The sequence below is a fragment of the Streptomyces sp. NPDC040718 genome (assembly GCF_055593565.1).
The window spans coordinates 57672-114756 of record NZ_JBVIXO010000001.1; the positions used below are offsets into that span (position 1 = coordinate 57672).

The window sequence follows — 57085 nt, forward strand, 5'->3', positions numbered from 1 at the left end:
TTTTTGACGAAGAAGATCAGTGGGAAAAGGCATTCCCCGGCAGTCGTTGCGTGGCTTGCGAGCCGGGCTGCGCCAGGATGCCCGATCACCCACCGGAAGGCCGTACCGCTTCCGTACGTCTCGGTGCGGAGAATTCCGGGAAGGGCTTCGCCTGAACGCCAGTGCGCACCGGCGAGTTTCGAGTAGCCGGCCACCGCGTAGGCGAGTGTGGACTGAAGCGATATGTACCACAAGCAGGCATCGGCAATCCGCGTGTTCTTTCCGCCGAGACGGGCCGTGGCCGAGGCCAGCTGTATCTGGAACAGGAGCTGCTCGGAACCGTCCGACTGGAACCCGTAGCGGCGGTGACGCAGCGCCGACGTGGCGGTGAGGCTCGCCAGGGCGAGCGTTCTCGCACGGCTGTCCCGGCCCGCCACCAGGAGGGTGACGGCCGCCGCAAGCCGTGTGACCTCCATGTACTCGTCCCGCTCGGCACCGCTGGTCGCGTCGAGGACACGGGTGAGCCATGCGGGCCCGACCGGCAGGCCTCGTCGCACCAGAGGCCACTGGAGGATGGCCGACTCGGGGGCCCTCCTCCTCGCGGAGCAGAGGATTTCGAGGCTCGAGACCACACAGGAAGCGCCTACCAGGGCCTCGGTGAGGAGGAGGGTCGTCGCCCGGGGGGAGTGATTTCGCTGGAATGACGAATAAGCCCTTCGGAGTGCCTTCACCTCAGCCCCTTTCTCGTGTGTCGGGTGCGGGTGGCTGCCCTTTGCGCGGGCAGCCACCCGTGGTCGCTGATTAGACGCAGCAGGGGAAGTCGTTGGTCCCGAGCACGTCGTCGGCCAGCGTTCCCGCAGAAGTCGAGGTCACACTGTAGGACGACTTCGCGGGGGATTCCGCGGAGCTGTCCGCGGCAGCCGCCGGACCTGCCGCGAGACCGACGGCGATGATTCCGCTGGCGACGGCGATAAGGCGAGAGCGATCCATGAATATCTCCAGTCTTCGAGTATGGCCATGGGATTGGTGAACGGTTGGCCAACCAGCCGCTCGTCAACGCAGCGGAGCCTAGGATCACCCTTCCGGGATTGTCAACGTGATGGGTGTGCCTATTTCTTGGAGGCGAAAACACGGTTGAGGAAGCTCAGGTTTTCCTCAACTCTCGGCACGCCCGCCCAAATGTGTGGCAAGGAAGGCCTCGACGGCCGCGTAGTAGCGCATGCGATTCACAGGGCGCACCAGACCGTGCCCTTCGTCCTCGAAGAGGAGATACTCGTGCGGCAGCCCATTCTTCTGAAGTGCCTTGACGATCTGCTCGGCTTCCGAGACCCTCACTCGGGGGTCGTTGGCACCGTGTGCGACGAGGATCGGAATGGCTATGTCGTCGACCCGCGAGAGCGGCGACTGGTCCCACAGGCGGTCGCGCTCCGTCTCGGGGTCGCCCACACGTGCGCGCTGGTACGCGACGGCCGGCTTCCAGTACGCCGGAGTGGACTCCAGGAGGGTGAGCAGATTGGACGGGCCGCAGAGATCGACCGCGCACCGGAACGCCTTCGGAGTGAACGCCGCGCCCGCCAGCGCGGCGTACCCGCCGTAGGAAGCGCCCATGATGCCGACCCGGGCCGCGTCGATCGTCCCGAGTGCGGCGAGGTGGTCCACCGCGTCGAGGAGGTCCGTCTGCATCTCCCTTCCCCACCTCTTGTCGCCCGCGTTGACGAATGACTTCCCGTATCCGCTGGATCCCCGGTAGTTGACCTGGACGCATGCGTAGCCGCGGTTCGCCAGCCACTGCGCCTCAGAGCTGAACCCCCAGGAGTTCCTCGCCTCGGGACCGCCGTGGACATTGACCACGGCGGGCAGCGCCGTGGGGGGGACACCGCGGGGATAGGTGACGTACCCATGCACGTGAAGCCCGTCCCTGGCACGGAAGTCGAACGGCTCCATCATCGCCAGGGGGGCGCCGGTGAGGGCCGGGGCGTGATGGAAGAGCAGCCGCAGCCGTCGCTCGTCCTGGTCGTACAGGTAGAGGTGGAGTGGGCCGTCCGAAGGGCTCACCGTTACGTTCCACAGCCGTCCGCTCCGTTCGTTCCGCTGGACGTCCAGCTCCCCGTCCGGCGCTCGCGCGGCGACCAGGGCTTCGCGCAGAAACCCGACCTCGGTCCCGAAGCCGATGTCGAGGTACCTCCACTCCAGTCGCTCCTTCTCGAAGGAGACGGCCTGAGGGCGCTGCGTGTTGGGATCGAACACGATCCCCCTCACGTCGTACGAGGGATCGCCGGCGAGCTCCGTCTCGGCGCCGGTCTCCATGTCCCGGACGAACAGCCGGGATGTGTTCGCGCCCACGGACGAGGTGAAGTAGAGCGAGGAGCCATCGCGTGAGAAGCCCCGGAAGCCGCTGCCTCCCGAGTCGACCTGCGGGATGTGCTTCCATGGCCGGAACCCCTCCTCCCGGGTGCCCAGGTGAAGTACCTTGCCGCCGTCGTCGCTGTAGCTCAGGCCGCCGCGGACCCGCAGGTCCGTATCGATGAGCCAGCCGAAGAAGCCGGGGTTCTCGCACACTTCGGACAGGCCGCCGCTGACCAGGTCGAGCTCGTAGAGGTCGTGGAGGTGGGGCCGGTCCCGGTTCAGGCCCAGGACCATACGGGTGGGGTGCCACGGGTTGTGTGCGAGGACCTGTGTCTGGACGTCCTCGTACGGCGTGACGCACCGTTCTTCCCCGGAACCGAGGTCGAGCAGGTACAGGCGCCAATTCTCGTTTCCCTCCTCGTCCTTGAGGTAGAAGAGCGTGCTGTCGTCGTGGCAGAACCCGTACGCGCGGATTCCACGCCCGCGGTCCCGGGTCGCCGGGCGTGCCACACCAGGATTATCGCGGGGCCCTATCCATACATTCAGCACTCCCTCATGGGGTGCGAGATAGGCCAGCAGCGTGCCGTCCGGAGAGATGCAAGGGCCGGCGTACTCGGGGTCACCAAAGAGGACGGATCTGGGGAGTAGACGTACCGCATCGTAGGTCATGCCCCCGGATCATAGCCAGGAATTTCCTTTGGCTCGGTGGCCGAGTGGAGGGGAACTCCCCTTCCCTGGTTCGGCCATAGTTTCCGGACTAGGGTGAGCCGCTCGCACGGAGCCGCGGTCCGGGCACTGGATTTTCATATTCCGCTTGTCCGGCTCACAGGCAGCTGACCAGGAGGTCCATCAATGACCATGCCCGTTCCTCTTTCGGTTCTCGACCTCGCGATGGTCGGGGTGGGGGAAACGGCCGAACAGGCCCTACGTACGACCGTGGAAATTGCCCGGTTTGCGGATCGGCGAGGTTTCCGCCGTTTCTGGGTGGGTGAGCACCATTCATTGCCGTCGGTCTCGAGTTCATCCCCCGCGGTGCTGCTTGCCCACCTGGCGGCACACACGAGCACGATCCGTCTTGGGTCCGGCGGGGTCATGCTGCCCAACCACGCGCCACTGGTCGTCGCCGAACAGTTCGGCATGCTCCAGGCACTGGCACCGGGAAGGATCGACCTGGGCCTCGGTCGGGCGACGGGGGCCATGCCCGCTGCCGCGCGGGCCATCCGGAGCTATGCGGCGGGTGAGGGCGGGGCCGACTTCGCGGGGCGCCTGGCCGACCTCATCGGCTTCCTCGACGACGCCCTTCCCCCTGGTCATCCCCATGCCGGCGTGCATGCCGTGCCCGGTCCGATACAGGGCAAGGCCCCGGGGGGCGGGGATGTGCCGGGACGCCCCGAGGTGTGGATCCTGGGCACGTCGGAGGCCGGTGCCCGCTGTGCCGGGGAGCTCGGGATGCCCTTCGTCGTCGCGCATCACTTCTCCACCACCGACACGCCTATGGTCCTGGAGGCGTACCGGCGGTCCTTCCGTCCGTCCGCGTTCCTGCTTCGTCCGTACGTCATGGTCTGCACGTCCGCAGTGGTGGCGACGAGCGAGGCGGAGGCCTACGACCAGGCACTGACCCATGTCGTGGCAAGCATCCGGATGGGCGTGATGCCGCCCGGTCTCATCCCCACTCCGGAAGAGGCGAAGGCGCACTCCTTCTCCGCTGACGACCAGGCCTACAAGGAACGGTGGCTCTCGCGCATCGCCCATGGGACGCCCGATCGGGTACGCGCCGAACTTGACATACTCGTGAGCGAAACCGGGGCGGACGAGCTGATGGTCACTAGTAATACTCACGGTTGCGCCGCGCGTCTGCGCTCCTACGAGCTGCTGGCCGATGTGTGCGAGTTGGCGGACAGGAATGCAGAGTTCCGGTGAGCCGTTCATGTGTTTGAGCTTTTCTTGAGGGTTCACACAAGTGCTTGAGGTAGCCATTCGTGTGATGTAGCGTCGCGGCGAGGCGATCAACCAGCCCGTTCTTCGGTGCAATCTCGCCCGGCTCAGGTAATCCCCCGCACTGCTACGGATTTCGACGCTCAATTCATTTGCGTCAAGTGCCGCATTTACCTTTGGCTCTTTCTGTAGCGGCCCGGCGTTCTTCATCCATGTTCGACATCGATCTGATTCGAGGAATGACATGAGTACTGCAACTCTGGCGGCACCCGTCCTGGACGTGCTCGACTTCGAGCTTGACGTGCAGGAAGTCCCGGACGCCGCGAAGTTCGACCCCGCTGAGATGTGCAGCGACAGCAAGGTCTACTCGATGTGCTGCGGCGCCACCATCACCCCGACCATGACCTGGTCGGAGCTCGCGATGTGCGGGACGTGCTGCTGAAGGGCTGAGCCCTGATCACCCCTGCCGGGACAACGCGTCCCGGCAGGGCCCGTCCGTCAAGACTCATGCGAAGGGGAGCGGCGATGCGCCCGGCTCAGTTCACGGCCCAGGGGCCCGTCCTTGTCAGACTGTCCGCGCGGGCACCTGGCGACTTCTCTCAGATGACGCCCCACCTCCCCGCCGACGGCGCCGAGACCCGGGCCGTTCTCGCCGCCTACATCCGGCACATGGCCGCGGACCCCGTCTTCCGGGAGACGGTCAGAGTCTCCAGCAAGTCCCTCTCGGGACTTCTCGACCGGTTCGAGGCGGGGGAGGAGTTCAACCGGAAGCGGCTGATGAGCGTGGCAATCTCCCTCGCCCGGTACGCGATGCGGTCGTCCGGGCGCCCGACTCCCTTCGGTCTCGCCGCCGGCGTCGCCAAGGCCGACTGGGGTGATCGGGCGGCGGTTCACTTCGGTCCCGACGACCTGAAGTCGGCGCGGATCGACGCCAGCTGGCTCTACGCGGAGATCGTCAAGTGGCTCGATCGGCCCGAGTCCCGGTGGGGCCTCGACGTGGTCGTCAACAACCTCTGCCACGTGCAGGGGGATCGCTTGGTCCTCCCGTACGTACGCGTCCGCTCGGACCGGCACGGCCCTCAGGCGATGCCGCTGCGTGAGGTCAACGTGGCGAACAACCGGTTCGTCCAGTGGCTCCTCCACACCTGCCGCAGGCCCACGCCCTACGGCGATGTGATCGCCCGCGCCGTCAGCGAACTGCCCGGGGCCACTGAGGAACTCGTCGACGGGATCCTGCTCGAACTCCTCAAGAACGAGGTCGTCGTCACCTCTGTCACACCGCACCGGATGAGCACGGCGGCGCTGGAGCGGATCGCCACGGCCACCGGCGGTTCGGGCAAGGACAACCGCGTGCGGCGTGTCGGCCTGCGCCTCCGTGACTACGAGGCGTGCACCCCGGGGCGGGGCGGCGAGATCTGGGAGGAGATCCAGCGCGATCTCGCCGAGGGCTACGACGGCTCCCGGCCCGGCGTGCAGGTGGACCTCCGCCTGGACGCCGAGATCTCGCTCCCGCGGTCGGTCGCGAAGGAGATCGAGGCATACGCGTCGATCATCTGGCGGATGTCGGGCCGGGTGTCCGGCTACGACCACCTGCGCGAGTACAAGCACCAGTTCCTGGACAAGTACGGCCCGCACGTGGCCGTGCCCCTGGTGGACGTGGTCCATGCCACCCACGGGATCGGCTTCCCGGCCGGCTATCAGAACCCGACGGTGGTCGACCGCCCGCCGCACTTCCCCTCGGACCCCGACGAACAGGAGACGGACTACCTGGACCGGCGGCGCGAGATCGTGGCGACGCTGATGCAGCGGGCCGTGATGAGCCCCGAGCGGGAAGTAGTCCTGAGCGAGCACGACATCGCCGCGCTGGGTTACCGGGACGACGAAGAGCCGCCGCGTTCCCTCGAACTCTTCTTCCAACTGCTGTCCAAGAGCCCTGAGGATCTGGACGCGGGACGCTTCACGGTCTTCCCCACGCCCAACATCGGTTCGATGACCGCCGGTTCGACCATCGCGCGCTTCTCGGAACTCCTGGAGTGCACCTCGGAGCTGACCGGGATGATGCGCGCGAACAGCGACGCGGGCCGCATCGAGGCCGAGGTCTCCTTCCTGCCGGTGAACCCGCGGGCGGTCAACATCCTTCCCACCACCCGCATCGGGGAGTACGAGATCCCCCTGGGGAGCTTCGCGGATCCCGAGGCGCCGGGCGTCATCGACTGGCGCGACCTGACCCTGGCCGTCGAGCAGAACGAGTTCAAGCTCTACTGGGCGAAGACGGGGCAGGAGGTCGTGGCGCGGACCCCGCACATGCTCGCCGTCGACCAGAACGCACCCAACCTCGGCCGACTGCTGACCGAGATCGGCTTCGTTCGGGACAAGATGCTCCACCCTTGGCAGTGGACGGGGCTCGAGGCCCTCCCCTTCTTCCCGCGCGTGCGGTACGGCAAGGTCGTCGTCTCGCCCGCCACCTGGCGTCCCACCCCGGAAGTGCGCTCCGCCGTCGGCGACCCGCGGGACTGGGCCCGTGCCGTCGGCGCGTGGCGCGACAGGATGGAACTGCCCCGGCACGTCGTGGTCGCGGTCGGGGACAAGTCGTACAGCCTCGACCTCGACGATGCCTTCCATGTCGAGATGCTGCGGAAGGAAGCCGCGCGCAGCAACGTCCTCGTCACCGAGCAACTGCACGAGCAGGGGACGCACTTCGGCTGGTGCGGCGGGCGCAGCAACGAGATCGTCGTCCCACTGAGGAGCACCGCGGCGTCACAGCGGAGCGACACCGGGCCGGCACGCGCCTTCGTCCCGCCCGTCGCGTTCCCCAAGGGGGATGAGAACCATACGTTCCTGCCGGGTGAGGAATGGCTCTTCGCCAAGATCTACATCCCGTCCGGCCGGTTCAACACCGTGTTGGCCCAGAAGCTCCCGCAACTGCTGCAGGAGGTGCGGAGCGACGTCGACCGGTGGTTCTACATCCGGTACCGAGACCCGGCCAGCCACATCAGGCTGCGGCTGCACGGCGATCCGGCCGCGATCGCGACGCGTGTCCTCCCCGCCCTGGGCCGGCACGTTCGCGCCTGGCGGCAGGCAGGGCTGGTGCAGCGGATGGTACTGGACACGTACGAGCCCGAGTACGCCCGGTACGGCAGCGGGACGCTCATGCCACTGGCCGAAGGGGTGTTCTGCGTGGACAGCACGGCAAGTGTCCTCCAGGCCGCCGCGCGGGACAAACTGCTGCCGGGGCTTCCGGACGAGATCCTCGCGGCGGCGAACTACGCCTTGCTGCTCGAGTCCCTGGGCGGCTGGGACTGGTGGCGCTGGGCCGACCACGTCTTCCGCGGTGTGGAGACGAGCGAGATCTACCGGGTGCACCGCCGGGACATCGCGGGGATCATCCGCCCGGGCCACGTGGCGGAGGGCTTCGCGGCGGCAACGGGTGCGGACCACGTGGCGGCGCTGTGGCGGAACTCGCCCGAGGTGCAGAAGTACGGATCCGCCCTGCTCTCCGGCAGCGTCCCGGACACGGTTTCCCGGGACCAGGCGCTGATGGGGCTGCTGCACATGCATCACAACCGCCTGTTCGGCATCGACCGGGAGAAGGAGAAGACGAGCTACTCCATCCTGGCCGGCCTGGCGAAGGACCACATGTACCGCACGTCGCAGGAGAGGTGAGCGCAGTGTTCGAAAAGGCTGCCCGTGACACGGCAACGCAGGTCATGAGCCTGCTGACCGACCCGTCGACGACACGGGACAAGTCCGCCGGATGGGATCTGGAGGGCAACCCGTTCAACGAGATGGGGTTCCCGGCGTGGGCTCCGCTCACCCTGGACCGAGGGCTGGCAGGCATCGCGGTGATGTTCCACAGCAGCGCGTCCGAGGACCCGGCCCGACTCCACCACGCGCACCGGTACCTCACCGAGATGGTCCGGGAATGCAAGGGCCGCAAGCAGACCATGGGCGGGCTGTACTTCGGGGTGGGCGCCCTGGCGTTCGCCACCTCGCTCGCGTACGGGGCCACCGGCGGGTACCGGGGTGCCCTCGACTCGCTCGACGAGAAGGTCCGCACCGAGGTCGGCGTCATGATGGGCCTTTCGACGCCGGGAGCGCCCGCGCACTACATGGGCGAGTACGACGTCATCAGCGGTCTGACCGGACTCGGACGGTATCTGCTGGCCCGTGGCGAGGACTCCTTGCCGGTGCTCAGGCAGGTACTCACCCACCTCGTGGGCCTGACGCGGCCGGTGCCGTACGCCGGCCAGTCCGTTCCGGGGCTGTGGGTCGAGGGGCCTCCGGTGCTCGACGCGGGGCCCCTGCCCCAGTACGAGCACGGGCACCTGAACCTGGGGATGGCCCATGGCATCGTCGGCCCCCTGGCACTTCTGTCCACGGCATGGGCCACCGGCGTCAGGGTTCCGGGGCAGGAGGAGGCCATCGAGGAGATCGCCTCGCTCCTGGTCCGCTGGCGGGCGGAGGACGAGCAGGGATACTACTGGCCGATCGCGGTCGCACTCGACGACTGGGCCGCCGGGGCCCTGCTCAATCCGCAGCGCCAGCGGCCGGGCTGGTGCTACGGCACTCCGGGAGTCGCACGGGCCCTCCAGCTCGCGGGCCTCGCCCTCGACCGGCCGGAGTGGTGCGCCCTCGCGCGCGAGTCCCTCCTCTCCCTCCTGCGGATTCCCTACGAGGAGTGGGGTGTCGTGGACTCGGGCCTGTGCCACGGCTGGGCGGGGAACCTCGTCACGCTCCAGACGCTGAACTCCGAAATGAAGGACGAGCGGGTCGCGGCGGCCATCGACGACATCGCCGGGATCATCGTGTCCGGCTACAGCGAGGGGCACGCCTTCGGATTCCGGGCTCCTGTGAAGCTCGGACTCGGAGATGGCGGGGTGGACGGGGTCGCCGACTACCCGGGGCTGCTGACCGGGGCGGCCGGCATCGCGCTGGCCCTGGAGAGCTACGCGCATCCCATGGCCGACCGTTCCTGGCAGGCGGGTCTTCTCCTCGCCTGACGCCGTTCCCACCCCGGTGTGAACACGATGCCGTGCTCACACCCCTTCTTCCGTCTGGTCACACGGGTGAAGCGCAGAAATCGCGAGAACAAGCCGACATCCCCCCGTTCTCGCAGGTGAGAACGGGGGGATAGGGGGACGGCCGGAGCCCCCGCACAGTAGGCTCCGGCCGTCGGTCTGTGACCGTACGAGTCGGTCAGATGTCGAGGCCCGTGAGGACCAGGACGCGCTCGTACGTGTAGTCGTCCATCGCGTAGCGGACGCCCTCGCGGCCCACGCCGGACTGCTTGACGCCGCCGTACGGCATCTGGTCGGCGCGGTAGGACGGCGCGTCGCCGATGATCACACCGCCGACCTCGAGCTCGCGGTGGGCGCGGAAGGCGACCTGGACGTCGCGGGTGAAGACGCCGGTCTGCAGGCCGAACTTCGAGTCGTTGACGGCGGCGAAGGCCTCGTCGGTGTTCTCGACCCGGGTGATGGTCAGGACCGGGCCGAAGACCTCCTCGGTGGCGAGCTTCACACCGGCCGGGACCTCGGCGATGACGGTCGGCTCGACCGTGGCGCCCTCGCGCTTGCCGCCCGTGAGCAGCTTGGCGCCGGCGGAGACGGCCTCGTCCACCCAGGACTCGACGCGCTTGGCGGCGTCCTCGGAGACCAGCGGGCCGACGTCGGTGGCGTCGTCGGCGGGGTCGCCGGTGACCTGGGCCTGGACCTTCGCGACGACCTTCTCGACGAGGCGGTCGTAGACGGAGGCGTCGGCGATCACGCGCTGCACGGAGATGCAGGACTGGCCGGCCTGGTAGTTCGAGAAGGTCGCGATACGGGTCGCGGCCCAGTCGAGGTCGGCGTCGGAGGACCAGTCGGCGAGGACCACGGCCGCGGCGTTGCCGCCGAGCTCCAGGGTGCAGTGCTTGTGGGGCACCGACTGCTGGATGGCGTAGCCGACGGTGTCGGAGCCGGTGAAGGAGATGACCGGGAGGCGGTCGTCCTTGACCAGGGCCGGCATCTTGTCGTTGGCGACGGGCAGCACGGACCAGGAGCCCGCCGGCAGGTCGGTCTCGGCGAGCAGCTCGCCCAGGATCAGGCCGGAGAGCGGGGTGGCCGGGGCCGGCTTCAGGATGATCGGCGCGCCGACGGCGATGGCGGGGGCCACCTTGTGGGCGCACAGGTTCAGCGGGAAGTTGAACGGCGCGATGCCGAGGACCGGGCCCTTGACGAAGCGGCGGGTCAGGGCCAGGCGGCCGACGCCGCCGGCGTCGGTGTCCAGGCGCTGGGCCTCTCCGCCGTTGAAGCGGCGGGCCTCTTCGGCGGCGAAGCGGAACACGGACACCGCACGGCCGACCTCACCGCGGGCCCACTTGATCGGCTTGCCGTTCTCCGCGGAGATCAGCTGGGCGATCTCCTCGGTGCGCTCGACGAGCCGCTTGGACACGTGGTCCAGGGCCGCGGCACGTACGTGGGCGGGGGTCGCGGAGAACTCTGCCGTCACGGCGTACGCCGCGGCCACGGCCTCTTCGACCTGGGCGTCGGTGGGCACGCTGACGGTGCCGACCAGCCGGCCGTCCCACGGGTTGTGGACGTCGAAGCTGTCCTCGCCGGTGGCCTGGCGGCCGGCGAGCCAGAAGGCGTGGGTGGAAGTCATGCGAATCCCGGCCCTTCGGTTTGTGCGGTGGTCTTGTCTCCACCAAGGTAGGCCGCCGCCGGGCATTCACGGTTTATCCGCGTTGGAGAACCTCCACGGGGAGCCGCGCCGCTTTGTCACTGTCGCGGCCGTCGCCCGGGTGCGCCGCCGCGCGGAGCCGGCCCCTCCCTCCCCGCCCTCCCCCGTTCCCCAGGGAATCGGGCGCGGCGCGTCAGGAAGGGCCCGGGCTGGCCTTCAGCGCGAGCCACAGCTCCATGCGGACGTCGGGGTCGTCCAGGGAGCGGCCGAGGATCTCCTCGACGCGCTTCATGCGGTAGCGCAGCGTGTGGCGGTGCACGCCGAGGTCGGCGGCGGCGGCGTCCCACTGGCCGTGGCGGGAGAGCCACGCCTGGAGGGAGGCCACCAGGTCTCCGCGGCCGGTCGCGTCGTGCTCCCGCAGGGCCCGCAGGGTGCCGTCCGCGAAGGCGCGTACGGCGTCGTCGGCGAGCAGTGGCAGGACCGAGCCCGCCGCGAGGTCCTCGTGCTCGACCAGTGCCCGGCCCCGCCGCCGGGCCACGGCGAGGGCCTGGTCGGCCTGCTTGAGGGCCGCCGCCACCCCCGCCGGGCCGGCCGCCGCCGACAGGCCGACCACCAGCTCGTCGGGCTCCGGCCCGGCCGTCTCCCGGCCGCGCCGGGACTCCAGGGCCTCCGCGTGGTCCGCGCACGCCTGCACCGCCGAGCCCCCGTCGGCGGCCAGCACCACCAGCCGGCCCGGCTCCGGGACCACCAGCAGCGTCTCCCCGGTCCGCGCCGCCGCCGACTCCACCGCGTCGGCCAGCAGCGCCAGCCCCTCCGGCTGGGCCGTGCCCGGCAGCGCCGGCTCTGCGACGACGATCCGGAACGGCGCCTCCAGCAGTGCCCCGTACAGGTCCCCGGCCACGGCCCGGGCGTGCTCGGGCTCCCCCTCCAACAGCATCCGCAGCACGGCCGCGCCCAGCCGGGACTCCGCGTCGTGCAGCGACCGGGAGCGCTCGGTGGTCAGGGTCAGCAGCGCGACGGCGGAGTGCACCGCGTACCGCTCGGCGGTGCCCAGCGGCGCCGCCGTTCCGACCGCGAGGGCGCCCCGGGCCCGCCGCCCGGTGCCGAGGGACTGGAGCTCGACCCGGTCCTCGGCGCCGCCCACCACCGCGCTGGCCGGCGCGGGCCGCTCCCGCAGCCGCTCCACGTCGGGGGTGAGCCGGGCGGCCCGGCGCGCCGCCCAGTCGGGTGCGGCGGCGACGACCGCGCCGGAGGTGTCGTACAGCGCGGCCCAGCCGTGCACGTGCGCGGCCAGCTTCGCCAGCAGGTCGGCCGGGCCGTCGGCGGAGAGCGCGGCCCGGGTCAGCTCCCGCTGCGCCTCGAAGCCGGCGGTCACGGCCCGGTACTGGTCGGCGGCCAGGGCGGCGGAGACGGCCTTGCTGATGGCGAGGAACGGGGTGCGCCGGGGCACCTCCAGCAGCGGCAGGTCCTCCTCGCGGGCGGCCTGGAGCAGCGCTTCGGGGATGGCCTCGTAGTTGACCCCGACGGCGAAGCCGATGCCGACGACCCCGGCGGCGGCCAGCCGCCGTACGTAGCGGCGCATCTCCTCGGGGTCGTCCGCGTCCAGCTTCATCGCGGTCACGAGCAGCAGCTCGCCGCCCTCCATGTACGGCACGGGGTCGGCGAGCTCGCTGACGTGGGCCCAGCGGACGGGGGTGTCGAGCCGGGTCTCCCCGGCCCGGACGGTGAGCTTCAGCGCCGAGTGCTGGACGAGCGAGGCGAGGGTGAGCGGCATCGGTTTCCAGACGGGGAGGGCGGGAGAGGGGGCCACGGCGCGGGATTTCGCCATGTCGTATGAACGGCCCCTTTCGATTCTGCCACCCCGTACTGGTCCTCTCAGCCGGGCCACAGTCGGTCCAGGGTCGGTCCGCGGCCGGACCTCAGGCGGTTCCCGAGAGCCGGAGCAGCAGCGGAGCGGCCCGTTCCCCCCGGACGGAGGTCAGTGACAGCACCGCGCAGCCGGGCGGCACGGCGTGCGCCAGCTCGGAGGCGGACCAGCGCTCCCGCTCGACCTGGCGCACGGTGACGGCGTCGGTGGTCACGGCCTTGCCGGTGACCAGCTTGCGGAAGGCGTGGATGGCCCGGGTGAGAGGCTGGTCGGCGAAGACCGTCCGGTGGGTGACGTCCCGGGTCTCGACCCACTCGGTGCCCCAGGCCTCGGCGAAGCGCTGCCCGTCCCAGGTGGTGACCCCGGAGAAGGCCATCCGGCAGCCGACCACGCCCAGCAGCGGCGTGCGCAGGGGCTCCGGTACGTCGTCCAGGGTGCGCAGGGTCAGCAGGACGCCGGCGTTGGCCGAGCGCAGCCGCTGCACGCCCCGGACGGTCTCCGGGGTCAGGGTGTGCGAGGCGTCGTCGAGGGCGAGGAAGGCGAACAGCGAGCGGTCGGCGCGGGCCGCGGCGGCGGCGTTGAACTGGGCGAGGAGCAGCCGGGCCAGCATCCGGGAGGCGTCGGCGTGCGCGCGCTCGGGGAGGTCGACGCGGACCCGGACGGGGTGTTCGAGGGCGCGCAGCGAGAAGGGGCGCCCGCGCCGCTCGGAGCCGCCGACGACCGCCCCGACGTCGAAGAAGCCGCTGAACGCCGGCCGGTCAAGCAGGGCGGCGCGGTCGGCGAGGGCCGGGCCGGGGTCGCCGGGGGCTCCCTGCTGGCGCAGGCGCGCGTCGAGCTCGCGGAGCATGGCCTGCCGCCCGGTGCCCTCCAGTGCCTGGCGGAGCGCGGTGAGGGCGGAGGGCACCTCGTCGAGGAGCTCGCGCAGCTCGGGTACGGCGGGGAAGCGGCCGTACGCCTCGCGGAAGGGGCCGATCAGCTGGGCGAGGGTGGTCGCGGCCCGGCGCACGTCGATGCCGGGGACGTCTCCGACGAAGGCCTCGGCGAGGAGGCCGGCGGCCTCGTCGGGGTCGGCAGTGCCGCCGTAGAGGTCGAGGTCGTGGACGGATGCGGGGTCGCCGACGCGCACGACGATGTCGTAGGCGCTGTCGGGGCCGAGCTGGGAGCCGGCCGCGCCGACGGCGACGACGGCGGCCTGCCCGGCCAGCGCCTGCAGCGCGAGCGATTCGACGACGGGCCGCACGAGGCGGGCCGTCTTGCCGGTGCCGGAGGGGCCGACGGCCAGCAGGGAGGTCCCGAGCACCCCGGGGTCGAGGGCGAGCCCGGTGCCGCGGCGGGCGTAGGGGTTGCGCTCCCCGTCCTCGACGGTGCCGAGCAGCACCTGCCGGGTGAGCAGGTCGTGCCGGGCGGCACGGACCGGCAGGTCGCGGTCGCCGGAGGGGTGCACGCAGGCGCCGGCGCCCTTGTCCCGCACGGCGGTGTCGAAGGCCCGCAGCCGGGTCGGGTCGGCCCGCACGGACTCCCAGGCCCGCCGGATCCGCGCGAAGTCCACGTCGTTCATCCGCCCGCCCCCGGCCTCCCCCCCGAGCCGCTCGGCGGCCCCGTCCAGCCCAGCCGCACGTACCTCGGGCCAGCCGGCGGGGTCGGCCGCCAGGGTCCCCGGCGCCTGCGGATGCGGGCGGTTCCCGTCCACGGGGGCGGTGGTCGCCTTCGTGCGGGAGCTCGGGGCGACGAGGCGGCGGAGCAGTCGGCCGGCACCGAGCCAGGCGAACGCGAGGAGGACCACCGCGTCGATCGCCGTCCTGAAGGTGTCGACGAGTGTGCGATTGGCCTGTTGATCGTCCTCGAAGGAGAAAAAGGACTCCACCAGCTGCCGGATCGGCAACTGGTAGTTGTGGATGAGGAGCAAGGTGACGTAGGCGAGCGGTACGACCGCCAGGGCCGGGATCCAAGTGCCGCGCGCGACGATCAGGCGGTTCCAGGCCTCTCCCCAGTTCCCGAGACGGCCGAATCCGTAGAGCAGAGCAGCGACAAAGAGCAGCTCATAAATGGGCTTGGCCTGCACTCCACCCTGCCCCACCACGGGCTCACCGTTCGCGTCCCACCAGCTGTCCGGCGTGAACAGCTTCAGCGGCACGTCCCAGAAGGGGATGTAGGAGTTACGCATGAGCGACCAGACGAGCACGCAGGCCAGAACGGAGATGCCCGCTCCGACGGCGAGGGACCGGTCTGATGTCCGCGCCGGCTCGGTGTCGGCGCGCGGCGTGTACCCGAATCGCCACACCCCCGGATCGGCCTCCGGCCGCGCGGTGCGCAGCCAGTCCGTGAAGGGGGTGGCGACGGCCGGCGCGTGCTGCGGCTTCGGCGGGGTTCCGAGGGGCGGCGGCGGGCCCGCCGGCCGGGGGACGTGACCCCCTCGGGTCGACCGTCCGTCGTGCGTGCCCTCGGTGTTCATGAAACCCCTGCCCCCTGCCCGTTCCAACGCGCCGCGGCGCTCAATCTAGTGCCCGGCCGGGCCCTCCGGCCCGCACCCCGCGGTGATCCACGGGACATGCGCCGGTTCCTTCCTATGGCCGTCACGGACAAGGACACGCGGACACCACTCCCGAACGGAGCATGCCTTACCCCCTCCCCCGGGCCTAGCCTGCGGACAAAGACACAAGTGCGTCCGAAAACACCCCCCCAGGAGCCCTCCATGACTGCTGTCCCGCAGGAGCGCAAGCTCGTCACCGCGATCCCCGGCCCCAAGTCGCAGGAGCTGCAGGCCCGCCGTCTCGGCACGGTTGCCGGCGGCGTGGGCTCGGTGCTCCCCGTCTTCACGAAGCGCCTGGACGGCGGCATCCTGGAGGACGTCGACGGCAACCGCCTGATCGACTTCGGCTCCGGCATCGCCGTGACCTCGGTCGGCGGCTCCGCCGAGGCGGTCGTGCGCCGTGCCACCGCGCAGCTCGCCGACTTCACCCACACCTGCTTCATGGTCACGCCGTACGAGGGCTACGTCGAGGTCTGCGAGGCGCTGGCCGAGCTGACCCCGGGTGACCACGCCAAGAAGTCGGCCCTGTTCAACTCGGGTGCCGAGGCCGTCGAGAACGCCGTCAAGATCGCCCGTGCGTACACCAAGCGCCAGGCCGTCGTCGTCTTCGACCACGGCTACCACGGCCGTACGAACCTCACGATGGCGCTGACGGCGAAGAACATGCCGTACAAGCAGGGCTTCGGCCCGTTCGCCCCCGAGGTCTACCGCGTCCCGGTCGCCTACGGCTACCGCTGGCCCACCGGTGCCGAGAACTGCGGCCCCGAGGCCGCCGCCCAGGCGATCGACCAGATCACCAAGCAGATCGGTGCCGAGAACGTCGCCGCGATCATCATCGAGCCGGTCCTCGGCGAGGGCGGCTTCATCGAGCCGGCCAAGGGCTTCCTGCCGGCGATCGTGAAGTTCGCCAACGACAACGGCATCGTCTTCGTCGCGGACGAGATCCAGTCCGGCTTCTGCCGCACCGGCCAGTGGTTCGCGTGTGAGGACGAGGGCATCGTCCCGGACCTGATCACGACCGCGAAGGGCATCGCCGGCGGTCTGCCGCTGGCCGCGGTGACCGGCCGCGCCGAGATCATGGACGCCCCGCACGCGGGCGGCCTGGGCGGCACCTACGGCGGCAACCCGGTGGCCTGCGCCGGTGCGCTGGGCTCCATCGAGACGATGAAGGAGCTCGACCTCAACGCCAAGGCGAAGAAGATCGAGTCCCTCATGAAGTCGCGCCTGTCCGCGATGCAGGAGAAGTACGAGATCATCGGCGACATCCGCGGCCGCGGCGCCATGATCGCCATCGAGCTCGTCAAGGACCCGGAGTCCAAGACCCCGAACCCGGAGGCGGCCGGCGCGCTGGCGAAGGCCTGCCACGCCGAGGGCGTCATCGTCCTCACCTGCGGCACCTACGGCAACGTGCTCCGCTTCCTCCCGCCGATCGTCATCGGCGAGGACCTCCTGAACGAGGGCCTGGACGTCATCGAGGCCGCGTTCGCGGCCATCTGACCGAACGTCCAGTTCGAAGGACTGGAACGCTTGAACGCGGCGCCCGCCCTCTACCACCGGTAACGGTCGGGCGCTGTGAAGAAGCTGTGGGGGGCCGATGGCGGGAGCGCGTTCCCGCTGTCGGCCCCCCTTCCGTTGGCGTACGGTTTCTGCAGATGAGTGAGACAGACCGTTCCCGGGTCACCGGGGGCGACACCGGTACCGGGCTTCCCCAGCGCTGTACTGGTCATGCGTTCGCGCACACTCCTCTCAGATCGGACGGCCGTCCGCCCCAAACCCCCCGGGGCGCACGGCAACCCGATCCGGGCGGCCGTCCCGGAACCATCCCCCCTGTTCCGGGACGGCCGGCCATCCTCCCGGCGGCCCTGTGCCTCGGCCTCTTCGCCCTGGTCACCTGGCAGGTCCTGGTGTCGGGGCCGCTCATGGCCCCGGACCACGCCCTCAGCCGCGCCGTCGTGCGGACCGTGCCCGACGCCGTCACCGAGCGTCTCGCGGACCTGGGCAACGTGCCGGTCGCCGTACCCGTCCTCGCGCTGGCCATGGCGTACGCCGCCTGGCGCGGGCGGCGCCTCGCGGCGCTCGCGGCCGGCCTGGCGATGGCCCTGGTGCCGGCGCTGATCGTCCCCCTCAAGGCGTGGACCGCCCGCCCGGGCCCGCTGGAGCCCTGGGCGGCCGGCTACTACCCCTCGGGCCACACGGCGACGGCCCTGACCGCGTACGTCGGCGCGGCACTGCTGCTCGCCCCGCACACCCGCCGCCGCTGGCCGATGGCCGCCGCCCTGGCGCTTTCGGCGGCGACGGCCACGGGGCTGGTGCTGCGCGGCTTCCACTGGCCGCTCGACGTGCTGGCCAGCGTCCTGCTGTGCGTACCGCTGCTGCTGGGGGTCCGGCGGGTGGCGGGCGGCCGTCAGCGGCCGTAGTAGGAGTCGAAGTTCCGGCTGAACTCCCAGCCGCCGAAGCGGTCCCAGTTGACCGACCAGGTCATCAGGCCGCGCAGGGCGGGCCAGCTGCCGTGGGTCTGGTAGGTGCCGCAGCCCTGCTTCTTCGTCAGGCAGTCCAGGGCCTTGTTCACCTCCGCCGGCGGCGTGTGCCCGTTGCCCGCGTTGGTGCTGGCCGGGAGGCCGATGGCCACCTGGTCGGGACGCAGCGGCGGGAAGGCGCGGCTGGCGTCTCCGGCGACGGGGAAGCCGGTGAGCAGCATGTCGGTCATGGCGATGTGGAAGTCGGCGCCGCCCATGGAGTGGTACTGGCCGTCGAGTCCCATGACCGGCCCGGAATTGTAGTCCTGGACGTGGAGCAGGGTCAGGTCGTCGCGCAGGGCGTGGATGACGGGGAGGTAGGCGCCGGCGCGCGGGTCCTGGCCGCCCCAGGGGCCCGATCCGTAGAACTGGTGGCCCAGCTGGACGAAGAAGGTCTCGGGAGCCATGGTCAGGACGAAGCCGGGCCCGTACCTGGCCTTGAGCGTCCTGATCGCGGAGATCAGGTTGGTGATCACCGGGGTGGTCGGGGCTCGGAAGTCGGTGTCGCCGGCGGCGAGGGAGAGGGAGTGGCCCTCGAAGTCGACGTCGAGGCCGTCGAGGCCGTACTCGTCGATGATCCGGCCGACGGAGGAGACGAAGGCGTCGCGGGCGGCGGTGGTGGCCAGCTGGACCTGGCCGTTCTGGCCGCCGATGGAGATCAGCACCTTCTTGCCGGCCGCCTGCCTGGCCTTGACGGCGGCTTTGAACTCGGCGGGGGTCTCGGCGTTCGGGCACTCGCTCACCGGGCAGAGCCGGAAGCGGATGTCGCCCGAGGTGACCGAGGTCGGTTCGCCGAAGGCGAGGTTGACGACGTCCCAGGAGGCGGGGACGTCGGCCATCCGGAGGTGGCCGGAGCCGTTGGCGAAGCTCGCGTGCAGGTAGCCGACCAGGGCGTGGGCGGGGAGCCCGCCGCCGGGGTTTCCGCCGCCGGAGGTGGTGGTGGCGGTGACGGCGGTGCTCCTGGGCGACTCGCCCGCGGTGTTGGTCGCGCTCACCTGGAAGGTGTACGCGGTCGAGGGCGCGAGGCCGGTCACGGTGGCCGAGGTGCCGGTGACCGTGAGGGGCTGGACGCCGTCGCGGTGGACGCGGTAGCCGGTGGCGCCGGCGGAGGCGGCCCAGTTCAGCGTGACGCTGCTCGCCGTGGCCTGACCGGCGCTCAGGCCGGTGGGCGTGGCCGGCGGCCGGGTCTGGTCGCCGCCGGGGTCGGGCCCGGTCAGGGCGAGGTCGTCGGTGAAGTGGGCGGGCTGGCCGTACCAGCCGTGGGTCCAGACGGTGACGGAGGTGGTGGCGGGGCCGGTGCGGAAGCCCGTGGTGAGCTGCTTCCAGGCGCCCGGGGTCTGCGTCCAGGTGGACACGTCGGTGGTGCCGGTCCCGGTCGCGCCGAGGTGGACGTACGCGCCCTGCACCCAGGCGGAGAGGGTGTACGCGGAGTCGGGCTTGACGCTGACGGTCTGGGAGCAGCGGGCGTTGTCCTGGCCGGCGGGGGTGGCCCCGAGGGCGGAACCGCCGCCGTGGACGGGGGCGCTGACGGCGCTTCCGCTGCCACCGGTGCAGCTCCAGCCGTCGAGGCCGGATTCGAAGCCGCCGTTGCGGACGAGGTCGGCGTCCGCGGCCGAGGCGGGCGGGCCCGCGGTGAGGAAGGCGGCCGCCGCGAGGGCGGCGGCCGCCAGGAGGGACGGGGATCTGCGCACGACTGCCTCCGGGACATGGGGGGTTGGAGGATCCGGGCACGACGGCGACCAAGATGGTCCAGACCAATCCCCTTGTCAAGGCTTCGCGCGGACCCCTCGCCCCTCCCCCGTCAGGGCACTGGCCGCCGCCTCGTGCAGCGCGAGCTCCAGGAGCGCCGGGTCGGTCAGGGTGCCCCGGCCGTCGGGGAGTTCCAGCCAGCGCGGGCCGCCGGTGGCCCTGCCGGGGTACGGGACCGCGATCCAGCTCCCGCGCCCCGCTCCCCGTACGCCCGTGCCGATCCAGCGGGAGGCCGTGCCCGGGGGCACGAAGAAGCCCACGCGGGCGTCGCCGAAGTCCGCGAGCACCGGGCCGGGCGGGCCGGGCAGCAGGCGCAGTACGCCGAGGGCCCCCTGCCCCAGCTCCCCGGGCGCGATCAGCACGTCCCAGTGCCGGCCGGCGGGCAGCAGGGCGACCCCGAGGGGGTTGCGCTCCCACTCCCACCGGCAGGCGTCGGGATCCGGCGCCGCCCCGACCAGCCATTCCACTGCGGTCCTCGCTCCCGGGAGCGTCATCGCCCGGCCTCCGTTCGTCTCGTCGCGGTGAGGGTCCTCACCGGGAGAGAGCGGGGCCGGGCGGGGCTATGACGCGGGTTGCGCTACTCCATGGAGGTGAAGCGGGTCACGGGGCGGACCGACGGCGTGCGCCGGGGCGTACGGACGTACGGGCGTGCGGGCGTGGAGGCGTCAGCTGTCGAAGCCGAGCCCGAGGCGGTCCAGCGTCTTCAGCCACAGGTTGCGGTGGCCGCCCCGGGCGTCGGCGCGGGCCAGCGACCACTTCGTGAGGGCGATCCCGGTCCAGGCGAACGGCTCCGGCGGAAACGGCATGGGCTTGGACTTCACCATCTCCAGCCGGGTGCGCTCGGTGGACAGGCCGTCCAGCAGGTCGAGCATCACGTCCGCGCCGAAGCGGGTGGCGCCCACGCCCAGCCCGGTGTAGCCGGCGGCGTAGGCCACCCTGCCGCGGTGCGCGGTGCCGAAGAAGGCCGAGAAGCGGGAGCAGGTGTCGATGGCCCCGCCCCAGGCGTGGCTGAAGCGCACCCCCTCCAGCTGGGGGAAGGCGGTGAAGAAGTGCTCGGCGAGCTTGAGGTAGGTCTCGGGGCGGTGGTCGTACTCCGAGTCGAGCTTGCCCCGGTAGGGGTAGACCGCGTCGTAGCCGCCCCACAGGATCCGGTTGTCCTTGGTGATCCGGAAGTAGTGGAACTGGTTGGCGCTGTCGCCGAGCCCCTGGCGGTTCTTCCAGCCGATCGAGGCCAGCTGCTCCTCGTCCAGCGGCTCGGTCATCAGCGCGTAGTCGTAGACCGGGACGGTGAAGGGGCGGATCCTGCGCACCAGCGACGGGAAGATGTTGGTGCCCAGGGCGACCCGGCGGGCGAGGATCGTGCCGTAGGGGGTTTCCACCGTCATCCCGGGGCCGGCCTGCGCCATCTTCAGGCCGCGCGTGTTCTCGTAGATCCGCACGCCCTGCTCCAGGCAGGCCCGCTTCAGGCCCCAGGCCAGCTTGGCGGGGTTGAGCATGGCGACGCCGTCGCGGTCCCACAGGCCCGCGAGGAAGGTCGGCGAGTTCACCTCCGCGCGCAGGGCCTCGCCCTCCAACCATTCGGAGCCCTCACCGAGGCCGAGCTTGACGGCCTCCTCGTGCAGTTCCCGCAGTTCCTCTACCTGGTGCGGCTCGGTGGCCACGTCGATCTCGCCGGTGCGCTCGAAGTCGCAGTCGATGCCGTAGCGGGCGACGGCCTCCTCGATGGCGTCGAGGTTGCGGGCGCCCAGCTCCTCCAGCCTGGCCAGCTCGCCCGGCCAGCGGGCCATGCCGTTGGCCAGGCCGTGGGTGAGGGAGGCCGCGCAGAATCCGCCGTTGCGGCCGGAGGCGGCCCAGCCCGCCTCCTTGCTCTCGATCAGTACGACGTCCCGGCCGGGGTCGCGCTCCTTGGCGATCAGCGCGGTCCACAGGCCGCTGTAACCGCCTCCGACGACCAGCAGGTCGCAGCGCTCGTCGGAGGTGAGGGCCGGCTGCGGCGCCGGGCGGCCGGGGTCGTCCAGCCAGTACGAGACCGGCTTCGCTTCGGAAAGGGATTTCGCAACACTACGCATGGCGACTGGGGCCATGGCTTCCAACTCCCTACGGGGTCTACTTCGGTTGTGCCTTCTTGCGGCGGTTGCCGGCCCACTGGCCGACGAGGACCACCAGCACCGCGATGACGAACATCGCCGTGCCGATGACGTTGATCTGGACGGGCGTACCGCGCTGGGCCGATCCCCAGACGAACATGGGGAAGGTGACGGTGTTGCCCGAGTTGAAGTTGGTGATGATGAAGTCGTCGAAGGAGAGCGCGAAGGACAGCAGCGCGCCCGCCGCGATACCGGGGGCCGCGATCGGCAGCGTGACCCTGAGGAAGGTCTGCACCGGTCCGGCGTAGAGGTCTCGGGCGGCCTCCTCCAGGCGCGGGTCCATGGACAGGACGCGTGCCTTGACGGCAGCGACGACGAAGCTGAGGCAGAACATCACGTGGGCGATGAGGATCGTCCAGAAGCCCAGCTGGATGCCCATGTTGAGGAAGAGGGCGAGCAGCGAGGCCGCCATCACGATCTCGGGCATGGCCATCGGCAGGAAGATCAGCGAGTTCACCGCGCCGCGCGCCCGGAACCGGTACCGGACGAGCGCGAAGGCTATGGCGGTGCCGAGGACGGTGGCGCCGATGGTGGCCCACAGGGCGATCTGGAGGGACAGGGCGAGGGAGCCGCACATGTCGGCGACCCCGCAGGGGTCCTTCCAGGCGTCGAGGGAGAACTCCTGCCAGGCGTAGTTGAACCGCCCGGTGGGGTTGTTGAAGGAGAACACCGTCACGACGACGTTCGGCAGGATCATGTACGCGAGCGTGGCGAGGCCCGCGATGACCACGAGATTGCGGCGGAGCCAACGCATCAGACCAGGTCCTCCGTCCCCGCTCGGCGGATGTAGATGGTGACCATGATCAGCACGATGGCCATGAGGATGAAGGACAGCGCGGCCGCTGTCGGGTAGTCGAGGATCCGCAGGTACTGCGACTGGATGACGTTGCCGATCATCCGGGTGTCGGTGGAGCCGAGCAGTTCGGCGTTGACGTAGTCGCCGCTCGCCGGGATGAAGGTGAGCAGGGTCCCGGAAACCACGCCCGGCATCGAGAGCGGGAAGGTCACCTTGCGGAACACGGTGGCGGGAGTGGCGTAGAGGTCGCCGGCGGCCTCGTGGAGGCGGGTGTCGATGCGCTCCAGCGAGGTGTAGAGCGGCAGGATCATGAAGGGGAGGAAGTTGTACGTCAGCCCGCAGACCACCGCGAGCGGTGTGGCCAGGACGCGGTCCCCCTCGGTCATGCCGAGCCAGCTGGTGACGTCGAGGAAGCCGACGGCGTTGAGGGCGCCGACCACCGGGCCGCCGTCGGCCAGGATCGTCTTCCAGGCCAGCGTGCGGATCAGGAAGCTGGTGAAGAAGGGGGCGATGACGAGGACCAGCAGCAGGTTGCGCCAGCGGCCCGCCTTGAAGGCGATCAGGTAGGCCAGCGGGTAGCCGAGCAGCAGGCACAGCGCGGTCGCGGTGCCGGCGTAGAGCAGGGAGCGCAGGAACTGCGGGAGGTACTCGGTCAGGGCGTCCCAGTAGGTCTGGAAGTGCCAGGTGACCTCGAAGCCCTCTTCGAGCGAGCCGGTCTGCACCGAGGTGGAGGCCTGGTAGATCATCGGCAGCACGAAGAAGACGAGCAGCCAGACGATGCCGGGGAGCAGCAGCCAGTACGGGACGAGGCGCTTCTTCAGGGACGCCCTGTGGACCGGGGGCCCGGCGGGTGCGGGGGCCTCGGGGGGCGCCGCGGTGGCCGTCATGCGCTCTCCTCGACCGTCTCGATGCCGGCCTCGCCCATCGTCCCCGCAAGCATGGACTGGGCGGCGTCCAGGCCGAAGGTGTGCTCGGGGTTCCAGTGCAGGACCACGTCGGCGCCGGGGACGAGGCGGGCGTCCCGCTCGATGTTCTGGACGTACACCTCCAGCTCGGGGCAGGCCCGGCTGTCGATGACGAACTGCGTGGAGACGCCGATGAAGGAGGAGTCGGCGATCTTGCCCGCGACCTTGTTCCGGCCGGTCGCGATGGTGTGCTCGTCGGCCGCCGGGACCAGGGAGATCTTCTCCGGGCGCACGCCGACGAGGAGCTTCCCGCCCGCGCGGGGCGTGGTCGAACATCGGGCGGCGGGCAGCCGGAGGGTGGTGCCGGAGGCCGAGACGGTCACGTCGGACCCGGTGGACTCGACGGAGGCCTCGATGAGGTTCGAGGTGCCGAGGAAGTTGGCGACGAAGGTGGTGCGCGGGTTCTCGTACAGCTCGGCGGGGGCGCCCAGCTGCTCGACGCGGCCGCCGTTCATCACGGCGACCGTGTCGGCCATGGTCATGGCCTCCTCCTGGTCGTGCGTGACGTGCACGAAGGTGATGCCCACCTCGGTCTGGATCCGCTTGAGCTCCAGCTGCATCTGGCGGCGCAGCTTGAGGTCGAGGGCACCGAGCGGCTCGTCGAGCAGCAGTACCTGGGGGTGGTTGATCAGGGCGCGGGCGACGGCCACGCGCTGCTGCTGGCCGCCGGAGAGCTGGTGGGGCTTCTTGCGGGCGTGCTCGCCGAGCTGGACCAGGTCGATCATCTCGTCGACCTGCTTCTTGACCGACTTGACGCCGCGGCGGCGCAGGCCGAAGGCGATGTTCTCGAAGATGTCCATGTGCGGGAACAGCGCGTAGCTCTGGAAGACGGTGTTCACCGGGCGCTTGTACGGCGGCAGGTGGGTGACCTCGCGGTCGCCGAGGCCGACCGTGCCGGTGGAGGGCTCCTCCAGGCCGGCGATCATGCGCAGGGTGGTGGTCTTCCCGCAGCCCGAGGCGCCGAGCAGGGCGAAGAAGGAGCCCTGGGGGATGGTGAGGTCCAGCGGGTGCACCGCGGTGAAGGATCCGTAGTGCTTGCTGATCCCGGCGAGGCGGACGTCGCCGCTCGCGGTCTTGTCGGTCATGGGCCTGGGCCTTCGGTGGTGTGTCGTGGGAAGGGGACGGGGCGCGGGTGGGGGTGCCGGTGCGTGGGTCCGGTCAGGCGCCGATGAGCTTGGCGAACTTCTCCTCGTACGCCGTCTCTTCCTCGCTGGTGAGCGAGCGGAAGGCGTGGGCCTTGGCGGCCATCTCCTTGTCCGGGACGATCAGCGGGTTGTCCGCGAGGGCCGGGTCGATCTTGGCGAGCTCTTCCTTGACGCCTTCGACGGGGCACACGTAGCTGATGAAGGCGGCCAGCTGGGCCGCGACCCCGGGCTCGTAGTAGTAGTCGATGAGCTTCTCGGCGTTGGCCTTGTGCCGGGCCTTGACGGGGACGAGCAGGTTGTCGCTGGAGGTGATGTAACCGGCGGCCGGGATCGCGTACTTGATGTCCGGGTTGCCGGCCTGGAGCTGGATGACGTCGCCCGCCCAGGCGAGACAGGCCGCCAGGTCGCCCTTGTCCAGGTCGGCGGTGTAGTCGTTGCCGGTGAAGCGGCGGATCTGCTTGGTGTCCACGCCCTTCTGGAGCCGGCCGATCGCGGCGTCGTAGTCCGCGGTGGTGAAGTTCGCGGGGTTCTTGCCCTGGTCGAGCAGGGTCATGCCGACGCTGTCGCGCATCTCGGTGAGGAAGCCGACGCGGCCCTTGAGGGAGGGGTCGTCGAGGAGCTGGGTGACGGAGTCGACCTTCTTCCCGTCGGTGGCCTTGGAGTTGTAGGCGATGACGGTGTCGATGCCGGTCCACGGGTAGCTGTGGGCGCGGCCCGGGTCCCAGTCGGGGTTGCGGAACTGCGGGATCAGGTTGGCGTAGGCGTGCGGGAGGTGGGAGGGGTCGAGCTTCTGCGCCCAGCCGAGGCGGATGATGCGGGCGGCGAGCCAGTCGGTGACGACGATGAGGTCGCGGCCGGTGTCCTGGCCGGCGGCGAGCTGCGGGCGGATCTTGCCGAAGAACTCGACGTTGTCGTTGATGTCCTCGGTGTACTTGACCTGGATCCCGGTCCGCTTGGTGAACTCGTCCAGCGTGGGACGGGTCTTCTCGTCGTCGCTGGTGTCCATGTACTCGGTCCAGTTGGAGAAGTTGATCTCCTTCTCCTGGTCCGAGTGGTCGTCGGACGCCACGGCCCCGCCCTCGCGCTTGGCGGGCGGGATGCCGCAGGCGGTGAGGGCGGAGAGGCCGCCCAGGGTGAGCGCCCCGACTCCGGAGGCGCGCAGCAGCGAGCGGCGGGTGAGGGCGCCGCGCCCGCTGGTGAGGCTTCGCCGCATCGCGGCGGTCTGCGCCGCCGAGAGGCGGTCGGGCTCGAACTGCTCCATGCGCGTTGCCCTTTCGGGAGGGATGGCCACTGGTCAGGCGGCGTGCGTCTGCTACCGGTCCCCGAAGATGGTGCGGTGCCAGTCCTTCGCGGCCACCGCGGTGTTGTCGAACATCACATGCTTGACCTGCGTGTACTCCTCGAACGAGTAGGCGCTCATGTCCTTCCCGAAGCCGCTCGCCTTGTATCCGCCGTGCGGCATCTCGCTGATGATCGGGATGTGGTCGTTGACCCAGACGCAGCCCGCCTTGAGCTCGCGGGTGGCGCGGTTCGCCCGGTAGAGGTCGCGGGTCCAGGCGGAGGCCGCGAGCCCGTAAGGGGTGTCGTTGGCCAGGGCCAGTCCCTCGTCATCGGTGTCGAAGGGCAGGACGACCAGGACCGGGCCGAAGATCTCGGACTGGACGACCTCGCTGTCCTGCGCGGCCCCGGAGATCAGCGTCGGCCGGTAGTAGGCGCCCGCGGCCAGGTCGCCGCCCGGGATCTCGCCGCCGGTGACGACCGTGGCGTACGAGCGGGCGCGCTCGACGAACGCGGCGACCCGGTCGCGCTGGGCGTGCGAGACGAGCGGGCCGAGGTCGGTGGCGGGCGCGAAGGGGTCGCCCAGGCGGACGGTCTCCATCAGCTCCGCGACCCGGGCGGTGAACGCGTCGTGGAGCGGGCGCTGCACGTAGGCGCGGGTGGCGGCGGTGCAGTCCTGGCCGGTGTTGATGAGCGAGGCGGCGACCGCGCCGTGGGCGGCGGCCTCCACGTCGGCGTCGTCGAAGACGACGAACGGGGCCTTGCCGCCGAGCTCCAGGTGGAGCCGCTTGACGGTGGCGGTCGCGATCTCGGCGACCCTCTTGCCGACGCCGGTGGAGCCGGTGAAGGACGTCATCACCACGTCGGGGTGGCCGACCAGGTGCTCGCCGGCGTCCCGTCCGGCGCCGGTGACGATGTTGACCACGCCGTCCGGGATGCCCGCCTCCTTGGCCGCCTGGGCGAACATAAGGGAGGTCAGCGGGGTGAGCTCGGCGGGCTTGAGGACGATCGTGTTGCCCGCGGCGATGGCCGGGAGGATCTTCCACGCGGCCATCTGGAGGGGGTAGTTCCAGGGTGCGATGGAGCCGACGACGCCGATGGCCTCACGGCGCACGTAGGAGGTGTGGTCCCCCGAGTACTCGCCGGCCGCCTGGCCCTGGAGATGGCGGGCCGCGCCCGCGAAGAACGCGGTGTTGTCGATGGTCCCCGGCACGTCGAACTCCGTCGACAGCTTGAGGGGCTTGCCGCACTGGAGGGATTCGGCGTACGCGAAGTCCCCGGCCTGCTCGGCCAGTACGGCGGCCAGCCGGTGCAGTGCGTCCGAGCGCTCGCCCGGAGTGGCGGCCGACCACGCGGGGAAGGCCCGCTTGGCGGCGGCCACGGCCTCGTCCACGTCCGCCGGACCGGCCAGCTCGTAGGTGAGCACCTCGTCGCCGGTGGCGGGGTCGACGACGGTGTGCGACCGCCCCGAGGTGCCGGACCGGAGCCGGCCGTCGATGTACTGCGCGCCGTCTGCGAAGCGGTCCTTGACCTGGAAGCGGTTACCCATCGCTCTCACGCTCTCCGTAGCTACAGCTCGAATTGAGTGCCGATCCTGGCAGAGGCGTTCTCCTCCGCCAAGTGATTCCGTTGTTGCCTTTTGATTACGCGACGGAATCGGTCGACCATATGTCGAGGCATCCCCGAAATCCCGTACGAAGTGTCAGTGGTGACTGCCAGACTCGCGTGCATGGAGATGATCGACAAGTTGATCGAGCAGGTCAGCCGTGGTGAGCGGGTGAAGTACCTGCCGTTCTGGGGACACCGGCCGCGGCCGGACGGGAGCCTGGGACCGAGCTGTCTCAGCCAGTGGTGGCCCTCCCCCTTCACTGTGGGTGACGTCCGGTACGCCACGGCGGAACACTGGATGATGGCCGGTAAGGCACGCCTGTTCGGGGATGCGGAGGCCGAGCGCGCCGCGCTGGAGGCCGGCAGTCCGGCGGCGGCGAAGAAGGCCGGGCGGCTGGTGCGCCGGTTCGACGAGGAGGTCTGGCAGCGGGAGCGGTTCGCGCTGGTCGTGGCGGGCAGCGTGCACAAGTTCGGCTCCGACCCGGCGCTGCGCTCCTACCTGCTGGGCACGGGCTCGCGGGTGCTGGTCGAGGCGAGCCCGCTGGACCGCATCTGGGGCATCGGGCTGGCCGCGGACGACGAGCGGGCGCTCCGGCCTGACCGCTGGCGTGGCCTGAACCTGCTGGGCTTCGCCCTGATGGAGGCCCGGGAGCGGCTGCGCGAGGAGAGCGCGTGACCGGACGGCGCCGGGTGGCGGCCGTCATCGTGCGCGACGGCGGCGTCCTGATGGTGCGCGAGCGGCACCGGGGGCCGTCCGGGCTCCACGACGGGGCGGAGTACTGGACGCTGCCGGGCGGCGGGGTGGAGCCCGGGGAGGACCTGGAAGCCGCGGTCCGGCGGGAGGTGGCCGAGGAGACGGGGCTGCGCCCCCTGGAGGTGCGCTACGCGTACGAGGCGCCGTACCCCTCCGGGTGGACCACGTGCTTCCGGGTGGAGGTCGCGCCCGGAGAGCCGGTGCTGGGGGTGGACGGGGACCTGGACTGCGCGTGCCCCCGGATGGTGGGGCTGGCCTGGGTCCCGGTCCCCCGCGCCGCCCCGGACGGGCCCTGGATGGTCCCCACCCTCCTGTCGGCCGCCCCGCTCTGACCCGGGGGCCGGGGTGGGGCCGGCGGGCCGCTCAGACCCGCTCGCGCGGCGCGTCGACCCGGGACACGGAGGGCGAGGGGTCGCCGTCGTCCAGGTGGTCGATCTCGGGGACGAAGAAGACGAGCAGGATCATGCCTATGCCCAGCAGCATGCCGACCGCGCCGAGGATGATGCCGGACAGCGCCACGCCGCCGTTCGTGGCCTCGCCCCGGGTGGCCTTGCCCTTGCCCAGCACCCCGAAGACGACCGCGGCGATGCCGAGGGCGATGGCGCCGAACATCGTGGCGCAGGCGAACACCGACAGGATGCCGAGCACGAGGGCGGTGATCCCGAAGCCGTTGCTCGCGGGCGGCGTCGCGTACGGGTACGGGTACGGCGGCTGGCCCGGCTGTCCGGGGTATCCGGGGTAGGCCGGATAGCCGGGATGGCCGGGCTGGCCCGGGTACCCCGGGTGGCCGGCCTGGCCGGGGTACCCCGGCTGGCCCGGAGGGACCGGCTGGCCGGGGTAGCCGTACGCACCGGGAGCCGGCTGCGCCGGGTACCCGTACGCGGACCCGGGTGCCGGCGGCTGCGGGTAGGGAGCGGCGGCCGGCGGGTACGCGGAGGGCGCGGGCGGCACCCCGGGCATGCCCACGACCGTCTGCTGCTCGTGCACCGGCGGCACCGGCGGGGGCGGCTGCCCGCCCTGCGGCTTCCCCGGGCCGGCCGTCGGCCGCTCGGGCGGCGCCCACGGGTCCCTCGGTTCAGGGCTGTGGTCGGTCATGCGGCGCCCCCCTCTCTCGTACGGCCATGCTAAGCGCTGCCACCGACACGGCCGGGGCCTGCCTACGATGAAGCCGACCTGCCCGCACCCGTGTCCTCCCGGAGGCCCCCATGCCCGACCTGCACCCCTTCATCGCGGGGCTGCCCAAGGCCGAACTCCACGTCCACCACGTCGGCTCGGCGTCCCCCCGCATCGTCGCCGAACTCGCCTCCCGCCACCCCGACTCGAAGGTCCCCACCGACCCCGAGGCGCTGGCCGACTACTTCACCTTCACCGACTTCGCCCACTTCATCGACGTCTACCTGTCGGTCGTCGACCTGGTCCGCACCCCGGACGACGTGCGCACGCTCACCTTCGAAGTCGCCCGCGACATGGCCCGGCAGAACATCCGCTACGCCGAACTCACCATCACCCCCTACTCCTCGACCCGCCGCGGCATCGACGAGAAGGCCTTCATGGAGGCCATCGAGGACGCCCGCAAGGCCGCCGAGGCCGAGCTCGGCGTCATCCTGCGCTGGTGCTTCGACATCCCTGGCGAGGCCGGCCCCGACGCCGCGTCCGAGACCGCCCGCCTGGCCGTCGACCTGCGCCCCGAGGGCCTGGTCTCCTTCGGTCTGGGCGGCCCCGAGATCGGCGTCCCCCGCCCGCAGTTCAAGCCGTACTTCGACAAGGCCCGCGCCGTCGGCCTGCACAGCGTGCCGCACGCCGGCGAGAGCACCGGCCCGGAGACCATCTGGGACGCCATCCGCGAGCTGGGCGCCGAGCGCATCGGCCACGGCACCAGCTCCACCCGGGATCCGGAACTGCTGAAGTACCTGGCCGAGCACCGGATCGCGCTGGAGGTCTGCCCGACCTCCAACATCGCCACCCGCGTGGTGACCGACCTCGACCGGCACCCCGTCAAGGAGATGGTGGCGGCGGGCGTGCTCGTCACCATCAACAGCGACGACCCGCCGATGTTCGGCACCGACCTCAACAACGAGTACGCGGTCGCCGCCCGGCTCCTCGACCTCGACGAGCGGGGCCTCGCGCAGCTCGCGAAGAACGCCGTCGAGGCCTCCTTCCTGGACGAGGCGGGCAAGGCGAAGCTCATGGCGGAGATCGACGCGTACACCGCGGAATGGCTCGCCCGCTGACTCCCCTTGATCGCCGGCGACCCCGAGAATGGAGCGCATGAGCGATCTGACTGCCGTCGGCCACCGCGGCGATCCCTACCGGTTCCGTGAGAACACCCTCGCCTCCGTCCGCTCCGCCTTCGCACGCGGAGCGGACGCGGTGGAGATCGACGTACGGCTGACCCGCGACGGGGTGCCGGTCCTGCTCCACGACGAGACGCTGGAGCGGCTCTGGGGGCACGACGTGCGGCTCGACGCCGTGACGGCGCCGCAGTTGAAGGAACTGACGGACGGACGGGTCCCGACCCTGCGCGAGGCGCTGACGGAGGCCGGGGCCGGCCGGCTGATGATCGACCTGCCGGGTGCGACGTACGAGGCCGTGAAGACCGTCGTGGACCTGGTGCGCGAGTGCGGGGCGCGCGAGCGCGCGTACTACTGCGCCGGGCCGAACACCATGCTCGCGGTCCGCGCCGCCGACCCCGGCGCGGAGATCGCGCTGACCTGGACCACCCTCTCGCCGCCGCGCCGCGTGCTGATCGACGCCGTGTCCCCGCGCTGGCTCAACTACCGCTTCGGGCTGGTGAGCCCGGAGCTGACGCGGGCCCTGCACCGGGACGGTCTGCTGGTGTCGGCCTGGACGACGGACACCAAGCGGTCGATGCGCGCCGTCGTCCGGGCCGGGGCCGACTCGGTGACCACCAACAGGCTGGACGTGCTGGCGGCCGTGCGGGCCGAGCTCGGCCGGTGACGCGCGGGCTGGGAGACCGCCTCCGCGGGCGGGTCCTGCGGGCGGATCCGCGCCGGCGGGACGTGGGGCTGACGCTGCTGGTGCAGGTGGCGACGACCATCCCCTTCGTGGTGCCCCGCGACCCGGCGGACTCGCCGGCCACGTGGACGGCGTACCTGGTGACGACGCTGGGCAACGCGCCGCTGGTGTGGCGGCGGCGGGCGCCGGTGGCGGCGCTCCTCGGGGTGGTCGCGGCCGGTTCGGTCTACCGGCTGGCTCTGGACGGCCCCGGGCAGCCGCTGCCGTACGCCGCGCTGATCTGCGTCTATTCGGTCGCGCTGGTGGGGCCGTCACGGGTGCGGCTGGTCGTGGGGTGGGCGCTGGTCGCGGTGATCACCGTGTCCGTGGCGCTCAACACCGGTACGGCCAGGGAGCTGCTGTTCTCGCTGTTCGTGTTCGCGGCGGCGTTCGCCCTCGGGCGGCTCCAGGCCACGCGGCAGGCGTACACGGCGGCGGTGGAGGACCGGGCGGCGCAGCTGGAGCGGGCCAACCGGATCGAGGCCGAGCAGGCGGCGGCGCGTGAACGGGCGCGCATCGCGCGGGAGATGCACGACATCCTCTCGCACGCCGTCAGCATCATGGTCGTGCAGGCGGAGGCCGGTCCGGTGGCGGTGCGCCGGGCCCCGGAGCGTGCGGAGGCGGCCTTCGAGGCGATCGCCGAGACGGGCCGGGACGCGATGGCGCAGCTGCGGACGATGCTGGGGGTGCTGCGGGCGGAGGAGGCGGCTCCGCGTGCTCCGCAGCCGGGGATCGGTACGCTGCCGGCGCTGGTGGACCGGGTGCGCGCGAGCGGGCTCGCGGTGTCGTACGAGCGGACCGGCGAGGTGCGCGAGCTGCCGGCCGCGCTGGAGGCGACGGTGCACCGGGTGGTGCAGGAGGCGCTGACCAACGTGGTGAAGCACGCGGGGGCCTCGATGGTGGACGTGCGCCTGGAGTACGGGCCCCGGGAGCTCGCGGTGCGGGTCACGGACGACGGGCGGGGGCCGGCCGGCGGTGCTCCGGGCGGGCACGGGCTGATCGGGATCCGCGAGCGGGCGGCGGCGCACGGCGGGACTGCGTGGACGGGGCCGGGTCCGCACGGGCGGGGTTTCACGGTGCTTGTAACCTCGCCGCTGGAGGTGGGGAAGTGACGATCCGTGTGGTGGTGGCCGACGACCAGGAGCTGGTGCGCAGCGGGTTCGCGATGATCCTGGACGCGCAGGAGGACATCGAGGTCGTGGCGGAGGCCGGGGACGGGGCGGCGGCGGTGTCCGCGGTCGAGCGGCTGTCCCCGGACGTGGTGCTGCTGGACATCCGGATGCCGGTGCTGGACGGGATCGAGGCCTGCCGGTCGATCTCGGCGCGGAGCGCGTGCCGGACGGTGATGCTGACGACGTTCGACTCGGACGAGTACGTCTACGAGGCGCTGCACGCGGGGGCGAGCGGGTTCCTGCTGAAGGACGTGCGGCGGGACGACCTGGTGCACGCGGTACGGGTGGTGGCGGCGGGCGAGTCCCTGCTGGCGCCGTCGGTGGCGCGGCGGCTGATCGAGGAGTACACGGCGGCCACGGCACGGCCCTCCGCCCCGCCCTCGCGTGCGGCGGAGCGGCTGGAGGTGCTGACGGCCCGGGAGCGGGAGACGCTGCTGCACCTGGGGCGGGGCCTGTCGAACGCGGAGATCGCGGCGGCGCTGGTGGTGAGCGAGCACACGGTGAAGTCGCACGTGGGGAACGTGCTGTCGAAGCTGGGGCTGCGGGACCGGATCCAGGCGGTGATCTGCGCGTACGAAACGGGCCTGATCGCTGCGGGCTCGGCGGATCCCTCCGGGGTGTCTCCCTCTGGAGGGTGAGGGGCGGCGTGTCGGCTCCCTCGCGCCGGTGAGTTGTCGTACCGCTGAAAACCCCTCTTGATGGTGATCCGCAACCACCCCTCTGACCTGGAGCATTGAGGTCATCGGGGGGCAGCGGGCCCCTCGTGCAGAGGGGGAACCGTCATGAAGGCACGTACGCGCACGCTCATCGCCGCCGCTCTGGTCCTGGGGGTCGCCGCCGGTCCGGGGGCCGTCGCCCAGGCCGCTCCCGCGCCGGCGCCCGTCTCCTCGCGGGCCCCCGCGCCGCCGGTCTTCACGACGCCGCCGGACGCGGCGGCGCTGGAGAAGGCGGTCGCGGGCGTCGGGGCGCGGAACGCGGACGCGACCGCCGCGCTGGTCCGGGTGGGCGGTACGAGCGGGAGCTGGCGCGGGAGCGCGGGTGTGGCCGACGTCCGCAGCGGACGGCCGGCGGTGGAGGACGCCCGCTTCCGGGCCGGGTCGGTGACGAAGGCCTTCACGGCGGCGGTGGTGCTCCAGCTGGCGGCCGAGGGCAAGGTGGACCTGGACCGGCCGGTGCAGGACTACCTCCCGGGGCTGCTGCCCGGCTTCGAGCCGGTGGAGGTGCGGCAGCTGCTGAACTACACGAGCGGCCTGAAGTCCGCCGACGGCCCCGGGGACGGCTTCGAGGACGAGTACGCCCACCGTTTCGACGTGGTCGATCCGCACGCGCTGATCGCCAACGCGGTCGCGAAGGGACCGGAGTTCAGGCCGGGCGGGAAGCAGCGGTACAGCAACATCCACTACACGGTGCTGGGCGTGCTGATCGAGAAGGTGACGGGGACGGCGTACGAGAAGGCCGTCGGGGACCGGGTGATCAAGCCGCTGGGCCTGCGCCACACCTCGTTCCCGTCGCGTACCCAGAACCGCATACCGGGCCCGTACAACCACGGCTACCAGGCGGTGGCGCGGGCTGACGGCGGCCGTTCGCTGGTGGACGTGTCGGAGTGGAACTCCTCGTCCAACTGGGCCGCGGGGGACCTGGTGTCGACCACGGCGGACCTGGAGCGGTTCACGGTGGCGCTGTTCGGCGGAAGGGTCGTCCCGAAGGCACAGCTGGAGGAGATGTTCACGGTGCCCGGCGTCCCGGACGCCGCGAGTGAGACCGGCGCGCGGGCGGTGCAGACGGCCGGCTTGAAGGAGTTCGTACTCCCGGACGGTACGAAGCTGTACGGCAAGACGGGCTCGCGGCACGGCTACAGCACGGTCATCGGCGGTACCCGCGACCTGTCCCGCACCCTCGTCTACTCGGTGAACTCCACCGACGCCAAGGGGCGGGACATGAACCCGGTGGCCTACGGCATCGTCGGGGCGGCCTTCGCCAGGTAGCCGGCGCCCTCCGCTCCCTCCAGCGCCTCCAGTCGCTTGATCAGGCGGCGCAGCGCGAGCAGGGGGAGGATGCCGAAGACCCCGAAGGACATGTCGATGACCGACCACCAGCCGGGGATCCCCCGGACCGGCGCGCTGAGCAGGGCGAGGGGGATCACGCCGACGCAGGCGACCATGCCGGCCTCGACGATCCAGATGTTGCGGACCGGGTCGCGGTGGACCCCGTAGAAGAACACCGCGATCACCAGGTGGGCGAAGGCGAGCCAGTCGGTGCCGTAGAGGAGGAAGGGGTATTCGGAGTCAGCGCGGTCCAGTCCGTCGCCCACGCGGCGCAGCCAGTCGTTGGACACCAGTTCGTTGGCCCAGTGGAGTTCGGTGACCAGGGGGAAGGCGGTGAGCCCGCTGAGGACCAGGCAGACCAGGAACAGCACAAGCCAGGCACGGATCCGCCGCTGGAGGGCGCTTCTCTCACTCATGAAAGGGAGCCTACACACAGAACTGAACACGTTCAGCAAATTTCCTGAACATGTTCAGTTCCGTCGCGAGATCATGATCACAGCCCGACGATGGCGTTCCAGCGCTTGGCGAGGGAGGGACGTTCGGCCGAGGAGATGTCCCGGGCCACCGCGAGTCGTCCGCGCATCGCGTCGTCGGGGAAGATCAGCGGGTTCTCGGCCAGTTGGGCGGTCTCCTTGTCCGGCGAGGCGGCCAGCACCTCGCGCGCGGCGGGCACCGGGCAGACGTAGTTGACCGCCGCCGCGAGCTCCGCCGCCACCTCCGGGTCGTAGTAGTGGTCGACGAGGGCCTCGGCATTGGCCTTGTGCCGGGCGAGGTTGGGGACGAGCAGGCTCTCGGCCCACAGCTCGGCTCCCTCCTCGGGGACCACGAACTCGATGTCGGGGTTGTCGGCCCTGAGCTGGATGGCGTCGCCCGAGTAGGCCTGGCAGGCCAGGACGTCGCCCTTGCCGAGATCGGAGGTGTAGTCGTTGCCGGTGAAGCGGCGGATGTGCTTCTTGCGCACCATGTTCTCGACCTGGTCGCACATCCGGTGGAAGTCGGATTCGGTCCAGCGGGTGACGTCGGTGCCGTTGCCCTGCATCAGCAGGGAGAAGGACTCGTCCAGGCCCGAGAAAAGGGTCACCTTGCCCGCCAGGTCCGGCTGCCAGAGGTCCTTGACGGACCTGATCTCCCGGCCCAGCGCCCTGCGGTTGTAGGCGATGCCGGTGATCCCGGACTGCCAGGGGACGGTGTGCAGCCGGCCCTCGTCGAAGGCCGGCGAACGCAGCTGCGGGTCGAGGTACTCGGCGACGTTGGACTGCGCCGAGCGGTCCATCTTCTGGGCCCAGCCCAGGTGGACGAAGCGGGCGGCCATCCAGTCGCTGACCACGACCAGGTCGTGCCCGGTCGCCTGGTGGTTCATCAGGGCCGGGCTGACCTTGCCGAAGAACTCGTCGTTGTCGTTGATCTCCTCGGTGTAGCGGACCCGGATGCCGGTCTTGCGGGTGAAGGCCTCCAGGGTCGGACGGCTCTCCTCGTCCTGGTCGTCGGTGTCGATGTAGAGCGGCCAGTTGGAGAAGGCGACAGCGCGGTCGCGGTCCGAGAGGTCCCGGGCCTGCCGCCGGTCCTCCGGGACGTACGCGGCGGGCACGCCGCAGCCGGCGAGGGCGGCGAGCAGGCCCGCGGCACCGAGGCCGCGCAGCGCCGCGCGACGGGAGAGGAGTTCAGGCATGGTCAAAGCCTCGGACAACGCGAAGGGGCGGGCAATAGACATGATGTCTACCGCCCGCCCCGTCAGAGCCCTTCGGTGATCAGTGCGCCGCCGCCCGGGCGGCGGCCGCGGATCAGCCGTCGAGCGAGGTCATCACGTGCTTGATGCGGGTGTAGTCCTCGAAGCCGTAGGCGGAGAGGTCCTTGCCGTAGCCGGACTTCTTGAAGCCGCCGTGCGGCATCTCGGCGACGAGCGGGATGTGGGTGTTGATCCACACGCAGCCGAAGTCGAGGTTCTTGGACATGCGCATCGCGCGGGCGTGGTCCTTGGTCCACACGGAGGACGCGAGGGCGAACTCGACGCCGTTCGCGAACTCCAGGGCCTGGGCCTCGTCGGTGAAGGACTGGACGGTGATGACGGGGCCGAAGACCTCGTTCTGGATGATCTCGTCGTCCTGCTTCAGGCCGGAGACGACGGTCGGGGCGTAGAAGTAGCCCTTCTCGCCGACCCGGTGGCCGCCCGCCTCGACCTTGGCGTGGGCGGGGAGGCGCTCGACGAAGCCCGCGACCTGCGCCAGCTGGTTCGGGTTGTTCAGCGGGCCGTAGAGCACGTCCTCGTCGTCCGGCTGGCCGGTCTTGGTCTCGGCGGCGGCCTTGGTCAGCGCGGCCACGAACTCGTCGTGGATCGACTCGTGGACGAGCACGCGGGTGGCGGCCGTGCAGTCCTGGCCGGCGTTGAAGTAGCCGGCGACCGCGATGTCCTCGACGGCCTTGGCCAGGTCGGCGTCCTCGAAGACCACGACGGGGGCCTTGCCGCCGAGCTCCAGGTGGACGCGCTTGACGTCCTTGGAGGCGCTCTCGGCGACCTGCATGCCGGCGCGCACCGAGCCGGTGATGGAGGCCATCGCCGGGGTGGAGTGCTCGACCATGGCCTTGCCGGTCTCGCGGTCGCCGCACACGACGTTGAAGACGCCCTTGGGCAGGACCGAGTCGATGATCTCGGCCATCAGGACGGTCGAGGCCGGGGTGGTGTCCGAGGGCTTCAGGACGACGGTGTTGCCCGCGGCGATCGCCGGGGCGAACTTCCACACGGCCATCATCATCGGGTAGTTCCACGGCGCCACCTGGGCGCAGACGCCGACCGGCTCACGGCGGATGATCGAGGTCATCCCTTCCATGTACTCGCCGGCCGAGCGGCCCTCCAGCAGGCGCGCGGCGCCCGCGAAGAAGCGGATCTGGTCCACCATCGGCGGGAGCTCCTCGCTGGCCGTCAGGCCCAGCGGCTTGCCGGTGTTCTCCGACTCGGCGGCGACCAGCTCCTCGGCGCGCGCCTCGAAGGCGTCCGCGATCTTCAGCAGCGCCTTCTGGCGCTCCGAGGGCGTGGTGTCCCGCCAGCCCGGGAAGGCCGCGGCGGCGGCGGCCATGGCGGCGTCGACGTCGGCCTGGCCCGAGAGCGGGGCGGTGGCGTACACCTCGCCGGTCGCGGGGTTGACCACGTCGGTGGTCCGCCCGTCGGCGGCGTCCTTGAACTCCCCGCCGATGTAGTTGCGCAGACGACGCAGTTCGGTGGTCACTACAGCCACTCTCCTGATCACATGTCCAATGATTGAGACGACCTGCCAAGCCTAGCCCCTCCGGCGACGCTTTCGACAGAGCCGGACCCGGCCAACTACGAAATCCGTGAAATCAGAGACGCTCTACAACGGATTTCATCGATTACGGGTTGCGGAACAGACGACTCCTCGTGCACAGTGAGGTCGTGGTCAGTCGAAGCGCAGATTCCAGGAACAGACAACCGTCCCCTTCGGTCGATGCTGTGTCCCTGGCGATCATCGAGCAACTGCAAGAGGACGGTCGCCGTCCGTATGCATCGATCGGCAAGGCCGTGGGCCTCTCCGAAGCGGCGGTGCGCCAACGCGTACAGAAGCTGCTCGACCAGGGCGTCATGCAGATCGTCGCCGTCACCGACCCGCTCACCGTGGGCCTCCGGCGCCAGGCGATGGTCGGCATCAACGTCGAGGGAGACCTCGACCCGGTGGCCGACGCACTGACGGCCATGGCCGAGTGCGAGTACGTCGTGATGACCGCGGGGTCGTTCGACCTGATGGTGGAAATCGTCTGCGAGGACGACGACCACCTGCTCGAAACGATCAACAAGAAGATCCGCACGCTCCCCGGCGTGCGATCAACCGAAAGCTTCGTTTATCTGAAGCTGAAGAAGCAGACCTACATGTGGGGAACTCGATAGCCCGTGAGCCAGGACCTCTCCAAAACCGCGTACGACCACCTGTGGATGCACTTCACCCGCATGTCGTCGTACGAGAACGCGCCCGTCCCCACCATCGTGCGGGGTGAGGGCACCTACATCTTCGACGACAAGGGCAAGCGCTACCTGGACGGTCTCGCCGGACTGTTCGTGGTCAACGCCGGTCACGGCCGCAAGGAGCTGGCCGAGGTCGCGTACAAGCAGGCCCAGGAGCTCGCGTTCTTCCCCGTGTGGTCGTACGCGCACCCCAAGGCCGTCGAGCTCGCCGAGCGCCTCGCCGACTACGCCCCGGGCGACCTGAACAAGGTCTTCTTCACCACCGGTGGCGGCGAGGCCGTCGAGACCGCCTGGAAGCTCGCCAAGCAGTACTTCAAGCTCCAGGGCAAGCACACCAAGTACAAGGTCATCTCGCGTGCGGTGGCCTACCACGGCACCCCGCAGGGCGCGCTGTCCATCACCGGCCTGCCGGCCCTGAAGGCCCCCTTCGAGCCGCTGGTCCCCGGCGCGCACAAGGTGCCCAACACCAACATCTACCGCGCCCCGATCCACGGCGACGACCCCGAGGCCTTCGGCCGCTGGGCCGCCGACCAGATCGAGCAGCAGATCCTCTTCGAGGGCCCCGACACCGTCGCGGCCGTCTTCCTGGAGCCCGTGCAGAACGCCGGCGGCTGCTTCCCGCCCCCGCCCGGGTACTTCCAGCGCGTGCGCGAGATCTGCGACACCTACGACGTGCTGCTCGTCTCCGACGAGACCATCTGCGCGTTCGGCCGCCTCGGCACGATGTTCGCCTGTGACAAGTTCGGCTACGTGCCGGACATGATCACCTGCGCCAAGGGCATGACCTCGGGCTACTCCCCGATCGGTGCCTGCATCGTCTCGGACCGCATCGCGGAGCCCTTCTACAAGGGCGACAACACCTTCCTGCACGGCTACACCTTCGGCGGACACCCGGTGTCCTCCGCCGTGGCCATCGCCAACCTCGACATCTTCGACAAGGAAGGCCTGAACCAGCATGTGCTGGACCAGGAGGGCAACTTCTTCAACACCCTGAAGAAGCTGCACGACCTTCCGATCGTCGGCGACGTCCGCGGCAACGGCTTCTTCTACGGCATCGAGCTCGTCAAGGACAAGGTCACCAAGGAGTCCTTCACGGACGAGGAGACCGAGCGCGTGCTCTACGGCTTCCTCTCCAAGGCGCTCTTCGACAACGGCCTGTACTGCCGCGCCGACGACCGTGGGGACCCGGTCATCCAGCTGGCCCCGCCGCTGATCGCCGACCAGGGCACCTTCGACGAGATCGAAGGCATCCTGCGCTCGGTGCTCACCGAGGCGTGGACCAAGCTCTAACCCGGTCCCGGGCACACCGGCCCGACCACACGGCCCGGATCCTCCGTTCGAGTAGAACGCGGAGGTCCGGGCCGTGTGCTGTCGGCATCCAAGACGTTCATCTCTTTACATCTCATTGCGGCGCCAGTGACCGAAAGGGCTCCGCTTCGTTCCCCCGGACGGAGGTGTACGCCATGGTGGCTCCCCCGGACAAGGCCCGGCCCGACCATGTCCCGCCGCAGGACGACCTGCTCTGGGCACGGTCCCTGCACTACTCCCACAGCGGCACGCCCGGCCTGGTCGGGGTCTCCGCCGGAGTCCGCCAGGGCGAGATCCTCGCCGTGACCGGCCCGCGCGGCTGCGGGAAGAGCACCCTGCTGCGCTGTCTCGCCGGACGGCTGCTGCCAGACCAGGGCGAGGTCTGGTTCAACAGCGTCCCCGTCCACACCCTGCGCGCCGCCGCCCGCGAGCGCCTGCGCCGCGACCGGTTCGCCTGGATCGGGCCCGAAGCGCAGCTGCTGCCCGAGCTCAAGGTCTGGGAGAACGCGGCCCTGCCCCTGCTGATCGGCGGCGCCCCGCACCGCACCGCCCGCCGGACCGCCCTCGAATGGCTCGAACGCCTCGACCTCGACCGCTTCGCCGGAAAACGCCCCGGCTCCCTGAACCGTGCCGAAGCCCAGCGGGTCGCCCTGGCCCGCGCGCTGGTCGCGGAGCCCGCGGTGCTCTTCGCCGACGAGCCGGCCGCCCCGCTGCACCGCGCCGAACGCGCACTGCTGCTGCGCACCCTGACCACGGCCGCCCGCTCCCACGGCATCACGGTCCTGCTGGCCACCCACGACGAGGAGACCGCGGCCGGCGCCGACCGCGCCCTGGCCCTGCTCGACGGCCGCCCGGCCGGCGCCGCCTCCGCCCTCACCACGGAGGACCGGTCCGCGTGCTCGCTCTCCGCCTAGTCCGCGGCTCCCGCCCCCTGGTCCAGCTGCGGCGGCTGCTGGTCGCGGCCGCCTCGGCCGGCAGCGGGTTCCTCCTGCTGTACGTCCTCGCGGACGCCACGGCCCGGCCCGCCGGATCGTTCCCCCGGCTGCTGTGGGCACTGGTGCCGCTCGCCGCCACCGCCCAGTTCGCGGTGGCCGTCGCCCGCACCGACCCCGCGACCCGCACCCGCGACGGGCTCGACGCCGCCGGGCTGGGCCCCGTACGGCTCACCCTGGTCGCGGCGGTCTCCACCGCCGTCGCGTGCGCCCTCGGCAGCGCCCTCGCCCTGGCCGCCTTCCTCCACCTGCGGGGCGACGTCGCCGGACTGCCCTTCGACGGCGCCGGCGTCCGCCTGCTGCACGCCGACCGGCCGCTGCCGGTGGCCGCCGCCCTCACCCTGCTGGCCCTGGTCCCCCTCACCGCCGCCGCCGCCACCGCCCTCGCCCTGCGCCCCCGCCCGCCGCACGCCGGGCTGGCACCGCAGACCGGCGTGCCCTGGGGGGTCGCGCTGGCCGCCTGCGGGCTCGCCGCCCTGGCCTACGCGCGGCCCGGCGGAGCCGCCGTGCCGGCCGGCTGCGTGCTGATCGCGGTCGGTCTGGCCCTCGCCGGTCCGGGACTGGCCTACGCCTGCGGGACGCTGGTGCAGGCGGTCCGGCCGGGCCTGCTGCGGCTGCTGGCCGGGCGAGGCCTCCAGGAGGAGGCGCCCCGGCTGGGACGCCCGCTCGGCGTGCTCGCCGCCGTCGGCGCGGCCGCCCTCACCGCCCTCGCCCCGCACGGCCAGGGCGGCCCCCTCACCCCGCTCGGGCCGCTGACCGGCCCCGCCGCCGCCCTGGTGGCCCTGTGCGCGGCCGGGACCCTGCTCACCTCGGCCGTCGAGTCCCGGCAGGCCCGCTCCGCCTCCCGCGAGGCGCTGGCCGGCCTCGGCGCTCCGGGCGCGGTGCTGCGTACGGCCGCGGCGCTGCGGGCGGCCGCGCTGCTCGCGGCCGCTGCGGGGCTCGGCTGGGGTGTGGCGCAGCTGACGTCGCTGGCGCTGACCCGCTGAGACGACCGCCCCTTAGGGTGGGCCGAATGGTCAACGCAGACATCGAGATCGAGACGCTCGCGAAGTTCGACCGGGTCGTCGCCCGGGGCTCCCTGAGCGGCTACCGGATCCAGTCGGTCAACCTCCTGGAGCGGACCTTCGCCCTGCTGTCCGCCGACACCTCCGCGGCCGTGTTCCTGGGCTGCGCCATGGAGCCCGACGCCTCGGTGAAGGTCCGCGCGGACGGCGCGCTCGTCTTCCCGCCGATACCGGACCTGCCGTTCAACCCGTACCGGGGTCTGCTGTACACGGCCGAGGAGCTGTTCACCGGTCTGGCCGAAGGGTACGAGACCACTCCGGACGCCCAGGCCTACGCCTGGTTCCAGGAGACCAAGTCCGACGGCGACGTCTTCTCCTCGATGCTCCGCTCCATCCACGACGACGCCATCTCCGACGCCCTGGACGAACACCTCGCGGGCGCCCGCGTCATCGGCGTGATGGGCGGCCACGCCATGGCCCGGGGCGGTACGGACTACCGTGCCGCGGCGGAACTGGGCCGGACCCTGGCGCGGTCCGGGCTGACGGTCGCCACCGGCGGCGGCCCCGGCGCGATGGAAGCCGCCAACCTCGGCGCCTACCTGGCCCCCGCGCCGGACGAGGCCCTGCCCGAGGCGCTGGACCTGCTGGCGAAGGTGCCCTCCTTCAGCCCGTCCGTCTCCGACTGGGCGCGCGCGGCCTTCGCCGTCCGGGAGCGCTGGCCCCGGGGCGGCGACTCGGTCGGGATCCCCACCTGGTTCTACGGCCACGAGCCGCCGAACGCCTTCGCCGGGCAGATCGCCAAGTACTTCGCGAACGCCACCCGCGAGGACGGGCTGCTCGCCCGGTCCAACGCCGGCGTGGTCTTCCTGCCGGGCGCGGCGGGCACCGTGCAGGAGGTCTTCGACAACGCGACACCGAACTACTACGAGTCGCGGTCCGAGCCGACCCCGATGGTCCTGGTCGGCCGCGCCCACTGGACCGAGCGGCTGCCGGTCTGGCCGCTGCTGCGGGCGCTGGCCTCGGGCCGGCCGATGGAGTCGCGGATCGCGCTGGTGGACTCGGTGGAAGAGGTCCCGGACGCGCTCGCGGCCATGGCCTGAACCCCCCGAGGGCAAAGAACCGGTCAACGAACTCCCTTGCGGAGGCAACTTCCCGGACCGATATGACGTCTGGCAGAGGTACCGCCTTACCTGCCAGACGTTGAACGGAGCCTTCTGTGCTCATAGGCCTGCTGACCGCTGTCGCGGCGTCCATCTGCTACGGCACGGGCTCTGTCCTGCAAGCCGTGGGCTCGCGCCGCGCCGCCCGGATGTCCCCGGCCGCCGCCGGCGTGACCGCCCACGGCGGACCGAACCTGACCTCCACCGCCAAAGCCGCGATGACCTGGGAGTTCATCGTCGGCACCATCCTCGACTTCGTGGGCTTCGGACTGGGCGCGCTGGCGGCCCGCATGCTGCCCCTGTTCCTCTCCCAGACGGTGATCAGCGCCAACCTGGTGATCACCGCCATTCTCAGCGTGAAGATGCTGGGCATCCGGCTGACCCGCAAGGAATGGACCTCGATCGGCGTCGTCTGCGCGGCGCTGGTGCTGCTGGCGACCGCCGCCGGCCACGAGGGCGACCACCACGCCCCGATGTCCACGCACTGGTGGCTGCTGGCCGTGACCCTGGTGATCATCGTCGGCGGCACGGTGGCCGTGCGGTTCCTCGGCGGCCGGGCCGCGATCCTGGCCGGCCTGCTGTCCGGTCTGGCGTTCGGCGCGCTGGGCGTCGGCGTGCGCATCCTCGACGGCGTGGACCCCTTCGACCCGGTCACCCTCGCCACCGACCCGGCGCTGTACGCCATCCTCATCGCCGGCTTCGGCGGCATGTACCTGCACACGGTGGCCCTCCAGATCGGCTCCGTGAACGGCGCCACCGCCGCCCTGGTCGTCGGCGAGACGGTGCTCCCGGGCGCGATCGGCGTCCTGTGGCTCGGCGACGCCTCCCGGCCGGGCCTGGCCTGGCTCGCGGTGACCGGCTTCGTCCTGGCCGTCGCCGGAGCCGTCGCGGTGGCCTGGTACGGCAACCACGACGGGGCCGAGGAGCCCGCCGAAGAGCCGGTTCCGGCACCGGTCGCCTGACCCTCCCGGCCCGTCCCCGGCGGCCGGGCCTCGGGTTCACTCCCGTGGGGTCCCCCCGGTGGCGGGGGCCCGGCGGGTGCCGCCTGCTGAAGGCATGGAGTCCACCACGCGGATGCGCACGCCACGGGCCGCCGGGACGGCCGGGCTCGTCTTCGCCGTACTGCTCGCGGTGGCGATCGTGCTGATGCGGCTCGCCATCCCCTCCGGGAGCCCCTCCGACGCCCCCGTGGCCGACGCCGACCGCTGGGCGGTCCGGCTGGCCCTGGAGATCGTGCCCTTCGCCGGGATCTTCTTCCTCTGGTTCATGGGAGCCCTGCGCGCGCACTCCGGCGGGGGCGAGGACCGGTTCGTCGCGGCGGTGTTCCTCGGCAGCGGCTACGTCTTCGTCGGGACCCTGTTCGTCGCCGCCGCCGCGGCGGGCACCGTGCTCCAGGAGAGCGTCCCCCCGTCCGGATTCGGCCGCCCCTTCGCGTACACCGTGCTCACCACGTACGCGATGCGCATGGCGGCCGTCTTCGTCTTCGTGACCTCCACCATCGGGCGCCGGCTGGGCTTCTTCCCGCGTCCGCTGGTCGCGCTGGGCTTCGCCACCGGGCTGATCCTGCTCCTCCTCGGGTCCGGGGTGCCCTGGGCCGAGATGGTCTTCCCGTTCTGGGTGCTCGTCGTCAGCCTGCACGTCCTGCGCACCAACCTGCGGCGCACGGACTGACCCCGCCCCGCCCGGCAGGCGACGCGCGGGTCTCGCGCGCATGCTGGAGGACGGGAGGGTGTCGGGGGTCCGTGGGGGTCAACAGGTCACGGAAAGGCTGATGCCCCATGAGGCTTGTCGTGGACCTCAACCGGTGCCAGGGGTACGCGCAGTGCGCGTTCCTCGCACCGGACGTCTTCGCCATGCACGGCGACGAGTCCCTGCTCTACGACCCGCAGCCCGACGAGGAGCACCGCGAGAACGTCGTCCGCGCCGTCCACGCCTGCCCCGTCCGGGCCATCCTGCTGGATGCGATGAACGGGTCCCTGTCGACCGCGGAGGCGCGTGGTGAGCGGTGACGCAGCCCTGGAGCGGCTGAAGCGCGAAGGCCGGATCGTCGTCGTGGGGGCCTCCCTGGCCGGCCTGCGGGCCGCCGAGACCCTGCGCGAGAAGGGGTTCGCCGGATCCCTGACGATGATCGGCGACGAACCCCACGAACCGTACGACCGGCCCCCGCTGTCCAAGCAGGTCCTGCTCGGCAAGGCGACCGCGGACCGCACGGCCCTCCCCCGGCGCCGGGACATCGACGCCAAGTGGCTGCTCGGCGTACCCGCCACCGGGCTGGACAGGGCGGCCCGGCGGGTCCGGCTCGCCGACGGGAACGAGGTGGAGTACGACCGTCTGCTGATCGCCACCGGCGTCCGCGCCCGGCCGTGGCCGAACCCCGACGAGGGAGCCCTCGACGGCGTCTTCGTCCTGCGCACCCGGGAAGACGGCGCGGCCCTGGAACGGGCCCTCGCGGCCCGGCCCGGCCGGGTGCTCGTCGTCGGAGCCGGGTTCACGGGCTCCGAGATCGCCTCCGCGTGCCGGGAGCGCGACCTGGCCGTCACCGTGGCCGAACGCGGCGACGCCCCCCTGGTCGGCGCGCTCGGCGGGGTGGTCGGCGCGGTCGCGGCCGACATGCACCGCGAGAACGGGGTCGACCTGCGCACCGGGATCATGGTGACGGCTCTGGAGGGCGACTCCTCGGGCCGGGTTCGCGCCGCGCACCTGTCCGACGGCACCACGCTGGAGGCCGAGGTCGTGGTCGTCTCGCTCGGCGCCCAGCGCAACACCGAGTGGCTGAACGGCTCCGGACTCGGCGCGGGTCCGCGCGGCATCGCCTGCGACGCGGGCTGCCGGGCCTTCGACATCTGGGGCATCGTCACCGACGACATCTACGTGGCCGGCGACGTGGCCCGCTCCCCGCACGCCCTGTTCGGCTACCAGTTCCTGTCGCTGGAGCACTGGGGCAACGCCGTGGCCCAGGCCGAGACGGCCGCGCACAACATGCTCAGCGAGAGCGCGGACCGGCGCCCGCACGTGTGGGTACCGGGCTTCTGGTCGTCCCAGTTCGGCGTGAACATCAAGTCGGTCGGGGTCCCTTCGATGGGCACCGAAATCCTGATCACCCAGGGCGCGCGCGCCGAGCGCCGCTTCGTCGGCGTCTACGGCTACCAGGGGCGCGTCATCGGTGCCGTCACCTTCGACCAGTGCCGCTGGCTGGACTTCTACCAGCATCAGATCGAGCAGACCGCGCCGTTCCCGCCGCCCTACTCGACCGTGGACCGCAGGCCCGAGGGGAACAGGCCGCTGGACGCGGACTTCCCCGACCCGTCGGTGCCCACGCACGGCCCGACGATCACCCTGAGCGGCTACTCACCGGCCGACCGGCGGATGACGTTCACGCCGGCGCACAACTGAGCACGAGGACCTCTCATGACTGAAGGCATCCTGCGGCAGATCCTCGACTACTCCAGCCGGGCCGATCCCTACCCCCTGTACGAGGAGCTCCGCAAGACCCCGGTGTTCCACGACGGGGACGGCCCGTACGTCCTCAGCACGTACCACGAGATCAAGGGCCTGCTGCACGATCCGCGGATCAGCTCCGACGCCCGCAACCTGACGGCGGGCGCCGGCGACCCGCTGAGCGAGGGCGAGGACGCGGGGGAGGGTGTCCTGCCGCCCTCCTTCCTGAAGCTGGACCCGCCCGACCACGACCGGCTGCGCCGGATGACGAACCGCCCGTTCGGGCCGCCGCACTCCCCGCGCCGCGTCGAGCAGATGCGCGGTGAGCTGGACGGCATCGTCAAGGGCTTGGTCGACGCGATCGCCAAGGAGGGCGACCCCGCGCGGATCGACCTGGTCGAGGAGTTCTCGTACCCGTTCCCGGTGACGGTGATCTGCCGGCTGCTGGGCGTGCCCCCCGAGGACGAGGCGCGCTTCCACGTGTGGGCCGACACCCTCGCCGCGAGCCTGGACCCCGATCCGGACGCCGATCCGGCCGTGCGCGCGGAGAAGACGAAGGGCGCCCGGATGGAGCTCGGCATGTACCTGGCGGGGCTGATCGAGGAACGCCGCAAGAACCCCACCGGGGACATGCTCTCGGAGCTGGCGACCGCGCAGGGGCCGGACGGCACCATGACCACGATGGAGGTGCTCAGCACGGCCGCGCTGCTGCTGATCGCGGGGCACGAGACCACCGTCAACCTGATCACCAACGGCATGCTCACCCTGCTGCGGCATCCGGAGCACCTGACCCGGCTGCGGGCCGAGCCGGACCTGGCGGTGCCGATCGTGGAGGAGCTGCTGCGCTACGAGCCGCCGGTGCAGCTGCTGCCGCAGCGCAGCACCCTGGCCGACATCGAGGTGGCGGGGGTGACCATCCCCAAGGGCTCCTCGCTCTGGCTGATCCTGGCTTCCGGGAACCGCGACCCGAAGCGGTTCGAGGACCCGGACCGCTTCGACCCCGACCGCGCGGACGTCCAGCACCTGGGCCTCGGCAGCGGCATCCACAGCTGCTTCGGGGCGCCGCTGGCCCGGCTGGAGGGCGCGCTGGCGCTGCGCGAGCTGGCCCGCAGGCTGGAGAACCCCCGGCTGCTGGAGGACCCGCCGCCCTACCGGCAGAACGCGGTCCTGCGCGGCCCGCGCCACCTGCCGATCGCCGTCGACGGCATCCGGGACTAGGGGCGCCTGGCGGGACTAGGCGGTCTCCGGGAGGACGACGACCTCCGACGGGCTGAACGCCACCGCGACCCGGTCCCCCACGGCCGGCGCGGTGGCCAGCTCGCATTCGGCCTCCAGCACGGGCCCCGACGCGGGCTTCAGCCGCAGGGCCACGTGCGTGCCGCGGAAGGTCCGGGACGCCACCACGCAGCCCAGCCCGGCCTCGCACAGCACCACCCCGGCGGGGCGGACCAGCAGCCGCCGCTCCCCCTCGGGTGTGCCGGCCGGGACCGGCACCCTGCCCCACGCGGTGACGGCGGCGGTACCCGCCACCGTCGCCGGGACCACGTTCTCGAAGCCGAGGAAGCGGGCCACGAACTCCGACGCGGGCCGCTGCCACACCTCCAGCGGGGTCCCGGCCTGCGCGATCCGCCCGTCCCGCATCACCACCACCCGGTCGGCCAGCGCGAAGGCCTCGCCCTGGTCGTGGGTGACGGCCAGGACGGTGGTGCCCAGCCGGGAGAACAGCCCCTGGAGCTCGACCACCAGCCGCTCGCGCAGCCCCCTGTCCAGCTGGCCGAGCGGCTCGTCCAGCATCAGCAGCCGGGGCGAGGGGGCCAGTGCCCGGGCGAGGGCCACCCGCTGCTGCTCCCCGCCGGACAGCGAGGAGACGGCCCGGCGCTGGGCCCCCGGGAGCCCGACCAGCTCCAGCAGTTCCGCGACCCGGGCCTCGTACGAGCCCCTGGCGGAGCCGGAGCGGGAGCGGGAGCCGGAGCGGGAGCGGGGACCGGAGCCCTTCATGCGCAGGCCGAAGGAGACGTTCCCGGCGACGTCCCGGTGCGGGAACAGCTGGTGGTCCTGGAACATCAGGCCCACCCCCCGCCGGTGCACGGGCACTCCGGACTGGTCGGCCCCGCCGAGCAGCACCCGCCCCGCGGACACCGGCTGGAGACCGGCCACCACCCGCAGCAGGGTGGACTTGCCGCTGCCGCTGGGGCCGAGCACGCACACGGTCTCGTGCTCGGCGACCTCCAGGTCGACCGCGTCCACGACCGCCCGGTCGCCGAAGCGGACCGTCACCCCTTCGAGCCGGAGCAGGGTCATCAGAACTCTCCCGAGGTCTTGTCGGGTCGCAGTCGCTCCAGCACCAGCAGGGACACCGCGCACACCAGCATCAGAATCGTGCTCAGGGCCATGGCCTGCCCGTAGTTCATCTCGCCCGCCCGGCCCAGCAGCCGCGCCACGGCCACCGGCAGCGTCGGGCGGTCCGGCCGCGCGATGAAGACGGTCGCGCCGAACTCGCCCAGCGAGACCGCGAAGGCGAAACCGGCCGCGATCAGCAGCGCCCGCCGCACCAGCGGCAGGTCCACCTCCCGCCAGGCCCGCAGCGGCGAGGCCCCGAGCACGGCCGCCGCCTCCCGCAGCCGGCCGTCGACGGCACGCAGCACCGGCAGCATGGTCCGCACCACGAACGGCACACCGACCAGCGCCTGCGCGAGCGGCACCAGGATCCACGAGGTCCGCAGGTCCAGCGGCGGCTCGTCCAGGGTGATCAGGAACCCGAAGCCCACCGTCACGGCGGACACCCCGAGCGGCAGCATCAGCAGCGCGTCGAAGCCGCGTACGAAACGGCCTCCGCGCCGGGTCAGGGCCGCGGCGGCGAGGCCCCCGATCAGAAGGGCGATCGCGGTCGCGGCCAGCGCGTACTGGAGGGAGTTCCAGATGGCCTCCAGCGGCGGCACCAGAAACGTTCCGCCCCCCGAGCCCGCGTCCTGCAGCGCCCGGTAGAAGCCGAGGCCGTACCCGCCGGGCGCGTCGAAGGACCGCTCCACCAGCACCGCCAGCGGGGCCACGACCAGCAGCAGCACCGAAAGCAGCACCCCGCCCAGCAGGCCGCGCTGCGCCCAGCCGCGCGGCGGACGCGCGGTGCGCGAGGGGTCCACGAGCCGCAGCGCGGTCTCCCGCCGGCGCACGGTCCACGCGTGCACGGCGAGGACGGCGGCGATGGCCGCGAACTGCACCATCGTCAGCACGGCGGCGGTCGGCAGGTCCAGCAGCTGCGCCGTCTGCCGGTAGACCTCCACCTCCAGGGTGGCGAACGCGGGACCGCCCAGGATCTGCACGACGCCGAAGGAGCTGAACGTGAACAGGAACACCATCAGCGAGGCCGCGGCCACCGCCGGCCCGAGCGCGGGCAGCGTCACCCGCCGCCACGCCGCGAACCGCCCGGCGCCCAGCACCCGGGCCGCCTCCTCCTGGCGCGGGTCAAGCTGCGCCCAGAGCCCTCCGACGGTCCGCACGACCACGGCGTAGTTGAAGAAGACGTGGGCGAGCAGGATCGCCCACACGGTGGTGTCCAGCCGGACGCCCCACAGCTCGTCGAGCAGCCCGCCCCGCCCGACCAGCGCCAGGAAGGCACTGCCGACGACCACGGTCGGCAGTACGAAGGGGACGGTGACCAGCGCGCGCAGCAACTGCTTGCCCGGGAACTCCAGGCGCGCGAAGACGTACGCGCCGGGCAGTGCCAGGAGCAGGGTGAGGACGGTCGAGGCGAGCGCCTGCCAGGTGGTGAACCACAGCACGCCGGCGATGTCCGGCCGGGCGAGGACCTCGCCGATCCGGCCGAGCTGCCATCCCTCGTCGGTCTTGAGCCCGCGGCCGACGATCGCGGCGACGGGGTACGCGAAGAACAGTCCGAAGAAGGCGAGCGGCACGGCCATCAGAGCGAGTCTGACGGCCGTGGCGCGCCCGCCCCCCGCGGGAAGGCGCTCTACTTCACGACGAGCGAGGACCACGTCTTGACCCACTGCTCACGGTTCTTGGCGATGACCTCCGGAGCGACGTTCTCCGGCTTGTCGACCACGACGCCGTGCTTCGTGAACAGCTCCGGCAGCTTCGCGTCCTTGACGACCGGGTTCACGAACATCTGGAGCGGCATGTCCTCCTGGAACTTCTTGGAGACCAGGAAGTCGATGAGGGCCTTGCCTCCCTCCTCGTTCTTCGCGCCCTTGAGCAGGCCCGCGAACTCGATCTGGCGGAAGCAGGTGCCGGTGGCCACGCCCGTGGGCGCCTCGGCCGGCTGCGGCTCGCCGTAGAGGACCTCGACCGGCGGGCTGGAGGCGTAGGAGACCACCAGCGGGCGGTCGCCCTTGGCCTTCTTGCCGCCGGCGGAGCCGGAGAAGCGCTCGTTGTAGGCCTGCTCCCAGCCGTCGACGACCTCGACGCCGTTGGCCTTGAGCTTGCTCCAGTAGTCCTTCCAGCCGTCCTCGCCGTACTTGCCGACGGAGGCGAGGAGGAAGCCGAGACCGGGCGAGGAGGTCGCCGCGTTCTCGGTGACCAGCAGGTTCTTGTACTCGGGCTTGAGCAGGTCGTCCAGCGTCTGCGGCGGGGCGATCTTCTTGTCGGCGAAGTACGCCTTGTCGTAGTTGACACAGATGTCGCCGGAGTCGACCGGGGTGACGCGGTGCTGCTTGTCGAGGACGAACTCGGGCTTCACCGTGTCCAGGCCCTTGGCCTCGTACGGGGTGAAGACGCCGTTGTCGAGGGCGCGCGAAAGCAGGGTGTTGTCGACGCCGAAGAAGACGTCGCCGCGCGGGGAGCCCTTGGTGAGGATCTCCTGGTTGAGGGCGGACCCGGCGTCGCCGGACTTCAGCACCTTGACGGCGTAGCCGCTCTGCTGCTCGAACTCCTTGAGGACCGTGTCGGTCACGTTGAAGGAGTCGTGGGAGACGAGCGTGACCGTCTTGGCCTTCGGGGCGTCGGTCGCGCCCGCGGACTTGTCCTTGGCCTCGCCCCCGCCGCAGGCACCGAGGGTGGTGACGCCGAGCGCGGCCGCGAGCGCCGCGCCCGCGATCTTCTTGGTGGTGCTCACTGGTGATTCCTCCTGGGAAGACCAGGAGAAGACGCGGCCCTGCCCGGCGCTCAGTGGGAGCGGACGCCGGGCAGGGCGCAACAGCTTGAGTGGTGACCGAACTTCCTACCCCGAATGACCGGGGCGAGGTTCAGAGGGTCTGCGGATGACGGATACCGCACTCTCAGCGCTGTGGCGCTCCCCTGTCGGAATATGCAATTGGTTCGGCCACAGGGTACCCCGCGGCCGGTTTACGCGGACCAGTGCCGGAATCTAGCGTTCCGAGGCGGCGAGCTGACCGCACGCGCCGTCGATCTCCTGGCCGCGGGTGTCGCGGACGGTCACGGGAACCCCGTGTCGGGCGATCGCCTCGACGAAGGCCTTCTCGTCCTCGGGGCGCGAGGCCGTCCACTTCGAGCCCGGCGTCGGGTTCAGCGGGATCAGGTTGACGTGCACGCGCTTGCCCTTGAGCAGGCGGCCGAGCAGGTCGCCGCGCCAGGCCTGGTCGTTGATGTCACGGATCAGGGCGTACTCGATGGAGATGCGGCGGCCGGACTTCTCCGCGTACTCCCAGGCCGCGTCGAGGACCTCACGGACCTTCCAGCGGGTGTTCACCGGGACGAGGGTGTCGCGCAGCTCGTCGTCCGGAGCGTGCAGGGAGACCGCGAGGCGGCACTTGAAGCCCTCGTCGGCGAACCGCAGCATCGCCGGGACGAGGCCGACGGTGGAGACGGTGATGCCTCGCTGCGACAGGCCCAGGCCGTCGGGCTCCGGGTCGGTGAGGCGGCGGATGGCGCCGACGACGCGCTTGTAGTTCGCGAGCGGCTCGCCCATGCCCATGAAGACGATGTTGGACAGCCGGGCCGGGCCGCCGGGGACCTCGCCGTCGCGCAGGGCGCGCATGCCGTCGACGATCTGGTGCACGATCTCGGCGGTGGAGAGGTTGCGGTCCAGGCCGGCCTGGCCGGTGGCGCAGAACGGGCAGTTCATGCCGCAGCCGGCCTGCGAGGAGATGCACATGGTCACCCGGTCGGGATAGCGCATCAGCACGGACTCGACGAGCGTGCCGTCGTGCAGCTTCCACAGGGTCTTGCGGGTGGTGTCGTCATCGCAGCTGATGTGACGCACGACGTTCATGAGCTCCGGCAGCAGCTCCTGCTGGAGCTTCTCGCGCGAGGCCGCCGGGATGTCGGTCCACTCGGCCGGGTCGTGCGCGTAGCGGGCGAAGTAGTGCTGGGAGAGCTGCTTGGCCCGGAACGGCTTCTCGCCGATCGCGGCCACCGCCTCCCGGCGCTCGGCCGGGGTCAGGTCGGCGAGGTGCCGCGGAGGCTTCTTGGCCCCTCGGGGGGCGACGAAGGTGAGCTCTCCCGGAACGGGGCGGGCCATGGCAGGTACTCCTTGTAAGACGAAAGGCGCGCCGCAGAAGCAGCGCGCCTTTCAAGAGTAACCGCCCGGTCCGCATCGGATCCGTCCGTCCGGTTCCGCCCCAGGTCAGCGGGGTCGTACTCGGTCAGCCCGTACCGACGAACGCCGCCAGCAGCAGCCAGACCACCGGAGCGGTCGGCAGCAGCGAGTCCAGCCGGTCCATGATGCCCCCGTGGCCCGGGAGCAGTGTGCCCATGTCCTTGATGCCCAGGTCACGCTTGATCATCGACTCGCCGAGGTCGCCCAGGGTGGCGCTGACCGCCACCGCGAGGCCCAGCAGCAGGCCCTGCCACCAGGCGCCGCCGTCGATCAGGAACTCCATGCACAGGGCGCCCGCCGCCATCGCGAAGGCCACCGCTCCGAAGAGCCCCTCGCGGGTCTTGCCGGGGCTGATGCGCGGGGCGAGCTTGGTCTTGCCGAAGCGCCAGCCGACCGCGTAGGCCCCGGTGTCGCTGACCACGGTCAGCAACAGGAAGGTCACCACCCGCTGCGGACCGTCGTCGGGGGTCAGCAGCATCGCGACGAAGGTGGCCAGGAAGGGCACGTAGAACGCCGCGAAGACGCCCGCCGTGACGTCCTTGAGGTAGTCCTCGGGAGGCTCGGTCATCCGCCACACGAGGACGGCCAGCGCGGTGAGCGCCATCGCCACCCAGGCGCCATCGGCCCCGCGGACGTACCCGGCGATGATCATCGCCGCGCCGCCGACCGCGAGCGGGACCAGCGGGGCCTTGATGCCCTTCTTCTCCTGGAGCCGGGAGGTGAGCTCCCACAGGCCGACCACGACCGCGACGACGATGACGCCGACGAAGACGGCCTTGACGATGAACAGCGAAGCGAAGATCACCGCGCCGAGGCCGACGCCGACCCCTATGGCGGCACGCAGATCCCGCCCCGCGCGCTTCTTCTGCGGCGGGGGCGAGGCGTCCTGCGGGGCCTGCGGAGGCGGGGGGCTGGGCATGGGCTCCTGCAACGGCGTCTCGGCGCGGAACGGGGGGCCGCCGACGAAGGCGGCCCCCCGATCGCGTGCTTCCCGGTCGTCGAAGGCACGGCCGGCGGCATCGGGCACGATGGGCATGGGCGCAGTCTGCGGGCCCACCAGCGCATCGTATGCGGGACCCGCCGGAACCGGCTCAGCGGCCCAGGGAGAGTCGTTCATCAGACCTCGAGGAGCTCGGCTTCCTTGTGCTTCAGCAGCTCGTCCACCTGCGCGACGTACTTCGCGGTGGTGTCGTCGAGCTCCTTCTCGGCGCGGCGCACCTCGTCCTCGCCGGCCTCCTTGTCCTTGACCAGCTTGTCGAGGGCGTCCTTGGCCTTGCGGCGCACGGAGCGGATGGAGACCTTGGAGTCCTCGGCCTTGGTCTTGGCGACCTTGATGAACTCCTTGCGGCGGTCCTGCGTCAGCTCCGGGAAGGTCACCCGGATGATGCGGCCGTCGTTGCTCGGGTTGACACCGAGGTCGGAGTCGCGGATCGCCTGCTCGATGTTGCGCAGCGCGGAGGCGTCGAACGGCGTCACGATCGCCATGCGCGGCTCGGGCACGGCGAAGGAGGCGAGCTGGTTGATGGGCGTGATGGCACCGTAGTAGTCCGCCACGATCTTGTTGAACATCGCCGGGTGCGCACGACCGGTGCGGATCGCGGCGAAGTCTTCCTTGGCGACGACGACGGCCTTCTCCATCTTCTCCTCGGCCTCGAGGAGGATTTCTTCGATCACCACGTGCTCCTGCATGTCAGATTTGGATGGTTCAGGCGGGCGCGGGCGGTCCGGGCCGCCCGGACCGGGCCCCTGCGGGCCCGGCTCGGTGGGCTCAGGCCCGGGTGCCCTGGTCGCTCACGAGCGTGCCGATCTTCTCACCCTTGACGGCGCGGGCGATATTGCCTTCGGCGAGCAGCTCGAAGACCAGGATCGGCAGCTGGTTGTCGCGGCACAGCGTGATGGCCGTGGCGTCGGCGACCTTGAGGTCCCGGGACAGCACCTCGCTGTACTCCAGCGCGTCGAACTTCACCGCGTCGGGGTTGGTCTTCGGGTCGGAGTCGTAGACCCCGTCGACGCCGTTCTTGCCCATGAGGAGGGCTTCGGCGTCGATCTCCAGGGCGCGCTGGGCGGCCGTGGTGTCGGTGGAGAAGTAGGGCATGCCCATGCCGGCGCCGAAGATGACGACGCGGCCCTTCTCCAGGTGGCGCACGGCGCGCAGCGGGATGTACGGCTCCGCGACCTGCCCCATGGTGATGGCGGTCTGGACTCGGCTGTCGATGCCCTCCTTCTCCAGGAAGTCCTGGAGGGCGAGGCAGTTCATGACGGTGCCGAGCATGCCCATGTAGTCGGACCGTGCCCGGTCCATGCCGCGCTGCTGAAGCTCCGCGCCGCGGAAGAAGTTGCCGCCGCCGATGACGATCGCGATCTCGGCGCCGTCGCGGACCACGGCCGCGATCTCGCGGGCGATGGCGTGCACGACGTCAGGGTCGACACCCAGTCCGCCGCCGCCGGAGAAGGCTTCGCCGGACAGCTTCAGCATGAAGCGGCGACCCTTCTTCTCGTGGTCGCTCTTGTCGTCGGATGCGGTGTGGGGGTCCACGCCCTGATTCATGGAGATCTCCTCGTGCACATACGAAGAAGGCCATTGCCGGTGGGTCCTTGCGGTTCCCTCTGCGGCAATGGCCTCCTCGTCAGATCTGCGGTCGTCCTGCGCGAGCGCGGACGACTGCTTCAGACCCTATAGGGGTCCGGTGTCCGTCGCGTACGGACGGACTCAGATGCCGACCTTGATGCGGGCGAAGCGCTTCAGGGTGACACCGGCCTCGTCCAGAACCTTCTGGACGGACTTCTTGTTGTCCAGCGCGTACGGCTGGCCGAGCAGCGTGGCGTCCTTGAAGAAGCCGTTGACGCGACCCTCGACGATCTTGGCGATCGCGGCCTCGGGCTTGCCCTCGGCGCGGGTGGTCTCCTCGGCGACGCGGCGCTCGGACTCGACGACCTCGGCCGGAACGTCCTCGGCGGTCAGGTACTTCGGCGAGAACGCGGCGATGTGCTGGGCGATGCCCTTGGCCAGGTCGGCGTCGGCCTTGTCCAGCTCGACCAGGACACCGATCTGCGGGGGCAGGTCGGGCATGGTGCGGTGCATGTAGGAGGCCACGAAGGCACCCTGGTACGCCGCGAAGCGGTCCAGGACGATCTTCTCGCCGAGGTTGGCGTTGGCCTCGTCCACGAACGCCTGGACGGTCTTGCCGGCCTCGATCTCGGACGCCAGCAGCGCCTCGATGTCCGCCGGCTTGGTGGCGGCCACGTGGGCGGCGAGCTGGTCGGCGACGGCCAGGAACTTCGGGCTCTTGGCGACGAAGTCCGTCTCGCACTTGAGCTCGACGAGCACGCCGGAGGTGGCGTCCTCGGAGATCAGGGAGGTGACGGCACCGTTCTCGGCGGAACGGCCCTCGCGCTTGGCGACACCCTTCAGGCCCTTGATACGCAGGGCCTCGACAGCCTTGTCGACGTCGCCGTCGGACTCGACGAGGGCCTTCTTGCAGTCCATCATGCCGGCGCCGGTGAGCTCGCGGAGCTTCTTGACGTCAGCGGCGGTGTAGTTCGCCATGAGTCTGTGATTCTCTCTCGAAGTCGTAGATCTACGGGTGAACGGCGGAGGAGCGCGCTCGTGGCGCGGCTCCCCCGCCGTCATCGTCCGTGCTGTGAGTGCCCGGCGAGTGAACGCCGGGCGCTCTCAGTGGGTCAGGCCTGCTCGGCGTCCGCGGCCGGGGCGGCCTCGGCGACGGGGGCCTCGGCAGCCGGGGCCTCAGCGGCGGGGGCCTCGGCGACGGGGGCCTCGGCGGCGGGGGCCTCGGCGTCAGCCTTCTTCTCGCCCTCGAGCAGGTCGCGCTCCCACTCGGCGAGCGGCTCGGCGGCGGCCTTCTCGCCCGGCTTCGAGTCACCGGTCGCGGCACCGGAACGGGCGATGAGGCCCTCGGCGACGGCGTCGGCGATCACGCGGGTGAGCAGGGTGACGGAGCGGATCGCGTCGTCGTTGCCCGGGATCTTGTAGTCGACCTCGTCGGGGTCGCAGTTGGTGTCGAGGATCGCGACGACCGGGATGTGCAGCTTGCGCGCCTCACCGACGGCGATGTGCTCCTTCTTGGTGTCGACGATCCAGACGGCGCTGGGGACCTTCGACATCTCGCGGATACCACCGAGGGTCTTCTCCAGCTTGGTCTTCTCGCGGGAGAGGACCAGGAGCTCCTTCTTGGTG

49 protein-coding genes (2 of these 49 only partly in view) are annotated in these 57085 nt (G+C 71.2%); 23 read left to right on the forward strand and 26 right to left on the reverse strand.

Features of this window, described 5'->3' with window-relative positions; translation table 11 throughout:
* Positions 1-536, reverse strand: partial view of a hypothetical protein gene (locus tag ACZ597_RS00245; RefSeq protein ID WP_471322949.1) — the 5' portion only. Its footprint begins 166 nt before the window's first position; 536 of the gene's 702 nt are visible here — the first part of the coding sequence; its start codon is at positions 534-536; its stop codon lies off the left edge, out of view.
* 598 nt (positions 537-1134) lie between these two features.
* On the reverse strand, positions 1135-2994 hold the full coding sequence (locus ACZ597_RS00250; RefSeq protein ID WP_471322952.1) for a S9 family peptidase: 1860 nt from the start codon (positions 2992-2994) through the stop codon (positions 1135-1137).
* A gap of 183 nt (positions 2995-3177) precedes the next feature.
* Here ACZ597_RS00250 and ACZ597_RS00255 point away from each other — a divergent pair, with 183 nt between their 5' ends.
* The 4 genes from ACZ597_RS00255 to ACZ597_RS00270 all read left to right on the forward strand — a co-directional run bounded on the left by ACZ597_RS00255 (position 3178) and on the right by ACZ597_RS00270 (position 9260).
* Positions 3178-4245 carry an LLM class flavin-dependent oxidoreductase gene (locus tag ACZ597_RS00255; protein WP_471322955.1) on the forward strand — a complete coding sequence of 356 codons (1068 nt, stop codon included), beginning with the start codon at positions 3178-3180 and terminating at the stop codon, positions 4243-4245.
* Positions 4246-4504: 259 nt separating this feature from the next.
* Positions 4505-4702, forward strand: coding sequence for a hypothetical protein (locus ACZ597_RS00260; protein ID WP_471322957.1), 198 nt, complete (start codon positions 4505-4507; stop codon positions 4700-4702).
* A 161-nt stretch (positions 4703-4863) separates the two neighbouring features.
* Positions 4864-7923 (forward strand): lantibiotic dehydratase, encoded by a 3060-nt coding sequence (locus ACZ597_RS00265; RefSeq protein WP_471322960.1) that lies wholly within the window; start codon positions 4864-4866, stop codon positions 7921-7923.
* On the forward strand, positions 7920-9260 hold the full coding sequence (locus ACZ597_RS00270; RefSeq protein WP_471322963.1) for a lanthionine synthetase C family protein: 1341 nt from the start codon (positions 7920-7922) through the stop codon (positions 9258-9260). Before ACZ597_RS00265 ends, ACZ597_RS00270 begins: the two co-directional genes overlap by 4 nt.
* A 196-nt stretch (positions 9261-9456) precedes the next feature.
* Here ACZ597_RS00270 and ACZ597_RS00275 read toward each other — a convergent pair whose 3' ends face one another.
* From ACZ597_RS00275 to ACZ597_RS00285, 3 genes are all read right to left on the reverse strand, one after another.
* Positions 9457-10902 carry an aldehyde dehydrogenase family protein gene (locus ACZ597_RS00275; protein ID WP_471322965.1) on the reverse strand — a complete coding sequence of 482 codons (1446 nt, stop codon included), beginning with the start codon at positions 10900-10902 and terminating at the stop codon, positions 9457-9459.
* 211 nt (positions 10903-11113) lie between these two features.
* On the reverse strand, positions 11114-12694 hold the full coding sequence (locus ACZ597_RS00280; protein WP_471325037.1) for a PucR family transcriptional regulator: 1581 nt from the start codon (positions 12692-12694) through the stop codon (positions 11114-11116).
* 145 nt (positions 12695-12839) lie between these two features.
* Entirely contained in the window at positions 12840-15239 is a 2400-nt protein-coding gene (locus tag ACZ597_RS00285) for an ATP/GTP-binding protein (protein WP_471322967.1), read from the reverse strand.
* Between the two features lie 240 nt (positions 15240-15479).
* On the opposite strand from ACZ597_RS00285, the gene gabT reads away from it, so the two are divergent.
* Entirely contained in the window at positions 15480-16814 is a 1335-nt protein-coding gene (gene gabT, locus ACZ597_RS00290; RefSeq protein ID WP_471322970.1) for a 4-aminobutyrate--2-oxoglutarate transaminase, read from the forward strand.
* Positions 16815-17236: 422 nt separating this feature from the next.
* On the forward strand, positions 17237-17734 hold the full coding sequence (locus ACZ597_RS00295) for a phosphatase PAP2 family protein (RefSeq protein ID WP_471322973.1): 498 nt from the start codon (positions 17237-17239) through the stop codon (positions 17732-17734).
* On the opposite strand, the gene ACZ597_RS00300 is transcribed toward ACZ597_RS00295, so the two are convergent.
* The 8 genes from ACZ597_RS00300 to ACZ597_RS00335 form a co-directional block, all read right to left on the reverse strand.
* Positions 17722-19524 carry a chitinase gene (locus tag ACZ597_RS00300; protein WP_471322976.1) on the reverse strand — a complete coding sequence of 601 codons (1803 nt, stop codon included), beginning with the start codon at positions 19522-19524 and terminating at the stop codon, positions 17722-17724. The two genes, ACZ597_RS00295 and ACZ597_RS00300, sit on opposite strands and share 13 nt — an antisense overlap.
* 75 nt (positions 19525-19599) lie before the next feature.
* Positions 19600-20076, reverse strand: a complete 477-nt coding sequence (locus ACZ597_RS00305) for a hypothetical protein (RefSeq protein ID WP_471322980.1) — start codon at positions 20074-20076, stop codon at positions 19600-19602.
* 171 nt (positions 20077-20247) lie between these two features.
* Positions 20248-21666, reverse strand: coding sequence for an NAD(P)/FAD-dependent oxidoreductase (locus ACZ597_RS00310; protein ID WP_471322982.1), 1419 nt, complete (start codon positions 21664-21666; stop codon positions 20248-20250).
* Positions 21667-21688: 22 nt separating this feature from the next.
* Complete coding sequence (locus ACZ597_RS00315; protein ID WP_471322985.1) at positions 21689-22483, reverse strand: ABC transporter permease; 795 nt, start codon at positions 22481-22483, stop codon at positions 21689-21691.
* On the reverse strand, positions 22483-23412 hold the full coding sequence (locus tag ACZ597_RS00320) for an ABC transporter permease (RefSeq protein ID WP_471322988.1): 930 nt from the start codon (positions 23410-23412) through the stop codon (positions 22483-22485). The genes ACZ597_RS00315 and ACZ597_RS00320 overlap by 1 nt, the downstream gene beginning before the upstream one ends.
* The gene (locus ACZ597_RS00325) at positions 23409-24575 is read right to left on the reverse strand and encodes an ABC transporter ATP-binding protein (RefSeq protein ID WP_471322991.1); all 1167 of its coding nucleotides are present in this window, start codon (positions 24573-24575) and stop codon (positions 23409-23411) included. Before ACZ597_RS00325 ends, ACZ597_RS00320 begins: the two co-directional genes overlap by 4 nt.
* Before the next feature lie 73 nt (positions 24576-24648).
* Positions 24649-25896, reverse strand: a complete 1248-nt coding sequence (locus ACZ597_RS00330; RefSeq protein WP_471322994.1) for a polyamine ABC transporter substrate-binding protein — start codon at positions 25894-25896, stop codon at positions 24649-24651.
* 51 nt (positions 25897-25947) lie between these two features.
* The gene (locus tag ACZ597_RS00335; protein WP_471322996.1) at positions 25948-27462 is read right to left on the reverse strand and encodes a gamma-aminobutyraldehyde dehydrogenase; all 1515 of its coding nucleotides are present in this window, start codon (positions 27460-27462) and stop codon (positions 25948-25950) included.
* 180 nt (positions 27463-27642) lie between these two features.
* Here ACZ597_RS00335 and ACZ597_RS00340 point away from each other — a divergent pair, with 180 nt between their 5' ends.
* Together ACZ597_RS00340 and ACZ597_RS00345 are read left to right on the forward strand one after the other, a co-directional pair.
* The gene (locus ACZ597_RS00340; RefSeq protein WP_471322999.1) at positions 27643-28197 is read left to right on the forward strand and encodes an NADAR family protein; all 555 of its coding nucleotides are present in this window, start codon (positions 27643-27645) and stop codon (positions 28195-28197) included.
* On the forward strand, positions 28194-28607 hold the full coding sequence (locus tag ACZ597_RS00345; protein WP_471323002.1) for an NUDIX domain-containing protein: 414 nt from the start codon (positions 28194-28196) through the stop codon (positions 28605-28607). The genes ACZ597_RS00340 and ACZ597_RS00345 overlap by 4 nt, the downstream gene beginning before the upstream one ends.
* A gap of 31 nt (positions 28608-28638) precedes the next feature.
* On the opposite strand, the gene ACZ597_RS00350 is transcribed toward ACZ597_RS00345, so the two are convergent.
* Positions 28639-29370 carry a DUF4190 domain-containing protein gene (locus tag ACZ597_RS00350; RefSeq protein WP_471323005.1) on the reverse strand — a complete coding sequence of 244 codons (732 nt, stop codon included), beginning with the start codon at positions 29368-29370 and terminating at the stop codon, positions 28639-28641.
* A 110-nt stretch (positions 29371-29480) separates the two neighbouring features.
* Here ACZ597_RS00350 and ACZ597_RS00355 point away from each other — a divergent pair, with 110 nt between their 5' ends.
* From ACZ597_RS00355 to ACZ597_RS00375, 5 genes are all read left to right on the forward strand, one after another.
* Entirely contained in the window at positions 29481-30506 is a 1026-nt protein-coding gene (locus tag ACZ597_RS00355; protein WP_471323008.1) for an adenosine deaminase, read from the forward strand.
* 37 nt (positions 30507-30543) lie between these two features.
* On the forward strand, positions 30544-31233 hold the full coding sequence (locus ACZ597_RS00360) for a glycerophosphodiester phosphodiesterase (RefSeq protein WP_471323011.1): 690 nt from the start codon (positions 30544-30546) through the stop codon (positions 31231-31233).
* Positions 31230-32402: a sensor histidine kinase gene (locus ACZ597_RS00365; protein WP_471323014.1), complete on the forward strand. Its 1173-nt coding sequence runs from the start codon at positions 31230-31232 to the stop codon at positions 32400-32402. The genes ACZ597_RS00360 and ACZ597_RS00365 overlap by 4 nt, the downstream gene beginning before the upstream one ends.
* Positions 32399-33100 (forward strand): response regulator, encoded by a 702-nt coding sequence (locus tag ACZ597_RS00370; protein ID WP_471323017.1) that lies wholly within the window; start codon positions 32399-32401, stop codon positions 33098-33100. The genes ACZ597_RS00365 and ACZ597_RS00370 overlap by 4 nt, the downstream gene beginning before the upstream one ends.
* A gap of 144 nt (positions 33101-33244) precedes the next feature.
* Positions 33245-34447 (forward strand): serine hydrolase domain-containing protein, encoded by a 1203-nt coding sequence (locus tag ACZ597_RS00375; protein ID WP_471323020.1) that lies wholly within the window; start codon positions 33245-33247, stop codon positions 34445-34447.
* On the opposite strand, the gene ACZ597_RS00380 is transcribed toward ACZ597_RS00375, so the two are convergent.
* The 3 genes from ACZ597_RS00380 to ACZ597_RS00390 all read right to left on the reverse strand — a co-directional run bounded on the left by ACZ597_RS00380 (position 34414) and on the right by ACZ597_RS00390 (position 37728).
* On the reverse strand, positions 34414-34923 hold the full coding sequence (locus tag ACZ597_RS00380) for a hypothetical protein (RefSeq protein ID WP_471323023.1): 510 nt from the start codon (positions 34921-34923) through the stop codon (positions 34414-34416). The two genes, ACZ597_RS00375 and ACZ597_RS00380, sit on opposite strands and share 34 nt — an antisense overlap.
* Positions 34924-35000: 77 nt before the next feature.
* Positions 35001-36176 carry a polyamine ABC transporter substrate-binding protein gene (locus ACZ597_RS00385; RefSeq protein ID WP_471323026.1) on the reverse strand — a complete coding sequence of 392 codons (1176 nt, stop codon included), beginning with the start codon at positions 36174-36176 and terminating at the stop codon, positions 35001-35003.
* 112 nt (positions 36177-36288) lie between these two features.
* On the reverse strand, positions 36289-37728 hold the full coding sequence (locus ACZ597_RS00390) for a gamma-aminobutyraldehyde dehydrogenase (RefSeq protein ID WP_471323029.1): 1440 nt from the start codon (positions 37726-37728) through the stop codon (positions 36289-36291).
* Between the two features lie 170 nt (positions 37729-37898).
* On the opposite strand from ACZ597_RS00390, the gene ACZ597_RS00395 reads away from it, so the two are divergent.
* The 10 genes from ACZ597_RS00395 (at position 37899) to ACZ597_RS00440 (ending at position 47597) form a co-directional block, all read left to right on the forward strand.
* Positions 37899-38402: an Lrp/AsnC family transcriptional regulator gene (locus ACZ597_RS00395; protein WP_007266859.1), complete on the forward strand. Its 504-nt coding sequence runs from the start codon at positions 37899-37901 to the stop codon at positions 38400-38402.
* A 3-nt stretch (positions 38403-38405) separates the two neighbouring features.
* Positions 38406-39767, forward strand: coding sequence for an aspartate aminotransferase family protein (locus ACZ597_RS00400; RefSeq protein ID WP_007266858.1), 1362 nt, complete (start codon positions 38406-38408; stop codon positions 39765-39767).
* Between the two features lie 173 nt (positions 39768-39940).
* Positions 39941-40699, forward strand: a complete 759-nt coding sequence (locus ACZ597_RS00405) for an ABC transporter ATP-binding protein (protein ID WP_471323032.1) — start codon at positions 39941-39943, stop codon at positions 40697-40699.
* Complete coding sequence (locus tag ACZ597_RS00410) at positions 40681-41763, forward strand: hypothetical protein (protein WP_471323034.1); 1083 nt, start codon at positions 40681-40683, stop codon at positions 41761-41763. The genes ACZ597_RS00405 and ACZ597_RS00410 overlap by 19 nt, the downstream gene beginning before the upstream one ends.
* A gap of 26 nt (positions 41764-41789) precedes the next feature.
* Positions 41790-42881, forward strand: a complete 1092-nt coding sequence (locus ACZ597_RS00415) for an LOG family protein (protein ID WP_471323037.1) — start codon at positions 41790-41792, stop codon at positions 42879-42881.
* Between the two features lie 116 nt (positions 42882-42997).
* Positions 42998-43903 (forward strand): DMT family protein, encoded by a 906-nt coding sequence (locus ACZ597_RS00420; RefSeq protein WP_471323040.1) that lies wholly within the window; start codon positions 42998-43000, stop codon positions 43901-43903.
* Positions 43904-43997: 94 nt separating this feature from the next.
* Positions 43998-44612: a hypothetical protein gene (locus ACZ597_RS00425; protein ID WP_471323042.1), complete on the forward strand. Its 615-nt coding sequence runs from the start codon at positions 43998-44000 to the stop codon at positions 44610-44612.
* A 107-nt stretch (positions 44613-44719) separates the two neighbouring features.
* Positions 44720-44950 (forward strand): ferredoxin, encoded by a 231-nt coding sequence (locus ACZ597_RS00430; protein WP_125599113.1) that lies wholly within the window; start codon positions 44720-44722, stop codon positions 44948-44950.
* On the forward strand, positions 44940-46334 hold the full coding sequence (locus tag ACZ597_RS00435; protein ID WP_471323045.1) for an NAD(P)/FAD-dependent oxidoreductase: 1395 nt from the start codon (positions 44940-44942) through the stop codon (positions 46332-46334). Before ACZ597_RS00430 ends, ACZ597_RS00435 begins: the two co-directional genes overlap by 11 nt.
* A gap of 15 nt (positions 46335-46349) precedes the next feature.
* Complete coding sequence (locus ACZ597_RS00440) at positions 46350-47597, forward strand: cytochrome P450 (RefSeq protein ID WP_471323048.1); 1248 nt, start codon at positions 46350-46352, stop codon at positions 47595-47597.
* A gap of 15 nt (positions 47598-47612) precedes the next feature.
* Here the strand turns inward: ACZ597_RS00440 and ACZ597_RS00445 are convergent, their stop codons facing one another.
* The 9 genes from ACZ597_RS00445 to rpsB form a co-directional block, all read right to left on the reverse strand.
* Positions 47613-48680 carry an ABC transporter ATP-binding protein gene (locus tag ACZ597_RS00445; RefSeq protein WP_471323051.1) on the reverse strand — a complete coding sequence of 356 codons (1068 nt, stop codon included), beginning with the start codon at positions 48678-48680 and terminating at the stop codon, positions 47613-47615.
* The gene (locus ACZ597_RS00450; protein WP_471323054.1) at positions 48680-50296 is read right to left on the reverse strand and encodes an ABC transporter permease; all 1617 of its coding nucleotides are present in this window, start codon (positions 50294-50296) and stop codon (positions 48680-48682) included. The genes ACZ597_RS00445 and ACZ597_RS00450 overlap by 1 nt, the downstream gene beginning before the upstream one ends.
* A gap of 50 nt (positions 50297-50346) precedes the next feature.
* On the reverse strand, positions 50347-51447 hold the full coding sequence (locus ACZ597_RS00455; RefSeq protein ID WP_471323057.1) for a thiamine ABC transporter substrate-binding protein: 1101 nt from the start codon (positions 51445-51447) through the stop codon (positions 50347-50349).
* A 252-nt stretch (positions 51448-51699) separates the two neighbouring features.
* Entirely contained in the window at positions 51700-52812 is a 1113-nt protein-coding gene (gene rlmN / locus ACZ597_RS00460; RefSeq protein WP_266842615.1) for a dual-specificity RNA methyltransferase RlmN, read from the reverse strand.
* Between the two features lie 124 nt (positions 52813-52936).
* Positions 52937-54007 carry a phosphatidate cytidylyltransferase gene (locus ACZ597_RS00465; protein WP_471323061.1) on the reverse strand — a complete coding sequence of 357 codons (1071 nt, stop codon included), beginning with the start codon at positions 54005-54007 and terminating at the stop codon, positions 52937-52939.
* Positions 54007-54564 (reverse strand): ribosome recycling factor, encoded by a 558-nt coding sequence (gene frr / locus ACZ597_RS00470; protein WP_365156621.1) that lies wholly within the window; start codon positions 54562-54564, stop codon positions 54007-54009. Before frr ends, ACZ597_RS00465 begins: the two co-directional genes overlap by 1 nt.
* Before the next feature lie 94 nt (positions 54565-54658).
* Positions 54659-55438, reverse strand: a complete 780-nt coding sequence (pyrH, locus tag ACZ597_RS00475) for a UMP kinase (RefSeq protein ID WP_249768016.1) — start codon at positions 55436-55438, stop codon at positions 54659-54661.
* 162 nt (positions 55439-55600) lie between these two features.
* Positions 55601-56437 (reverse strand): translation elongation factor Ts, encoded by an 837-nt coding sequence (gene tsf / locus ACZ597_RS00480; RefSeq protein WP_125599134.1) that lies wholly within the window; start codon positions 56435-56437, stop codon positions 55601-55603.
* Positions 56438-56571: 134 nt separating this feature from the next.
* Positions 56572-57085, reverse strand: the 3' portion of a protein-coding gene (rpsB, locus tag ACZ597_RS00485; RefSeq protein WP_471323065.1) for a 30S ribosomal protein S2. Its footprint extends 389 nt past the window's final position; the window shows 514 of its 903 coding nt (coding positions 390-903); its start codon lies off the right edge, out of view; its stop codon occupies positions 56572-56574.

What these genes read in the sequence shown, in the direction of transcription:
- rlmN (WP_266842615.1), bottom strand. Translation starts at nt 52,812, where the DNA reads ATGGCCCGCCCCGTTCCGGGAGAGCTCACCTTCGTCGCCCCCCGAGGG.
- ACZ597_RS00325 (WP_471322991.1), bottom strand. Translation starts at nt 24,575, where the DNA reads ATGACCGACAAGACCGCGAGCGGCGACGTCCGCCTCGCCGGGATCAGC.
- tsf (WP_125599134.1), bottom strand. Translation starts at nt 56,437, where the DNA reads ATGGCGAACTACACCGCCGCTGACGTCAAGAAGCTCCGCGAGCTCACC.
- ACZ597_RS00450 (WP_471323054.1), bottom strand. Translation starts at nt 50,296, where the DNA reads ATGGCCGTGCCGCTCGCCTTCTTCGGACTGTTCTTCGCGTACCCCGTC.
- ACZ597_RS00285 (WP_471322967.1), bottom strand. Translation starts at nt 15,239, where the DNA reads ATGAACACCGAGGGCACGCACGACGGACGGTCGACCCGAGGGGGTCAC.
- ACZ597_RS00255 (WP_471322955.1), top strand. Translation starts at nt 3,178, where the DNA reads ATGACCATGCCCGTTCCTCTTTCGGTTCTCGACCTCGCGATGGTCGGG.
- ACZ597_RS00275 (WP_471322965.1), bottom strand. Translation starts at nt 10,902, where the DNA reads ATGACTTCCACCCACGCCTTCTGGCTCGCCGGCCGCCAGGCCACCGGC.
- ACZ597_RS00440 (WP_471323048.1), top strand. Translation starts at nt 46,350, where the DNA reads ATGACTGAAGGCATCCTGCGGCAGATCCTCGACTACTCCAGCCGGGCC.
- ACZ597_RS00335 (WP_471322996.1), bottom strand. Translation starts at nt 27,462, where the DNA reads ATGGGTAACCGCTTCCAGGTCAAGGACCGCTTCGCAGACGGCGCGCAG.
- ACZ597_RS00430 (WP_125599113.1), top strand. Translation starts at nt 44,720, where the DNA reads ATGAGGCTTGTCGTGGACCTCAACCGGTGCCAGGGGTACGCGCAGTGC.
- ACZ597_RS00340 (WP_471322999.1), top strand. Translation starts at nt 27,643, where the DNA reads ATGGAGATGATCGACAAGTTGATCGAGCAGGTCAGCCGTGGTGAGCGG.
- ACZ597_RS00445 (WP_471323051.1), bottom strand. Translation starts at nt 48,680, where the DNA reads ATGACCCTGCTCCGGCTCGAAGGGGTGACGGTCCGCTTCGGCGACCGG.
- ACZ597_RS00465 (WP_471323061.1), bottom strand. Translation starts at nt 54,007, where the DNA reads ATGAACGACTCTCCCTGGGCCGCTGAGCCGGTTCCGGCGGGTCCCGCA.
- ACZ597_RS00355 (WP_471323008.1), top strand. Translation starts at nt 29,481, where the DNA reads ATGCCCGACCTGCACCCCTTCATCGCGGGGCTGCCCAAGGCCGAACTC.
- ACZ597_RS00260 (WP_471322957.1), top strand. Translation starts at nt 4,505, where the DNA reads ATGAGTACTGCAACTCTGGCGGCACCCGTCCTGGACGTGCTCGACTTC.
- ACZ597_RS00320 (WP_471322988.1), bottom strand. Translation starts at nt 23,412, where the DNA reads ATGACGGCCACCGCGGCGCCCCCCGAGGCCCCCGCACCCGCCGGGCCC.
- ACZ597_RS00315 (WP_471322985.1), bottom strand. Translation starts at nt 22,483, where the DNA reads ATGCGTTGGCTCCGCCGCAATCTCGTGGTCATCGCGGGCCTCGCCACG.
- ACZ597_RS00310 (WP_471322982.1), bottom strand. Translation starts at nt 21,666, where the DNA reads ATGGCCCCAGTCGCCATGCGTAGTGTTGCGAAATCCCTTTCCGAAGCG.
- ACZ597_RS00330 (WP_471322994.1), bottom strand. Translation starts at nt 25,896, where the DNA reads ATGGAGCAGTTCGAGCCCGACCGCCTCTCGGCGGCGCAGACCGCCGCG.
- ACZ597_RS00360 (WP_471323011.1), top strand. Translation starts at nt 30,544, where the DNA reads ATGAGCGATCTGACTGCCGTCGGCCACCGCGGCGATCCCTACCGGTTC.
- ACZ597_RS00295 (WP_471322973.1), top strand. Translation starts at nt 17,237, where the DNA reads ATGGCCCCGGACCACGCCCTCAGCCGCGCCGTCGTGCGGACCGTGCCC.
- ACZ597_RS00380 (WP_471323023.1), bottom strand. Translation starts at nt 34,923, where the DNA reads ATGAGTGAGAGAAGCGCCCTCCAGCGGCGGATCCGTGCCTGGCTTGTG.
- ACZ597_RS00280 (WP_471325037.1), bottom strand. Translation starts at nt 12,694, where the DNA reads ATGCCGCTCACCCTCGCCTCGCTCGTCCAGCACTCGGCGCTGAAGCTC.
- ACZ597_RS00350 (WP_471323005.1), bottom strand. Translation starts at nt 29,370, where the DNA reads ATGACCGACCACAGCCCTGAACCGAGGGACCCGTGGGCGCCGCCCGAG.
- ACZ597_RS00415 (WP_471323037.1), top strand. Translation starts at nt 41,790, where the DNA reads ATGGTCAACGCAGACATCGAGATCGAGACGCTCGCGAAGTTCGACCGG.
- ACZ597_RS00385 (WP_471323026.1), bottom strand. Translation starts at nt 36,176, where the DNA reads ATGCCTGAACTCCTCTCCCGTCGCGCGGCGCTGCGCGGCCTCGGTGCC.
- ACZ597_RS00425 (WP_471323042.1), top strand. Translation starts at nt 43,998, where the DNA reads ATGGAGTCCACCACGCGGATGCGCACGCCACGGGCCGCCGGGACGGCC.
- ACZ597_RS00250 (WP_471322952.1), bottom strand. Translation starts at nt 2,994, where the DNA reads ATGACCTACGATGCGGTACGTCTACTCCCCAGATCCGTCCTCTTTGGT.
- gabT (WP_471322970.1), top strand. Translation starts at nt 15,480, where the DNA reads ATGACTGCTGTCCCGCAGGAGCGCAAGCTCGTCACCGCGATCCCCGGC.
- pyrH (WP_249768016.1), bottom strand. Translation starts at nt 55,438, where the DNA reads ATGAATCAGGGCGTGGACCCCCACACCGCATCCGACGACAAGAGCGAC.
- ACZ597_RS00405 (WP_471323032.1), top strand. Translation starts at nt 39,941, where the DNA reads ATGGTGGCTCCCCCGGACAAGGCCCGGCCCGACCATGTCCCGCCGCAG.
- ACZ597_RS00375 (WP_471323020.1), top strand. Translation starts at nt 33,245, where the DNA reads ATGAAGGCACGTACGCGCACGCTCATCGCCGCCGCTCTGGTCCTGGGG.
- ACZ597_RS00305 (WP_471322980.1), bottom strand. Translation starts at nt 20,076, where the DNA reads ATGACGCTCCCGGGAGCGAGGACCGCAGTGGAATGGCTGGTCGGGGCG.
- ACZ597_RS00265 (WP_471322960.1), top strand. Translation starts at nt 4,864, where the DNA reads ATGACGCCCCACCTCCCCGCCGACGGCGCCGAGACCCGGGCCGTTCTC.